31 protein-coding genes (1 of these 31 cut by a window edge) are annotated in these 57,671 nt (G+C 55.1%); 1 reads left to right on the top strand and 30 read right to left on the bottom strand.

Features of this window, described 5'->3' with window-relative positions; all coding sequences use genetic code 11:
- From SK3146_RS11770 to SK3146_RS11845, 16 genes are all read right to left on the bottom strand, one after another.
- On the bottom strand, nucleotides 1–1,092 hold the 5' portion of the coding sequence (locus SK3146_RS11770; protein WP_249865260.1) for a sulfatase-like hydrolase/transferase. 234 nt of this gene lie to the left of the window's left edge; 1,092 of the gene's 1,326 nt are visible here — the first part of the coding sequence; it begins with the start codon at nucleotides 1,090–1,092; its stop codon lies beyond the left edge, outside the window.
- A gap of 71 nt (nucleotides 1,093–1,163) precedes the next feature.
- Nucleotides 1,164–2,684 carry an extracellular solute-binding protein gene (locus SK3146_RS11775; protein ID WP_249865261.1) on the bottom strand — a complete coding sequence of 507 codons (1,521 nt, stop codon included), beginning with the start codon at nucleotides 2,682–2,684 and terminating at the stop codon, nucleotides 1,164–1,166.
- Between the two features lie 58 nt (nucleotides 2,685–2,742).
- A complete protein-coding gene (locus SK3146_RS11780; protein WP_249865262.1) occupies nucleotides 2,743–3,621 on the bottom strand; it encodes a carbohydrate ABC transporter permease in 879 nt (292 codons plus the stop codon).
- A gap of 1 nt (nucleotide 3,622) precedes the next feature.
- Nucleotides 3,623–4,588, bottom strand: a complete 966-nt coding sequence (locus SK3146_RS11785) for an ABC transporter permease (RefSeq protein ID WP_434006870.1) — start codon at nucleotides 4,586–4,588, stop codon at nucleotides 3,623–3,625.
- Between the two features lie 224 nt (nucleotides 4,589–4,812).
- Nucleotides 4,813–5,730, bottom strand: a complete 918-nt coding sequence (locus SK3146_RS11790; RefSeq protein WP_249866272.1) for an NAD(P)/FAD-dependent oxidoreductase — start codon at nucleotides 5,728–5,730, stop codon at nucleotides 4,813–4,815.
- A gap of 23 nt (nucleotides 5,731–5,753) precedes the next feature.
- Complete coding sequence (locus tag SK3146_RS11795) at nucleotides 5,754–6,641, bottom strand: class I SAM-dependent methyltransferase (RefSeq protein WP_375295508.1); 888 nt, start codon at nucleotides 6,639–6,641, stop codon at nucleotides 5,754–5,756.
- Nucleotides 6,642–6,748: 107 nt separating this feature from the next.
- The gene (locus SK3146_RS11800) at nucleotides 6,749–7,156 is read right to left on the bottom strand and encodes an Rrf2 family transcriptional regulator (RefSeq protein WP_249865264.1); all 408 of its coding nucleotides are present in this window, start codon (nucleotides 7,154–7,156) and stop codon (nucleotides 6,749–6,751) included.
- A 123-nt stretch (nucleotides 7,157–7,279) separates the two neighbouring features.
- On the bottom strand, nucleotides 7,280–8,110 hold the full coding sequence (locus tag SK3146_RS11805) for a response regulator (RefSeq protein ID WP_249865265.1): 831 nt from the start codon (nucleotides 8,108–8,110) through the stop codon (nucleotides 7,280–7,282).
- A 179-nt stretch (nucleotides 8,111–8,289) separates the two neighbouring features.
- Entirely contained in the window at nucleotides 8,290–10,101 is a 1,812-nt protein-coding gene (locus tag SK3146_RS11810; protein WP_249865266.1) for a cache domain-containing sensor histidine kinase, read from the bottom strand.
- Between the two features lie 181 nt (nucleotides 10,102–10,282).
- A complete protein-coding gene (locus tag SK3146_RS11815) occupies nucleotides 10,283–11,068 on the bottom strand; it encodes a carbohydrate ABC transporter permease (RefSeq protein ID WP_249866273.1) in 786 nt (261 codons plus the stop codon).
- 159 nt (nucleotides 11,069–11,227) lie between these two features.
- Nucleotides 11,228–12,097 (bottom strand): carbohydrate ABC transporter permease, encoded by an 870-nt coding sequence (locus SK3146_RS11820; RefSeq protein ID WP_249865267.1) that lies wholly within the window; start codon nucleotides 12,095–12,097, stop codon nucleotides 11,228–11,230.
- A 133-nt stretch (nucleotides 12,098–12,230) separates the two neighbouring features.
- Entirely contained in the window at nucleotides 12,231–13,565 is a 1,335-nt protein-coding gene (locus SK3146_RS11825; protein ID WP_249865268.1) for an ABC transporter substrate-binding protein, read from the bottom strand.
- Nucleotides 13,566–13,818: 253 nt separating this feature from the next.
- Nucleotides 13,819–15,117, bottom strand: coding sequence for an NCS2 family permease (locus SK3146_RS11830; protein ID WP_249865269.1), 1,299 nt, complete (start codon nucleotides 15,115–15,117; stop codon nucleotides 13,819–13,821).
- A gap of 60 nt (nucleotides 15,118–15,177) precedes the next feature.
- Nucleotides 15,178–16,686 carry a bifunctional metallophosphatase/5'-nucleotidase gene (locus tag SK3146_RS11835; RefSeq protein WP_249865270.1) on the bottom strand — a complete coding sequence of 503 codons (1,509 nt, stop codon included), beginning with the start codon at nucleotides 16,684–16,686 and terminating at the stop codon, nucleotides 15,178–15,180.
- A complete protein-coding gene (locus tag SK3146_RS11840) occupies nucleotides 16,683–18,155 on the bottom strand; it encodes a sulfatase family protein (protein ID WP_249865271.1) in 1,473 nt (490 codons plus the stop codon). Before SK3146_RS11840 ends, SK3146_RS11835 begins: the two co-directional genes overlap by 4 nt.
- A 1-nt stretch (nucleotide 18,156) precedes the next feature.
- Entirely contained in the window at nucleotides 18,157–18,978 is an 822-nt protein-coding gene (locus tag SK3146_RS11845) for a purine-nucleoside phosphorylase (RefSeq protein WP_249866274.1), read from the bottom strand.
- 318 nt (nucleotides 18,979–19,296) lie between these two features.
- On the opposite strand from SK3146_RS11845, the gene SK3146_RS11850 reads away from it, so the two are divergent.
- A complete protein-coding gene (locus tag SK3146_RS11850; protein ID WP_249865272.1) occupies nucleotides 19,297–20,514 on the top strand; it encodes an ROK family transcriptional regulator in 1,218 nt (405 codons plus the stop codon).
- A 32-nt stretch (nucleotides 20,515–20,546) separates the two neighbouring features.
- On the opposite strand, the gene SK3146_RS11855 is transcribed toward SK3146_RS11850, so the two are convergent.
- The 14 genes from SK3146_RS11855 to SK3146_RS11920 form a co-directional block, all read right to left on the bottom strand.
- Nucleotides 20,547–22,721 carry an arylsulfatase gene (locus SK3146_RS11855; protein WP_249865273.1) on the bottom strand — a complete coding sequence of 725 codons (2,175 nt, stop codon included), beginning with the start codon at nucleotides 22,719–22,721 and terminating at the stop codon, nucleotides 20,547–20,549.
- Nucleotides 22,722–22,769: 48 nt separating this feature from the next.
- Nucleotides 22,770–23,525 carry an MFS transporter gene (locus SK3146_RS11860; protein WP_249865274.1) on the bottom strand — a complete coding sequence of 252 codons (756 nt, stop codon included), beginning with the start codon at nucleotides 23,523–23,525 and terminating at the stop codon, nucleotides 22,770–22,772.
- 29 nt (nucleotides 23,526–23,554) lie between these two features.
- Nucleotides 23,555–24,172, bottom strand: a complete 618-nt coding sequence (locus SK3146_RS11865) for an MFS transporter (RefSeq protein ID WP_249865275.1) — start codon at nucleotides 24,170–24,172, stop codon at nucleotides 23,555–23,557.
- A gap of 467 nt (nucleotides 24,173–24,639) precedes the next feature.
- Nucleotides 24,640–24,969, bottom strand: a complete 330-nt coding sequence (csaA, locus tag SK3146_RS11870) for a chaperone CsaA (protein WP_249865276.1) — start codon at nucleotides 24,967–24,969, stop codon at nucleotides 24,640–24,642.
- A gap of 212 nt (nucleotides 24,970–25,181) precedes the next feature.
- Nucleotides 25,182–25,868: a S1 family peptidase gene (locus tag SK3146_RS11875; RefSeq protein WP_249865277.1), complete on the bottom strand. Its 687-nt coding sequence runs from the start codon at nucleotides 25,866–25,868 to the stop codon at nucleotides 25,182–25,184.
- 30 nt (nucleotides 25,869–25,898) lie between these two features.
- Entirely contained in the window at nucleotides 25,899–35,522 is a 9,624-nt protein-coding gene (locus SK3146_RS11880) for a chitobiase/beta-hexosaminidase C-terminal domain-containing protein (RefSeq protein WP_249865278.1), read from the bottom strand.
- 134 nt (nucleotides 35,523–35,656) lie between these two features.
- Nucleotides 35,657–43,285 carry an S-layer homology domain-containing protein gene (locus tag SK3146_RS11885; RefSeq protein WP_249865279.1) on the bottom strand — a complete coding sequence of 2,543 codons (7,629 nt, stop codon included), beginning with the start codon at nucleotides 43,283–43,285 and terminating at the stop codon, nucleotides 35,657–35,659.
- 109 nt (nucleotides 43,286–43,394) lie between these two features.
- Nucleotides 43,395–48,806, bottom strand: coding sequence for an autotransporter adhesin family protein (locus SK3146_RS11890; RefSeq protein ID WP_249865280.1), 5,412 nt, complete (start codon nucleotides 48,804–48,806; stop codon nucleotides 43,395–43,397).
- Nucleotides 48,807–49,080: 274 nt separating this feature from the next.
- Nucleotides 49,081–52,137 carry a hybrid sensor histidine kinase/response regulator gene (locus SK3146_RS11895; RefSeq protein ID WP_249865281.1) on the bottom strand — a complete coding sequence of 1,019 codons (3,057 nt, stop codon included), beginning with the start codon at nucleotides 52,135–52,137 and terminating at the stop codon, nucleotides 49,081–49,083.
- 19 nt (nucleotides 52,138–52,156) lie between these two features.
- Entirely contained in the window at nucleotides 52,157–53,266 is a 1,110-nt protein-coding gene (locus SK3146_RS11900; RefSeq protein ID WP_249865282.1) for a response regulator, read from the bottom strand.
- A gap of 592 nt (nucleotides 53,267–53,858) precedes the next feature.
- The gene (locus tag SK3146_RS11905; RefSeq protein ID WP_349655203.1) at nucleotides 53,859–54,413 is read right to left on the bottom strand and encodes a DUF1697 domain-containing protein; all 555 of its coding nucleotides are present in this window, start codon (nucleotides 54,411–54,413) and stop codon (nucleotides 53,859–53,861) included.
- A gap of 181 nt (nucleotides 54,414–54,594) precedes the next feature.
- Nucleotides 54,595–55,710: an ATP-binding protein gene (locus SK3146_RS11910; protein WP_249865283.1), complete on the bottom strand. Its 1,116-nt coding sequence runs from the start codon at nucleotides 55,708–55,710 to the stop codon at nucleotides 54,595–54,597.
- Between the two features lie 286 nt (nucleotides 55,711–55,996).
- Complete coding sequence (locus SK3146_RS11915) at nucleotides 55,997–56,248, bottom strand: hypothetical protein (RefSeq protein WP_249865284.1); 252 nt, start codon at nucleotides 56,246–56,248, stop codon at nucleotides 55,997–55,999.
- Nucleotides 56,249–56,850: 602 nt separating this feature from the next.
- Complete coding sequence (locus SK3146_RS11920; RefSeq protein ID WP_249865285.1) at nucleotides 56,851–57,444, bottom strand: hypothetical protein; 594 nt, start codon at nucleotides 57,442–57,444, stop codon at nucleotides 56,851–56,853.
- Nucleotides 57,445–57,671: the final 227 nt, after the last annotated feature.

Below are 57,671 nucleotides of genomic sequence, written 5' to 3' on the forward strand. Positions count from 1 at the left end.
CGGCTCAAGGCTGCGGCTATCCAGCCCGTCCGGAGCGGGAATGCCGCACAGATCGCAGATCGTCGCGAACAGATCGCATAGATTCACATTTTCCTCCAAGGTTCTGCCGCCTTGAAACCCGGCCGGATATCGGATGATCAGAGGCACTCTGGCGCTCGCTTCGAAAAACTTCTGTTTCTCCCAGACGCCGTGCTCGCCCAGCATCTCCCCGTGGTCGGACGTATAAATGATGATCCAATCGTCCAGATTTTGTCCGACATGCTCCAGCGCCGCCATCACTTGTCCGAAATAACCGTCGATCGTCTCGATCATTCCGTAGTAAGCCGCCGTCGCCCGGCGAATGTCCCGCTCGGATGCGTCGACTCCGGCATGTACGCGGAATTTGCTGAGGAACGGATGGTCGAACAACGGTTCATTGAAATTCGGCGACACCCTGTTCAAGTAATAAGTGAACTTCTCCTCGCTCGTAAAGTAAGGATAATGCGGCTGCAGGAAGCTGACCTTCAACAGAAGCGGCTGAATCTGCTCGCGGTCGTAATACGTGCTGTTGAAATAATCGTCGATGAATTGCAGCGCTCCCTCCAGCGCATATTCATCGTGGGAGATACACTGTCCGCGGCCGACCCCGGCCCGGCTCACTTCTTTGGGCTGCGGCCATTTCTGGGACGGGACGCGGTACTTCGCATATTCATCCTCCTGCTTGCCTTCGATATAGCCCGGTTCCGTCTGCATATCGCCGCAGATCCGCCGCGTCCAGCCCATCATCTGGTCGCTCCCCGTATGATGAAGCTTGCCGCTGACGACGGTCTGGTAGCCGTACTGCGACAATCGTCTGGCAAAGGTCATATGCCCGGGCGGCAAATCCTGCCCGAACGTTTCGCATCCTGTCGTTCGCGGGAACTGTCCCGCCATCATGCTCTGTCTGCTTGGAATGCAGATCGGAGAAGGCGTATATGCATTGCGGAACACCGCGCCGGTCGATGCGAGCCGGTCCAGATGAGGCGTGCGTATAACCGGATTGCCTTCATACCCCGTCACGTCCGCCCGATGCTGGTCGCTCATCAAAAACAATATGTTCGGCTTCTTCTTCATCTCGCCAACCACTCCTTTTTTTCCATTTTTATCCACACAAACCGCAAACGAGACAAAACCGGCGGAGCAGCCTACTTTCCTTTTCGCTTCGCATACTCCGCGTTAATCTCCTCGTCTATTTTCCGATACTGTGCATCGGCCTTCAGCTTCGCTACGAACTCGTCCCATGCCGCAATCGGCTCCCGCCCGAGAATAATTTTCACTTTCAAATCCTGAATCTTTTTATCGTAATCTTTGCCTATTTTCAAATAAGTTTCCGAATTCAGCCCTACGGCAGGGTCGGCTACGCTGTATTTGGCCCGCTCGTCGATAATTTGCTTGTTTCTGTTCAAGAAATCGGCCGGAATGCCGGTCTGATACGCCCTTTCATAGCGGTCCAGATTGGCGAACAAATGCAGGAATACCCCGACATTATCTTTGGCAGCCTGCTCCGTAGGCGCGATGACGCCGTCCTTCACGGTATAATGAACGTCCTTCAAGCCGAAGCTCGCCAGCATCCATCCCTCCTCCGTCGCTCCGTAATCCATGAACTGCAGCAGCTTTTTCATTTTCGCTTCGGGCACCGTCGTCGGAATCACATACATCCCGTACACTCCGGAGTCCTTGGGAACGAATTTGCCGTTCGGCCCTTCCAGGTAAGTGAGCGGCAGCAGATCCGCCTGCGGGTTCGTCTTCCGCATCTGCCCGGTCAGCAGCCATGACGGCTTGATCGCATCGGCAAATATGCCGGCCTTGCTCGTCGTGATCAGGTCGCGCACCTGCGTCGTCTTGAGCGTCGGGAAGTCGGGGGCGATGATACCGTCCTGATACGCCTTCGTCAGCCATACCAGCGCCTCGCGCGTACCCGGCTCATATACTGTATTCAACAATTTGCCGTCCTTTTCCTTCCACCGCCCGTTCGTTCCGTTGAACACGTTCTCTACCCAGCCGAAAGAGCCCATCCCGTCGGAGCTCACCAGTCCGGAGAAGCCGATCGTATCGTTCTTGCCGTTGCCGTCCGGATCTTTCTCCTTGAACGCCTTCATCGTCTCGTACATCTGATCCATATCGGCAGGCACCGGCAAGCCGAGCTTGTCGAGCCAATCTTTGCGGATGAGCGGGAAGGAGCCGGAGCCTTCGAGCGGCCTGACCCGCGGAATGCCGTAGCTGCGGCCGTTGATGCTCGAATTTTGCCAGGACAGAGCCGGAAGCTCGCTTAAATGCTTGTAATCCTTAATATAAGGCGTAAGATCCCAGAACGCCCCTTGGGCAGCCATCGTTTGGACTTGCGGATGGTAAGGGTCGAGCACGAGCATCAGCTCCGGAATGTCTCCCGACGCCAGCGTCACATTCATTTTATCGTCGTAATTGTTGCCCGACACCCAGGAGATGTTCAGCTTCGTATTCGTATTTTTCTCGATTTCCTTCTTCGTCACATCGTCTTCCCCCGGAGGCTCCGGCGTGAAGAACACGGTCATGACACTGATCTGCGTCGGACCGGCGTCCTTGCCGGCGTCCGCTCCATTCTGCTCCGCGCCTCCCGAACAACCAGAGAGCAGCGCCGCCGCTCCTACGACGGATGTCAGCGCCAACGTCCATGCTTGCTTTCTCATCTGTATTCAGCCCCTTTAGTTTAATATGAACCCGTGCCTTGGCAGCGCCGACCGGCAGTCATTCCTTAACCGACCCGACCATCGCTCCTTTGGCGAAATGCTTTTGCAAAAACGGATATACGAGCAAAATCGGAATCGTCGCGACGACGACGGCGGCCATCTTCAGCGTCTCCGGCGGAATCGGCTGGTCGCTGGTCAGCTCCAGCGCGGCCGAGCCTCCGGAAGCGGTCGACGCGTCGATCAGCATATTTTGCAGCAGCACCTGCAGCGGCCAGATGTTGTGATTGTTGATGTACAAGATGGCCTGAAAAAACGTATTCCAATAGCCGACGGCGAAAAACAGCCCGAAGGCGGCCATCGCCGGAAGCGATAGCGGCAGAACGATGCGGACCCATGCCTGAATATCGTTGCAGCCGTCCATCGTAGCGGCTTCCTCCAGACTGTCCGGTATGCTGTCGTAGAAGCCTTTCATAAGCAGCACGTACCAGCCGCTGCTCAGCACGGGAATGATAAGCGACCATACGCTGTTGATCAGCCCCAGTTCCCTGACGAGCAAATAATTCGGGATGATGCCCGGCTGAAACAAGGTCGTTATAAGGACCATCAGCATCAGCATTTTGCGTCCTTCCATCCGTTTGCGCGACAGCGTATAGGAGAGCGCCGAAGTAACCGCCAGCGAGAGCAAAGTGCCCGCCGTTGCGAGAAATCCGCTGATTCCGATCGCATTAATAAATGATTTGGTCGATAAAATATACCGGTAAGAGATAAGGCTCCACGATTCCGGGAACAACACGAAGCCTCTGCTGAAATATTCGTCCGGGTTCGTAAATGAAACGATAAACACGTAGTACAAAGGAAATACGCTGATCAGCCCTACCATTGACAGGATCAGCACATTGACTGCCGTAAACCACCGGTCCGCCGCTTGCCCCCGCATATCAGTACACTCCTTCCTCGCCCATTTTTTTGGCCGCTTTGTTCGCCGCCACGACCAGAATCAAGCCCACCAGCGATTTGAACAGCCCGATCGCCGTGCTGTAGCTGAATTGCCCCTGCTTGATGCCGACGCGGTATACGTAGGTTTCGAACACGTCGGCCACATCGGAGACGGCGCCGTTCATCATCAGGAACACTTGCTCGAACCCGACGTCCATCATATGGCCGATTCGCAGGATAAGCAAAATGACGACGACGTTGCGGATGCAGGGCAGCGTAATATGCCATATTTGCCTGAGCCTGCCCGCCCCGTCCATTTTCGCCGCTTCATACAGCTGCGGATCGATGCCGGCAATGGCCGCCAGGAAAATAATCGTCCCCCAGCCCGCATCCTTCCAGATCGTCTGGGCCGTCAGCAGCAGCCAGAAGTAACGGGGATTGGTCAAAAAGTCGATCTGGCTCCAGCCTGCGCTCTGCAGCATCTTGTTAATTACGCCTTCGCTATGCGACAGCATTAAGAAAGTAATTCCGACAATGATCACCCACGAAAAGAAGTGCGGCAGGTAGACGATCATCTGCACCGTCTTCTTGAATACTTGCTGCTTTAGCTCGTTCAGCAGAACGGATAACAAAATCGGCAGCGGAAAGAACAGCACAAGGTTCATCACATTAATGCCAAGCGTATTGCGGAACAGCTTCAGAAAATCCGGATTGGCGAAAAACCGCGCAAAATGCTCGAAGCCGACCCACGGGCTGTGCAGCAAGCCTTGGTAAGGGGAGTAATTTTGAAACGAAATCAGAACGCCCCACATCGGCACATATTTAAAAATAAGAAAAAACAAAATGCCCGGCAACGCAAGCAAGTACAAATACCGGTTGCGCCTCCACATTTTTATCCATCGCTTCTCCTTAGGCCTCTCCGCGAGCCGGTCGGCACTGCGGACCCCGCTGGCGCGTATTGGTGTCATCGCTATCCCTCGTTTCCTCCGTAATGTCCCCCCATCATAGCGATGTAAGCGATTACCGGCAATAACACTTTTTTTTGCCGTCCTCCGCGCGCGGTAACACATTTTTAACGCGTTGCACTTTTTTTCGCGAACGCAAAAAAACCGCTCCTCTACAGAAGAAAGCGAGTATTGCCCGCCGTATCTGCAACAAGGAACGGTTTCTTTATGTTGTAGCTTCGCGCTTCTTAGCCGTTGCTTCTCCAAGCTTCCAAGTTCATTTCATTGTTCATGGCTGCCGCGGCGAATGCGCCCATAGAAGCGGCAGCAATAACCTGATGGCGCTGCGAGGCCGCATCCCCCGCGCTGTAGACGCCGGGAATGTTCGTTTTGCCGAACTCGTCGGTAACGACGATTCCCGCTTCCGTCACTTCGCATCCGATAGCCTGCGGCAAATCCGATCCCGGAACCAGCAGCGGTTTGAAAAAGATCCCTCGGCACGGAATCGCCGTTCCGTCCTCAAGAACGACTTGGCGCACGATGCCTTCATTCGAATCAACCGAGCGGATCGGCGCATCGAATAACGGGATTTGCCGGCGGCGCAGCTCCTCGCGCTCCGCGTCGGACAGCCCGTCCGGCCCGTTCGTGCAAACGACAAATCGCTTGGTCCAGCCGGATATAAGGGGAGCGAAGTGCATGAGATCAGCCCCCTGGTGAATAATAACAAGCGGTTCGTCTCTTAATTCCCAGCCGTCGCAATACGGGCAGACGAAGGCGCTTTTCCCGTATACCTCCGCCAGCCCCGGTATCGCCAGCGGCCGGTCCTTCATGCCGAAGGCAAACAGCAGCTTGCGGCTCGCAAAGGTTTGTCCATTCGCCGTCGCTATGCGGAAGCTCCCGTCCGTCCCGGCAACCGATACGGCTATGTCTTTGACGAACGAAACGGACGGATACGCTCCGATCTGTTCCTTCGCGATCCGCCGAAATTCGTCCGGTTGAATCCCGTCGCGGGTCAGAAACCCGTGGGATTCCCGCGTGACCGCATTGCGCGGGCGGCCTTCGTCGATGACCGCCACCTTTTTCCTTGCCCGTCCCAGCATAAGCGCGGCATTAAGCCCCGCCGGGCCTCCGCCGATAATGACTGCATCGAGAAGCTGATCTTTCATCATTTCTGCACCTCCGTAGTATATTAACCTAGCATATGCTGATGCTTCAAGCGAACCAGCACCTTGCCGAAACGGCCTCCCTGCCGGATTTCCACCTTGCCGTGCGGGTAATTGCTTGCCAAGTAATCGGCGACGATGGTCCGGTTCCGCTCGTCCGTCGGCACCTTCCACATATTCAGCCAGTTGATGGCGTCCTCGAGCGCCGTTTCAACGGAAACCTCCGTCGTTTTCATTTCCCTTGTGACCAGCGTCTCGAAGGAATATCCTTTAAGCAGCAATAAATTCAGCAAATAGGACATCTCCAAATGCTCGGCCCTGCGGGGCTTGTCTGCGAGCAGCGGCCAGACGGCATCGACCAGGCTGTGCTCTCTGGAGCCTACCGAAAGACTGATATAGCAATAATCCCGAGCGCAGCTCAGCACCTTCTCCACGCTCTCCCAATCGACAATGACCGGACACATCGAGACAAACACGAAATCGAAAGCTTTTTCCCATCCTTTGGCTTGAATATCAATATCCTCAAACCGCTCGGCGGCAATTTCCACTTTCCCCGGGGCGATCCCCGCGGCCGCGGTGTTTTCCTTCAGCAAGTCCACCAACGGGGGAGAAGACTCCACGGCGGTGACGCTGGCGCCTCTTAAGGCGAACGGCACGGTAAATCCGCCCGACGCCGCTCCGATATCCAATATCGAGGCGTCTGCAAAGGTTACGCCCCGTCCTTCCAGCCAGTTCATAATCCGCTTCGCTCTTCGTCTGCCCTCTTCGTTAAACGCTTGCTCGTTGAACGCCTTGGCCTTGTTGTCAAACGAGCGCGCCGGATCGATGCCGGCCTGTTTCATCTTGTTCACTGCCGTATGCGCATCTTCCTTCCAAGCCGTTTCCCAGACGTTCTCATCCCATAGTTCCTTGATCACGCTGCATGCCTCCTCGTTTTTGGTGAAATACATTCATTGCAAGCAATTACGAAGATATTAAAGACTCTTTATATCTATAATAAAACCAAAAATAGAGCCGCCCTTCACGAAAGAGGAAGATGCGGTAAGTTTTTGGCGAGCTCCGCCATATTTTGCTTTCGCAAGTAGGCTTCCATCTCCTCTTCCGCGGCTACCATCACCTTCCGGATCAAACAATCCGGCCCGTGATTGAAATCGCAGTCGAATAAGGAAGCGGTCCCTTCAATGGCATGAATAATATCGAGGAACGAAATGTCTCCCCAGTTCCGTCTTAACCTGTATCCGCCGTTGGCGCCGGATGCGGATTCAACCATCCCCGCCTTGGCCAGCTTGGTAAGTATTTTCGATAAATACGTAGGCGAAACCTGCTGCCGCTCGGCCAGCTGCTGAACGCCGATATGTTTATCCGGGGCGGCTGCCGCAAGGAAGAGCATCGTGTGAAGAGCATAATTCGTCGCTTTGGAAAACTTCATTGCGCAGTGTCCACCTCGATTACAGACTTTATTTATCTACAATAACCTTTATTCAGACAGTTGTCAACAACCCGGCAGGATTAAAATAAAAAAGCCGCCGAAACCGTCGGCAGCCGTGCCTCGTCAGCCCCGGCCGGATAAAAATCGGGCACGGTAGGCGCTTGGCGTCAATCCGGTGAACCGTTTGAATATTTTAATGAAATAATTGTCGTTCTCATACCCGACCTGCGCGCCGATCTCCGATACTTGCAAGCTCGTTTGCTCCAGACGCCGCTTCGCTTCGCCGACACGGATTTGATGCAGGTAATGAATGACGTTCGTCCCCGTCTTCTTCTTAAACAGCGCGCTGATATATTTCTCGTCCATCGACACTTCTTGAGCCAGCGTCTTCAGCGAAATCATCCGGTCGTAATTATTCTTCATAAACCGGATCAGCTTGTCGACTTCCTTATGCCCCGTCTCGCCTTCCGGTCGGCTCGGCCCGGACAACGGCGGCGCATCGCGTTCCTGCTCCCGGCTTAGCTCCGCCTCCGATTGCCTTTCCCCGCCGGCGGCAGTCTGCCCGCCCGGCTTCCGCTTCTGCAGCTCCGCCTCCACCTTGACCAGCGCATCTACAAGCGACTGCACGTTCATCGACAGCTTCAGAATGTAATTGGAGGCTCCGAGCTCCATCGCCTGCCGCACGTATTCGAAATCGCCGAGGCAGGAGAGCATAATAAACCGGCTGTCGATCTCGGCCTCGCGCACCTGCTGCAGCAGCTCCACGCCGTTCATCTTCGGCATCAGAATATCGCAGATGACCAGGTCGGGCCGCCGCTGCATGATGAAGGCGAGCGCCTCCTCGCCGTTGCCCGCCTCGCCGATCACATCATAGCCGAGACGATGCCAATCGACGATACGCCTGACGGATTCGCGGACGAACACTTCATCTTCTACCAGCAATACGGTCCACATCGTTATGCCCCCTTCCGCTCCTCGTCTTGGCGTATCCCGATAACACCATACATTCATCTTTCATCGTACCACGGAGGAACCCGCTGCGCATATGAACAAATTCCTGCTCGGGATAGAACAAAATCCTGCATTTTTACGGCATAGCCGGATGCAATAGAACGATTTCCGGCTTCTCGCCGTCATTCGCCGCCAGCCAATGCCGGATCGTCCGGCTGGCTAGTCCGGACCGGAGCTTCATACGGCTTCGACAGCAGCAGCGGCAGCGAGAAGCGGATCAGCGTCCCCTGGGCAAGCGGCACGATGTCCAGCGCCGACCGCCCCTTGAACAGCAGCTCCAGCCTTTCCCTCAGGTTGCTGATGCCGATGCCCGGGCGCGTGCGTCCCGTCTTCTCCCGCGGCTTGATCCCCGCTCCGTTATCCTCCACCTCCAGAATCAGGCTGCCGCCCCGTGCATAGGCCCGGATCGTGATCAGCCCTTCGCCGTCCAGCTCCATCAAGCCGTGCTGAATGCTGTTCTCGACCAGCGGCTGCAGACTCAGCTTCGGAATCAGCGCGTATTCCAGTCCGGGCTCGGTTTCGTAGCGCATCTCGAACAACTGCTTGTAACGGAAGCTTTGAATATGGACGTAAGACTTCACAAGCTGCAGCTCGTCCTGCACATGAATGAGCTCCAGCTCCGAATTGAGTCCCGCTTCCAGCAGCTTGCCCAGACTGACGCAAATGTCGGCGATATCCGTCTGCTGCTCCACCAAAGCGAGCCATTTGACCGTATTGAGCGTATTCAGCAAAAAATGCGGATTCGTCTGCGACAGCAGCACCTGGAAGCGAACCGCCTCCTTCTTCCGCTCCTCCACCTTCAGACGCTGAACCAGCTCCTCCATATCCTCCATCATCCGGTTGAATGCCCGCGTCAGCTCCAGCACTTCCCCGCGGCGGTTCGCCTCGGGCAGCTTCACCCGAAACCGCCGGTCTACGGCATCGGCCATCCTGCGCTGCAGCTGATGCAGAGGCTTCGTAATCGCGGAGGAAATCAGCAGCGTAATCGTGATGAAGGCGAGCGTCAGCGATACCGAGACGGTGAAAAACGACTGCTTCAGCTTATCGACCTCGGCGTAAATGACGTTCAGCGGAACCTGCTTGACGATCACCTTGTCCAGCCGCGGCAGCTTCGAATAAATATGAAGATAGCTGCCTGAGACATAGTAGCCCTGCTCCTTCAAATCCGGCAAATCCCGGAGCACGTCCGTCTGAAGCCTTCTGCCCGTCTTGTTGTCGGCCAGCACCGTCCCGCCTTGATCCAGCAGCAAATACGTCTCCTGCGAAAATTCGGTCGCAATGCGGAACCATTCGTAGATATCGACGCTAACGCGCAGGGCGGCAAACGGCGTATTGCTGGCGCTCTTCAGCGCCGCGGCATAGGAGAGCAGCTGCGGGCTGCGCGATACGTCGCGGCTCGTGTAGTTGTCCTCCCAGCTCCATTCATATACGGCGGGCTGTCTCATCGCCTTGGCATACCAGGCTTCTTTGACCGTCCGCTCATAAGACAAGCTCTCGTACGGCTGATACGAAGCATAGACATGGCCCGCAAAATCGGCGATCGTATAATAGGCGGGAGAGAGACTGATGAACAAGCTGTTCATAATCGATTTGAACTTCGTGTCGATCAAATAGACCCGCTGCAGGCTGTCGTATTGCCCGGGATTTTGCAGCACGGCCGCGACTGCAGCGTCCTGCTCCAGCAATATGACCGTTTTGTACACCACATTCAAATAATCTTCGAGCGACTTGTTCATCGCAATCATCTGATCCAGATTTTGATCCGCCGTCTGCTTCCGCAGCGCGCCCTCCACCCGGTTGAAGTTGTACAGATTCAGCCCGGCGTGAGGAATGAGAATCAACAGCACAAAGGCCAAAAACAAGCGGTTTTTGAGCGTTTTGGGCGCCCAGTCGGGCAGCTTGAGCCATGCTTGTCTACGGGGTGGCAGCCGCATCGGGCGTCTTGCCTCCTTTGATTGGATTTGCCGATTCTTAGATCGATACCTTCAGCTTAATATATCGGGGCATCAAGCGTCCACCGGGAAATGTCCCGGCGGCAGACGAATGTCTCAAGCAGGGGGTCATTAAAACAAGCCTTCCTTAATGGAAGGCTGTAGACGAATTCGGCTTACGCCTCTATCCCTTGACCGCCGTGCCGGACAAGCCCTGAATAATGAAGCGCTGGCCGATCAAAAACAACGCGAGCATCGGCAGTATCCCGGCTGACGCCGCCGCCATCATCCCGTTGTAATCGACGTTGAATTCCATAATAAAATTTTGCAGCCCGAGCGGCACCGTATACAGCTCGCGGCTGATCAGAAAGACAAGCGCATTCTCGAAATCGTTCCAATGCCACGAGAAATCGATCACGGCGAGCGTCGCCAGCGCAGGCTTGGCCAGCGGCAGCATCATCTGCGTAAAAATCCGCATATGGCCCGCCCCGTCGATAAACGCCGATTCGGAAATTTCCTTCGGTATCGTAATGAAAAACTGCCGCATCATAAAGACGCCGAAAATCGTAATCATCCCGGGCAAAATAAGAGCCCAATGCGTATTGAAGATGCCCATCCATTTGAACATAATAAATTTCGGCACGAACAGCACCTGCGGCGGGATCATCATCATCGCGATATAGATCAGAAACAGCGTGTCCCGGCCTTTAAACTCGACCTTAGTGAAGCCGTACGCGGCCAATGCCGACAGAAACGTCGCTCCCGCCGTGCTGAGCAGCGAAACCTTGAGCGAATTCAGATAATACGGTACGAAGCTGGCCGTTCCGGTCCATATTTTCAGATGATGCTCCCACACGAAGTGCGCGGGAATCCATTGAATCGGATAAGCGAATACTTCTCCCGGCGTCTTAAACGAAGTGGAGATCATCCAGACGAACGGCAGCACCATCGCGACGGCGAACAACAGCATAATCGCCGTAACGGCGCCCTTTCGCAGCCTGCGGATCGTTTCTTTGCGAATCGCCGCGGCTTGCGGCGGGCGGCTCGAAGCGGCGTAATCGACGTTCGATTGCATGACGGCAATCGCCTCCTTGAACAGTTATGAATAATGCTTCGAATCGCACGGACGTCAATAATGGACCCATTTTTTTTGCCCGATCCACTGGATGGCCGTAATGACGAGGATGACCGCGAACAAGGCCCACGATATCGTGGCCGCATAGCCCATCTCGTAATAGCGGAAAGCGGTCTTGTATACATACAGCGACATAATGAGCGAGCTGCTGCCGGGTCCGCCCTGCGTCAGCGCTTCGATCATACCGAACGTTTTGATCGTCATGATCAGCCCGGTCACGACCAGCATGAACGTCGTAGGGCTGACCAGCGGAAGCATGATCCGCAGGACGGTCTGCGGCGCGGTGGCCCCGTCGATTTTGGCCGCCTCCAGCAGCTCCGGCGAAATTTCCTGCAGCGCGGCCAAATAGATGATCATATTGTAGCCGAGCATAAACCAGATCCAGATGATGTCGACGGCGGCCATCACGGTGTCGGGAGACGTCAGCCACCCCGGGGGATTGCTTAAGCCAAGGCTTGTCAGCAGGCCGTTAATCGGCCCCTGCTTCGGCTGAAACAGCAGCATCCAGACGAAGGCGACCGCGACCCCGCTCGTAATGTAGGGCATAAAGTAGAAGGCCCGCAGCAGCGTCTTCCAATACACCGACCGGTTCAAAACGACCGCGACGAGGAAGGCCAGCGCCACCGACACCGGGACGCTCGCCAAAAACAGCAAGGTGTTTTTCAAAGAGACGTAGAACAATTCGTCATGAAACAGACGCTGTATATTATCCAGGCCGATAAAATGAAACACCGGGCTCGTAAATTTCCAATCCGTGAACATCAGCACCGCCGAGAATAGCGCAGGGATGATGAAAAACAACAGCACCCCGAGCAGATTCGGCAAGATGAAAGCATACCCGATCCACAGCTGCCTTTTGCGCATCACAATCCGCTCCCTATAGGCCAGTCGGCGAAGAGAAGCGGCCGCTGCCCGCGGGCTTCGGGACCGCCGGGCCGGATCGACCCGGAAACCGAAGCTCTTCGGGCGTGCCGGCCGCTCTTCCCCGCCTCCCGTTTTATTTTTTATTTTGCTTCAAATAGTCGTTATGCCGGCGGGCGATAGCCTCCAGCGTCGCCTTGACATCCTTCTTGCCCGTGAAGAAATTCTCGTACTCCTCCTGGCGCAGGTCCATCACCTGCTTCGGCAGGGAACGGGTATACTTCGCCGAATCGTTGAACAGCACTTTCTTCAGCGATTCTTGATCATAGGTCGCGGCGTTGTCCCCAAGCAGCAGCTTCAGCGTTTCATCCGCGTTCACCGATTTGGAGGCCGGGAATCTTCCGCCGGGCACCATCGGCAGCATGCCGCCGTCCGCGTACCACGTCAGGAATTTCCAAGCGGCCTCCTTGTTCTTCGATTTGGCGTTGATCGAGATGGCGTCGCCGGTTCCTCCGCGCGTAACGAAGTCCTCGGCCTTGTCGGTCAGCCGCGGCACCGGGGCGAAGGCGATCTTGAACGATCGCGGGTTATCCTTCATATTGTTCGCGCTGCGGAAAATCCACGTTCCTGCGTTCAGCATCGCCGCTTCGCCTTTGAGAAACACGGTTTCCACCGGCATCTTGGAGGTAACCTGCTCGGCGTAAGGCACCGTCGTCCGGCCGTCCTGCATCATCGCTTTGAGCGTTTCCAGCCATTGGCCGTACAGCGGATGATCCATATTGGAGCTGCCGTCCGGCTTCGTGTAGCCGTATTTGGTCGAGACGGAATCGAGCGGGTCCGGGAACGGCTCCAGATGCTGAACCAATCCGTAGCGGCTGTCGCTCTTCAGCTTTTCGGCGTACATTTTCATATCCTGCCATGTCCAGGCATCGGGAACCTTCAATCCGGCCTGATCGAGCAAATCCTTGTTAAACCATACGAAAAACTGGCTTTTGCTCGTCGGCATCCCGTAATATTTGCCGTTCGTCTTCCATTCCGCCGCTCCGGCGATTTTCTCGTCGATGTTGTAGTCCTTGAAGGTGCCCAAATCGACGGCGAATCCGGCGTCCACCCGGCGCTGCAGCAGCGTCTGCGAGTAGCTGACGAACAGATCGACGCCCTGATCCGTGGTCAGCGCCGTGTCCAGCTTCATATTGCCCGCGTCGTCATTGACGAAGCGCTCATATTTGACCTGAATGTCCGGGTGCTGGGCGTTCCAGGCGTCGACGACCTCCTGCGGACCGGACTCGGCGGGAACGCCGCCCCACATCGTCAGCGTTATTTTCTCATTCGGTTTGCTCTGAGCCGCTTCGCCCCCGCTTGAAGGAGCGGCCGTCCCTTCCGTCGTAGCCGTTCCCGTCGAACAGCCGGATATCGCCGCGCATACGGCCGCCGCCGCCAATAACGTCATCGTTTTTTTGTTTATTGTCATCGCTAACCCCTCCGTTATCTCCATCGCTTCCTGCCTGCTACTCCAATATATCACCCCGCCGGAGAGCAGGTAAGGAACGATTTCCACCGATGCGTATAACGATCTCGTGAACTTGGCGGCGCTGACGATAGAACGATTTCGTCTTTTTATCCGTATACGCCAAAAAAGACAGGCCGGGCCGAAGCCTGCCTGCCGTTTCGGGAAGAAGAAGATCGAGACGCCGCTCCAAGTCCCCCGGCAGCCTCGATCCTGTCTATCCTATCGCATGAAAAATAAAATTGATTAAAAACAATCCTGCAATCAAATACAACGGCAACGAAATGTCCTTCGCTTTGCCCTGCGCCAGCTTCAAGACGACATAGGCCATAAAGCCGAACGCCATGCCGTCGACAATGCTGTATGTCAAGGGAATCAGGGCGATGATGAGAAAAGCGGGAAAGCCTTCGCCGAACTGCGCAAAGTTAATGCGCTGGATGCCGGCGCTCATCAGTCCTCCGACGATCATCAGGATCGGGGCAATCGCGCTGTCCGGAATCAGCTTGATGACTGGAATGCAAAATATCGAGATCAAGAACAACAGACCTGTCGTGATGGCCGTCAGACCTCTGCTTCCCCCGGCCGATATGCCCGCCGCGCTCTCCGCGGTCGAAACCGTAGGACTCGTGCCGAAGATGCCGGCAGTGATGACGGATACCGCGTTGGCCTGCAAGGAACGGGCGAATTTCTGCGGCTCCCCGGCCATGCGCAGGTGGCTGTGAATCATGCCGATATTTTCGAACACAATGACCAGCGCCAGCGTGAAAGCCGCAATCCAGAACGAAGCGGAGGCGATGCTTGCGAACGACAATGCGCCGATAACGTCCAGATAAATCTGCGGCGATACATGACCGCCCGCCGCCTCGCTCAAGCTGACTTGACCGAATCCGATGGCAAGCGCGGTGCCCGCCGCGATCGTGATCAGGAAGCCTCCCGGCACATTGCGGACATGCAGCACTAGCGCAACGAGCAGCGTCGCTAAAGTCAACGCCGTGTGCGGGTCGGCGAAATCGCCGAGCGCTACGAACGTCGTTGCGCTGGAGACGACGATGCCTCCTTTTTGCAGGCCGATAAATGTAAGGAATAATCCGATGCCGACGGTCGTCGCCTCCTTCAGCGAGTCGGGAATCGACTGCGATATCGACTGCGCCAGCGGAGTAAAAGCGACGAGCGCGAACAGCAGCCCCGAGACGCAAACCGCACCCAGCGCTTCCTGCCAGGAAAGCCCCATCGTTTGAACGACCGTATACGTAAACAAGGCGTTGATTCCCATACCGGGAACGAGAATAATCGGCGCGTCGGCCCATAATCCCATCAGCATGCAGCCCGCGAAGGAAGTTAGCGCGGTCGCAATAATCCCCGCTTCCAGCGGGATGCCGGCATCTTCCAGGATAGAGGAATTTACGGCGATAATGTACACAATCGTGAAAAAAGATACGACGCCGGCAAGCAGCTCTTTGCGCACCGGGCTCCGGGATAATCCCGTTTCCGCCGGCCGGCCGGCTTGTTTACTCATTCATGCTGAACCTTCCTTCTGTATAGCCCCTCGCCCACCCTATGCTTTTTATAACATCAATCAGGTTGTCGCTGCAAGCGGCGGGACGACAACGATCCGATCCTCAAGCTGCGGCCGAATCGTTCCCAGCTTGCGGATATGCTCGATCACGAGATCGCGCATGATCATGGAAGTGTCGCGCACCCGCGCTGCGGCCGCGAATGCGGTAAATCCGTCCCCGCCCTTGCACGTGAAATCGTCGGAGGCGACCTTGTAGATACGGTTCTCGTCCAGCGGCAGACCGCCGATCAGCGCCTCGGAGACAAGGCTGCCTGGCTCGGCCGAAGGATCGACGACCATCGTTACCCCCGACTGTTCGAGCACTCCGGCGTTCATCCCCGCGCTCTGCTCCAGCACTTCCCTTAGCTCGCGTCCCGTCATCTCCATGACGAGCACATTATTGTTGAACGGCACGACACTGATGATATGCCCGACCGTAATATCTCCCTGATCTACGTCGGCGCGCAATCCGCCGGGATTGGTGAACGCGACATCCGCCTCTGTGTAGAGCCTAATGGCATCCGTAATGATATTGCCGAGCACCGACTCGCCGAAATAATTGCGCGTCAGCGCTTCCTCGGCATAGCCGATTTTCTGATCGATCAGCTGCTTCAAGCGGTCGTCCCAATATTGCACGCGCGCCTCCACCGCCGGGTCCGGCTCGATCCGGTCGGAGTAAATCGGCTCCAGATGCCCTTCATAGGAGACGATCCTGCGCTGTGACTTATCGACCCGGAGCTTCAAATAGCCGACGAACGTCCCGAGTCCGCGCGTCGAGCAGAGCAGCGTTCCCGTTTCCTTCACCACGTAAGGCTTCGCGATCGATTTGTGGGCGTGGCCCGTAATCATCAGATCGATGCCTTTGACATGGCTGCACATCCGCACATCCTCTTCAAAGTCTTCCTCCACATGCACCTCGCGGTCCGTCGTCGACTGCTCCGCAGGCACCCCTTCGTGAGCGAGCACGATCACCAGATCGACATGCGGCCTCAGCAGATTGACATACTCCTGCAGCAGCGATTCCTGCTCGCGGAAGTCGAGATCCCGGACGAGATCGACTTGTATCGTTTCGTAACCGGCCTTTTTCCCGTGAATGCCGATGACGCCGATCTTCAAACCGCCCTTCTCCAGTATTTCATACGGTTTGGCGAATAAAATATTCGTTCCTTTATAGAAAATGCTGCCCGACAAAAAAGGAAACTGCGCCTGCGCCACCAGCTTGCGCGCATTGGGCACGCCGTGATCGAATTCGTGGTTTCCGATGCACGAGGCATCGATGCCGATCGCGTTGAACAAATCGACGGGGGCTTCTCCGCTGGTCAGGAAGCTGATCGCCGGGCCGGTAATAATGTCTCCGGCATCGAGCACAAGCACGTTCGGCTCGCCGGCCCGAACCTTGTTAATATAGGAAGCCATATAGGCCGCGCCGCCCATCATCGGCTCCCCTTCGATCCAGGTCGCCTTTACAGGCTTATCTTGCGCATGGAAATCATTTGTATACAAAATGGTCAATTCGATTGGCTCCGTCATTCGTCGCTCTCCTCCGTTGTCTGCCTGGCGGCCGAGATAAGCCGCTCCTGATTTTGCCGTTCCTTAAACAGCCGCCCGTTCTGGTTAAACGCGGGCTTGCCCGTTACCCCCGGCCCGGCCAAATTGCTCTGTCCCGTCCCGGTTACGGGCAGCCTGGCGCCGTCGAGAGCCGGGTCCGCGTATTGGAGAAACCAGCGGTCCAGCCGGCTCCGCAGCTCTTGCACCCGCTCCTGATAGTCCGGGTCGTCGTACAGGTTCGTCCGCTCGCGCGGGTCGCGCTCCAGATCGTACAGTTCGAACGGGCCGTACGGATAACGGTGAATATATTTGTACCGCTCCGTGCGGATCATCCGAACGGGGCCGTATTCGTCGTATACGACGACCTCGCGCCGCTCGTCGCCGCCCTGTCCTTCCAGGATCGACAGGAAGCTGCCGCCCGGCAATGCGTCGGCCTGCGGATGGCCGATACCGACATAATCCAGCAGCGTCGGCATCACGTCGTATTGGCTGAGCAGCGCCCCGTGCACCCGTCCTTGCGGAATGCGGCCGGGATGGCTGAAGATCGCGGGAATTTTGACCGAATTGTCGTACATGTTCTGCGGATACGTCCCGTTGCCTTTGCCCCAGATGCCGCCCTGGCCGCAGCTGAAGCCGTTGTCGCTCATGAAGACGATCAGCGTCTGCTCGCGGATGGCGAGCCGCTCCAGCTGATCCAGAATCAAGCCGACGTTATGATCCATCGCCGTCACCGCCGCAAAGTAGCCCTTCAAGTTGTCGCGCGGATTCGTGCGGACATCCGCCGGACTCGTCAGCTCAAGCGACCAGGGATGCTCCGGCTCCTGCGGGCATGAATCGAACGGGCAGTCGTCGTACAGACCGACATACTCCTGCGGATGCTCTCCGATCCACAGATGATGCGGAGCCGTATAGTGCACGCTTAGATAAAACGGCCGCTCCTCCCGCGCCTGTCTGTCGATAAACGCCATCGCGTCTTCGGTAATAAGGTCGGTCAAATAGCCCTGCTCCTTGACGGGCCGGCCGTCGCGAACCATCGTCGGATCGAAATAATGGCCGCCGTCGTAAATGTAGGTGTACCAATGGCTGAAGCCTTTTTGCGCTTCGGTATCGTTGCACAGCCCCCATTTGCCGCTGAGGCCGCAGACGTAGCCCGCTTCGGCCAGCAGCTCGGTGTAAGCCGTATGTCCGTCCAAATATTGCAGGCGCGGATTGTCGTTCTCCCGGATAAAATCGTGAACTCCGTGCTGCGACGGCATTTTCCCCGTCAAAATGGTTGCACGCGCGGGAGCGCATACCGGCGAGCTGCAGAAAAAGTTCTCGAATCGGACGCCCTGCCCGGCGAGCCGGTCCAGGTTCGGGGTTCTGATCTCCGGATTGCCCGCGCAGCCCAGCGCCCAAGGTCCCTGATCGTCCGTTAAAATAAACACGATATTCGGCTGCTTCGCGCTCATGCTACATCTCCCCGATCATGCCGAGCACAAGCCGCAAAAACTTCGGCTTAACCTGCTCCGCAGCCTCCATCACTTCCTCATGCGACAACGGCTGATCCAATATGCCCGCCGCCTTGTTCGTAATGCAGGAGATGCCCAGTACCTCCAGTCCGGCGTGTCCGGCCGCGATCACCTCGGGCACCGTCGACATGCCGACCGCATCGGCTCCCAAGATACGGGCCATGCGGATTTCCGCAGGCGTCTCGAAAGACGGGCCGAGATTGCCCATGTATACGCCTTCACGAAACGCGAAGCCTTGACTTTCGGCAACCCGGTGAGCGAGTCGGATCAGCCGTTTGCTGTAAGCTTCGGACATATCCGGGAACCTCACGCCGAGCTCTTCGTCGTTCGGGCCGATCAGCGGGTTTACGCCCATGTTGTTTATATGATCGGTGATCAGCATCAAGTCTCCGACCTCAAAGCCGGTATTGACCCCGCCCGCGGCATTGGTGACGATCAGCCGCTTCACGCCGAGCGCTTTCATCACGCGAACCGGGAAAGTGACGGCGGACGCGTCATATCCTTCATATAAATGAAAGCGGCCTTTCATCATGACGACAGGCTTGCCGTCAATCATCCCCCCAACAAGCTCTCCGGCATGGCCCTCCACCGTCGAAACCGGAAAATGGGGAATGGCGCGATAAGGAATCACCCGCGCTTCTTGTATTAATTCGGCAATAATACCGAGCCCGGAACCGAGAATCAAACCGATTTCCGGTTGAAGCCCGAGCCTGTTTTCGATAAAAGACGCTGCCTCGCGAATTTGCTGTTTTGCATCCGACATCATGTGCGGCACCTTCCTTATAGTCAATTTAGCTTAGTCGTTCCATGTGTCCATCATAAAGCACAACGGCGATTTTGTAAATATAATAAAATTCAAATTGATAAAAAGTATTTAAAATTACATGTCTTTTCCGCGAATTTATTATGACATTTCCCTGAAACCTAAAGGAGTATAGCGATTTCCTTGCTAGTTTTTATCATTTTTGATTTTAATTATAGATTGCAAGCGGTTTACTATTGGCTCCCGAATCGTGTACAATTGAGAAAAACCTGTATAGATCGTTTACGATACTTTCGCTGCTTACACTGGAGGATGACCATGTTACAAGAATTTGTCGGCCTAATGTCCCCGAAGATGAAAAGCTTGAAGCATCTTTACTATTTGATCAATAAGCTCGGTCCGGTCCGGATCAACACCCTGGTCGAGCAAACCGGATATAAGCACTCTACCTGCTCCCGTCTGGTCGAAGAGCTCGTACAAGCGGGGCTAATCTACGACAGCGGTCTCGGGGAATCGAAGGGCGGGCGCAAGCCTGCGCTGTACGTCATTAAACCGGACTCCTTTTATTTGATCGGGGCGGAAATATCGAGCCTGTTCACGACCGTGCTTCTGCTCGATCTGCAGCTGAACATTATTGCCGAGCACAAGCTGAAAATGAATGAAACATCTACCCCCGAATACACCTTGAACTTTATAAGCGAGCGCATCGACCGGATGCTGGCCGAGCACAGCGTGCCGCGGGAGAGGCTGCTCGGCATCGGTGTCGGAGCGATCGGCCCGATCGACCGGAATGCGGGAACGCTGCTCTCCCATGAGCATATGTTAGCCGGCTGGGAGCGGGTTCATATTGTCGACTTCCTGCAGCGGCGATTTCAGACGACCGTTCTGCTCGATAACGGGATTAATCTGGCCGCGCTCGGCGAATACCGCAGCAAATACTGGAAGCAGGCGGACAGCCTTGTCTACACATCGTCCGGCGTGGCCATTCGCTGCGGCATCATTTTGCAGGGGCAGGTGCTCGGCAGCAAGCTGGATATGGACGATTCGCTCGGGCATATTACGGTGGACGTGCACGGCCGCCGCTGCTCCTGCGGCGCTTACGGCTGTCTGGAAGCGTACAGCAGCTTCCCGTCCGTACGCGAAGAAATCGTGCGCAGAATCAAGCGCGGCAAAGCGTCCGTTCTGCAGCAGATGGTCGGGCAGGCGGACGAGGTGCAGTTCCATCACATCCTGGACGCGCTCGAACAGAACGATCCGCTCTGCTACGACGTCGTAAGAGACGCCGCTTATTACTACGGCATCGGCCTGTCCAACCTGATCCATCTGCTGCGCCCGGAGATGGTTATCGTCGGCGGCGGGCTGGGAGCGAACCTCACCTTTTACGAGATCACGGCGGAAACCGTCCGCAGCCGGCTCCAGCATTACCGCAGCTCCAAAGTGCAAATCGTCAGAGCTTCTACCGGCTATAACGTCGTGGCCGTAGGGGCCGGCTGCATGGTGCTCGATTATTTCATTGAAGAGAAACAAACCGCGTGATCGGCTCACGCGGTTGTTTTTTTGCTTTTTCCTTATGCCGGGTCCTTATCGTCGCCCAGTTCATAAACGACTTTCCGGATCGTACCGCCGTACGGATATTCACCTTCCTCCATGTACGTTTCCGTGACGGTAGGTAGCGCATCGCGGCCGACGCTGAGCCCTTTGCGGGAAATTTTGAATTTGTACGTACGCGGGAATTTCCTTTCCCCGACGAGTTTCCCGTTAATATATAAGGAGCCTGTGCCTGCGGTCGACAACGGCTGCTTGGCGAAGACGAAGCGAATCTCCAGCGTCCCCGTAGGAACCTCGCACTCCGAGATCAAAGGAAATAAAGAGCGCATATGATTATACTCAAAATACAGCCGGTTATTGCGGATATAAAGCGTATAACCGCCGTCGTAATTGCCCATCGCCACAAGCACGCCTTCGCATGAGGCGTCCGGACGTTCAATAGCAGCCGTGATGGAATACGACCTGTTCACGGTCGGAGGCGCAGCCGCCGAGCCGATGATCGACACCCCGCCGTAGTAAGTGAACGTATTGCGGTCCGTCACCGACTCCTGATTCGGCTTGGCCAGATCCTTCCAGCCGGCATTGCGCAGCGGCAGCACGTCATAGCGTTCCGCTTCCTGCCACCAAAGCTCGATAAGCTGCTGCAGCCGCTCCGGATGTGCGCCCGCCAAATTATTCACTTCATTATAATCGCTGCGCAGATCGTACAGTTCCCACACATCGTCCTCGAATGCCGTCCCCATCTTATGATTGGTCACAGCCTTCCAGCCTTCATGAATCATGGCGCGGTTGCCCATCATCTCAAAATGCTGCGAATTCCGCCGTGTCGGCTCATCCGGCTGCGCGAACGTATAGCCCATGCTCATGCCGTGAATCGGCATTTGCGGCACGCCGCGAATCGTATCCGGGGGCTGGATATTTAACACCTCGTACACCGTCGGGGTAATATCCGTAATATAGTGAAACTGCGAGCGCACCTTGTCGCTGTCCGCGATACCGCCCTGCGGCCACCGAATAATCAGCGGCACGCGGATACCGCCGAAGTACGTCTGCTGCTTATAATAGCGAAGCGGCGTATTGCATACTTGGGCCCAGCCGCTCGGATATTCGCAGCTGACGCGGTCGCCGTACATTTGGTCGTAATAGGGCAAAATATCGTCCAGCGTTTCCGTAACGCCTTCGACGATTTTCGAATAATCGACGCTGCCGTTGGCGCGCCCGGTGCTGCTCGCTCCGTTATCGGAGATCAGCACGATCAGCGTATTGTCGTATTGACCGATTTCCTTCAGGCAGCTGATAAGACGGCCGATTTGTGCGTCGGTATGCGTCAAAAATCCGGCGTAAATTTCCATAAACCGGGCGGCTACCTTTTGCTCGTCGGAGGTCAGCGCATCCCATGGACGAACATCCGGATTAAACGGCGGAAGCTCGGCGTCCTGCGGAATGATTCCCAGCTCCTTTTGCCGCCCGAACCGCTGCTCGCGGACCCGGTCCCAGCCGATATCATATCGGCCCTCGTATTGACGAATGTACTCCAGCGGCGCCTGATGAGGCACATGCTGGGCTCCGAACGCCAAATAGAGGAAGAACGGTTTTTCCGGCATAATCGAGGTTTGGTCCGTAATAAATTGCCGGGCATGGTCGACCAAATCCTCCGAGACGTGATACTTCCCGTCCCCCTTGTCCGGGCGCGGCACGAAATGATTGTCGTAGACAAGATCCGGATAAAACTGGTCGGTCTCCCCTTCCATAAAGCCGTAAAAGCGCTGAAACCCTTTGCCGAGCGGCCAATAATCGTACGGTCCCGCCGGCGACGAATGATGTACCGGAGCAAGATGCCATTTACCGACCGCAAATGTGCCGTACCCGTTTTCCTTCAACACTTCCGCAACCGTCCCGGCATGATGCGATATGCGTCCTCTCGTATTCGGGCTGTCCGGGCCGAGATCGAAGTTCGTGATCGTCGCCATGCCGACGGAATGATGATTTCGTCCTGTCAGCAAAGATGCGCGAGTCGGCGAGCACAGCGGCGTTGCGTGAAAATTATTGTAGCGCAGCCCTTCCGCCGCCAAGGCGTCGATGTTCGGAGTCGCGATTTCCGAGCCGTAGCAGCCCAAATCGCCGAATCCCATATCGTCGAATACAATGTAGATGACGTTGGTTTTTTCCTCATTTTTGCGTAAAGCCGTGTTCATCTTTACGGCAAAAACCGGATCACACGCGTGACCCGGTCGGTGACGAATTTAAACTTGAGCCTGTGTTCCGAATTCTTCCGTCCGGTTAAACTTCTTACTAAACACGCTGATAAAAATCATTGTGGCTGCCGCGATCATCAGCATCAGGATTAAGGATAAATTGCTGTATTGAGCGGATTTGGCGTTCGACGAAAAATCGATGAGTTTATGCATCATATACGGCTGGCCGTACAGCATCGCCATGAACGCGCCTCCCAAGGAGCTTCCGATGTTGAGCACCAGCTTCTCGATCCCGATACCGGCGCCTCTTTGATGCTCCGGCAGCAATTGCGTATAGTTGGCCAAATATCCGGAGAAAAATAAAGCGTACCCGATATTGAACAGACCCATTCCTACGAAGGCGACGACAACCGAATATCCTACCAGCAACGCTACGAGAGCCAGTCCGGCGAAAATAAAGGCGCCTCCCATCAAAGCGATATTGCGATAACCGATCCCCTTGATGATTTTCCCGGACAGCATCCCTACAATAAAGGCTGCGATATTCGTAACCATATAGAATACGCCTATCGTGCTGGTCGAAATGCCGTAAGTTTGGTTGACAATGAACGGGAAGATGAAGGCGAAGCCGACCTGCGTGCCATAGAACAAAGCGCAGACGATCAGGGAAGCGATAATCCCTTTTACCTTGAACAGCTCCGGTTTAACGAACGGATTTCTGCTTTGCTTCGTATAAACGACAAAAATAACAATAAAGATGAGCGCCAAAATAAGCAGCACGGTGTATTGCATTTTAAACGTCATATAGGTGATTAATAAAGTGGAAATAACGGTCAGCAATATATATAATCGAAGGAGCCGCGTTTGCTCTCGTCCTTCGGCATGTTCTTATAAATGATCGGCACGCCTATCAGCGTGACAAGCGGAATAAGGAACGTAACGTTCCAATGCAAATACTCCGTGATATAGCCGCCGAACAAATGTCCTGCCGCCGACGCTAGCTGGAAAATCGCCGTATTGTATCCGAAATATTTGGCTGCGGTCAGCTTGTCGAAATATTTGATCGCAACCATCACCTGCAAGGCTAAGGGCGCGGCAATCGTAATGGCGAACAGCGCGCGGAATACGATCAGCAAAGTAAAGCTGTGCTGCGAGAAGAACCCGAGAAGCGTGACGACCGGAAAGACGAAGCAAGTAAACAACAGCAGTTTCCTGATGCTTACTACGTCGGATAAAGCCGTAAATACAATCGCCGCAATCCCGAAAAATAATTTGCCTAATGTGACAATCAAGCTCACCGTAGACGGAGTAACGTTAAACTCTTGCGTAAGATCGGGTGTAATTAAGTTGAATACGTTTTCATTAAAAACTTGAAAAAATTCATAGAGCAAAATCCAGGGCATGCACTTGATGACTTTTCTCTGAATTTCTTCCTTCTGCAGACCGGTCATGGTCTTCCTCCTCTTCATAATGAAAGATGCTTTTTGCGTAAGCTGCGGGAGATAGTTTGCTTCTATAGAAATTCCAATGATTTTGCTACTTGCTTCGCCAGCTTCAGCCCCCTAAATTCAGCTTTAAAATCGATATTCTAATCATATACGATTTAATCTCAATTTGTAAATGTATTTTATTCATTTTGATAAAAAGTTTATTGGTTCAATACCCACATCATACAATCCGGTTGTTATTTTTGGAATAATATGGATTGAAACACTCAATTTTCTAGTTTCATTCGCTCTTTCGCCATGATTTCATTTTTTATTTTTCTCATATTGAATATAAAATCATACAGCTTCCAAAATAATAAAAAAGCACCTATTCGCAGCCTTTTCCACGAGTACGACCAACTTTATGAAACGCAAAAAAAGACCGCCGCGGCGGTCTGTGAAATTCCTTTTATGCAACGCTGCAGGATCCGTTAGGCGATAGGAGTCCCGTCGGCAACCCGCACATCCGGCTGTAACAGCACCACATCGCCTTCCTCGGGCACTCCCCCGAGGACAAGCACTTCCGAGTTAAAGCCTGCGATACGTCTCGGCGGAAAATTAACGATCGCCGCCACCTGGCGCCCGATCAGCTTGTCCGGCTCATACCGCTTCGTAATTTGGGCGGATGAGCGTTTCACTCCCAGCTCGCCGAAATCGATTTCCAGCTTAATGGCGGGCTTACGCGCCTCCGGAAACGGCTCTGCGCGCCGAATCGTCCCGATTCGGATATCCAATTTCAAAAAATCGTCGATAGCAGCCATAACTAACTATACCTCCATATGCTCTGGTCAGCGGGCTTCCGGCCGAATCTCGCTGTTATGCAAACTCTATCGCACTATTGTACCCGATAAGCTGCTTGGAACAAAGGGAAAAGAAGCTTAAAACGGAAAAAGCCGGCATCGCCCGAAAGCGTGCCAGCTCTTGTTGCCGATTCAAAATGCGCAGCTGTTTCGCCGCGACGATCGCCCCCGCCTTACTGCTTAGGCAAAAGAGACTGTAAATCGCTGACCGGAATAACCAGATGGATATTGTTCATCGTCTTCAGCGATCCGGATATAATGCCGGCCAGCCGGCCGTACCGGTCGATGAGCGGCCCTCCGGACATGCCGCTGACGATTTGGGCGGAGGTTAATATTCTGCCTCTCCCGTTAATTTCCGCATGCGGCGAGTTGATAATGCCTTCGGTGATGATCGGAGTATCCTTCATCGGGTACCCGAGGGCGAATACGTTCTCGCCGTGCTTGACCGCCGTATCCCGGATCGGTAAAGCCGGGTACGCCGCATTCCCCTCCACTCCCGCATCGGGAGCGGGGAGCTTCAGGAGCGCCGCGTCCGTCTCTTGATCGCAGCCGAGCACCTCGATCGAGGATACCGCGCGTCCGTCGCTCAGCACCGCTTCCAGCCGTGCGGCCTCGGTTAGAACGTGGCAGGCGGTAGCGGCCAATCCGTCGGCGGAGATTATCACTCCGGTTCCCGTAGCTTTGAGAGCATCGTCCGCGTTCAAAGCCCTGATGTAGAATACGGCGCTTTGCGCCCGCTCATACATCTCCTCCGCGTTGTAAACCGCCGCTTCATCGGCGTTAGCTTTGGTGAACAGGCTCATGCCGGACAACAGCAATACGAGCAATCCTAAGCCAAGCGCCGCCGCTTTTCGTTTCATGGTTCATTACCGCCTCTCCGGTTCTAATGCTTATTTCTTCGCTGCCATAATATCTTGATAAGCCCAATGATCGGAAGGCAGGTCGCTGAATGCCGCAGGCAAATCCTGCTTCTCCTTGCCGATCACACGATTGATCAGAACGACGGCCTGCGCCCTCGTCATCTCGCTGTCGGGCTGGAACGTGCCGTCCGGGAAGCCGTCGACATAGCCCGCTTTTGTAAAGGCGTTGATATACTTCTCCGCCCAATGACCGGATACGTCGGATAAGGAAGCTTCTCCGGTTTCTTGAATATCCAGCTTCAGCACTCTGGACATAATGACGACGAATTCGGCTCTCGTCAGTCCCTTGTCCCCGCCGAACGTACGATCGGGATAACCGTCGATAATGCCCGCCGATGTAAAGAACGCGACGTCGTCTTGCTTGCGGCTGCTAACATCGCTCAACATGTTGGCAACGTTGACGTCCTCCATATTCAACAGCGGCTTGAGCATATCCGTAATTTCATAACGGTTCAGCGTAGCATCCGGCCGGAACTCGTCGTTATCGTAACCGGAAATGTACTTCACTTGACCGGCGTCGCTCTTCAATTCGTACTTGGCGTTTTCGACCAGGCATTCGATCGTCACGACTTGATCGTTTTGATCGGTAATCATTTTGACGGTCATATTCCGCGTAATGATCAGTTCCCCTGTATAACGGAGGCTATCCTTGGTCGGAGTCGTGCCGTCGGTTGTGTAGTAGATCGTTTGCCCTTCCGGCGCCGATAAAGTCAATTTGCTGTTTACGGCAAAAGTGACCGGCGTGCCGTTATCGGTCGCAACCGATTTTTGACCTACTTTAGCGGTGATAACCGGTTCCGGCTGGGCAGGCAGTGCAAAACCGCCGCCCCCGCCTCCGCCTCGCGAATGCTCGCGCATCGTCCAGGTCCAGGAATAGATCTCGCTAGGCTCCTTATCCTCCGCAATCGTAACCGCCTTGATCGTTGTCGTGCCGTACAGCGTGATCGGCGAGCTGTACACCTTAGACCACCGGTCCGGCTCGCTGCCGTCCAGCGTGTAATAGATCGTTCCGTTCGCTTCATCGCTTGCCAGAGCAACGGAAGTCTTATCCGTGAACGGATTGCTGCCGGAAACCGCCTTAGGCTTCTGCGCAGTCTCTGCAAACGCAAAGGCCGGTTTGTTCACGGTGAACGATCTGGACTCTCCGCCCACCGCGGCTTTTAATACCGCGCTGCCGGACGAGATCATCGCGCCCTTCAGCGAGCCCGAAGCGCTGCCGATGGAAATCTCCTTCGGATCGGCGCTCCATACCACATCCTTATCCTGAGTCAGTCCGAACTCGGATCGGATCTGATGAATCGTATCCTTCTCTCCCGGAATGACGGCCGCTGCGCTCAGCTTGGACGCCAAGCTGTCGCCGAAAGCGACCAGCTGCGGATAAAATCCTTGAACCGCCTGCCATCTTTCCTTGCTCAGGGTTAACGGCAGCGAGCCGCTAACCAAATCTTTAGCCGTTAATCCGGACGCTTCGCCCGCCGCCCCCGCCGTTCTTACTCCGGCGGCGCTGTAGTATGCGGTGTCCGATTTGAGCATCTGCTTGTTAAAGGCCGTATTGCTGATCGCAGCCGCCTCTTCCTTCAGCCCGGCAATCCCGCCGAAATACGTTTTGCCCGGAATGATGAGCCCGTTCACCGCCGCGCCGATCTCGCCGTCATTCAGCGAATCGCGGATCGTGCCCGCTGCGGCGTATCCGGCAATGCCTCCGGCCCGCACAACGGCAGTTCCTTCGGCGGCCAGTCGTCCCGAATAGTATGTGTCGACGATCGTTCCGCGGTTGATGCCCGCGATGCCGCCCGCTGTGGCCTGATCCGCCGCAATCGTGAGATCGGCATAAGAGAACGATTCGCCGATGACGCCGGACGGCCTGTTCTCTCCGGCGATTCCGCCGGCAACCGCCGGCTGCGCCCCCTTCGTCATGTCGATGCTGCCTCTGGAATAAGCTTGGCTTATATTCCCTTCATTGACTCCGGCAATGCCGCCTGTCGTGCCGCCCGCGGCGTTAATGCTTCCGTTCACGGAAACATGCTCCGCGCTTCCGCTATTGATGCCGACGGCTCCGCCGATATTGTCCTTGCCGGTCAAGGTCAGAGCTTGAATGCCGACGTTCGACAGCGTGCCCTTATTGCTGCCCGCTGCGCCGCCGATATAGCTCGCCCCGGTCACGATTACGGCTTGAGCGTTCACTTCGGCCACCTTATTGCCGTTGGCTCCGGTAACGCCGCCGGTATAATCGGAACCGGTGACGTTCGCCGATTGAATGTCGGCATGCGTTAGCTCGCCTTCATTCGTTCCTGCCACACCGCCGGTATATCCGGCGCCGGTGACGTTCACCGATTGAATATTCGCTTTCGTCAGCTCGCCTTCATTGGCTCCGGTTACCCCGCCGGTATACCCGGCTCCGGCTACGTTCAGCGATTGAATGCCGATGTCGGACAACATGCCTTTGTTTAAGCCTGCCGCGCCGCCGATATACTCCCCGCCGGTTACGCTCAGGGACGGGATGCTGATATTGGTCAGCGTGCCTTCATTCGTGCCGGCTGCGCCTCCGGTATAATCCGCGCCCTTCACCGAACCGCTAATGGCAATGCCGCTGATCGTCGCTCCCGCATGGTTGATCCCGGCGACAATCCCCGTATTCGTCCCTGCCGTGATGTTCGTTTCGGCGAAGATAACGTTCTTGATCGTTCCGTAGTTCTCGGCCGCGAAGCCGTAAGCCGCGGAATCCTCCGCCGTGCCTTGAAGCCCGCGGATCGTTTTTCCTTGGCCGTCGAACTCGCCCCGGAACGCTGCGAAAGGTTCCCAAGCGGCCCCTTCCAGCGAAATATCCGCTCCGAGAGCGAGATGATTCAGCGCCGGTCCGGCATCCGCCGTCCGGTTGAACAGACGGTAATACGTCGTGTCCGCATCATTGTACAGCTTCACGATGCCTACGAATTGCCTGCCGCTTTGAACGGCGATGTCCGCGGAGCCGTATTGGCTCAGGAACGATGCGTCGACGTCAAAGTTCCAGCGCCCGAAGCCGTAAGAGCTTGTCAGATCGCTGTCCGCTTTCGCCGCTTCCGCGGCCGCCAGACTGCGCCCGATCGGCTCCAGCTTGCCGAGATAGAAGGACCCGGTTACGCTTGCGTTCCTGAAGTTGTAACCGATCAGCGCTCCGCTGAACGCATTGGCCCCGCTCACATTCATCGTAACGTCTGCGGTGCCCGCATACGCGCGCTCGATCACGCCGTCGTTATAGCCGGCGAAGCCGCCGGTATAAGACCGGCTCGCATAATTGACGCCGCTCGCCGCCACCTTCCCTTGCACCGCGTACGCATTCTTCACGCTTGCCGCTCTCTCGACGATCCCCGCGAAGCCGCCGGTTCTCGTATCGGAGCCCGCATTCGCCACACTGCCCGCAGCATAGGCGCCCTCGATCCCGTAACGGTCCGCGGAGCCGGCGAAGCCGCCCGCGTACGCGCCCGTGATGCCTTGAACGTCGACGGTCCCTTTGGCATACGCCCGCTTGATCGTGCCCGAGCCCGCCGGATCGAGATCGCCGAGCAGGCCCGCAAAGCCGCCTGCGTAAATCGTATTGTCCTGATTATCGCACACGACCTGTACAGGAATATCGGCAAAGGAATCGGCGAATAACGTATTATCGGCCGTTCCGACAAAGCCCCCGACATGAGCAGCCGGTACCATCCCTGGCTTGGTCACGGCGCTGGCAACCGCAATCTTCTCGCCCGCCGCCGATACGGCGTTCGAATAATGGATCTCGCCGCCTGCCGCTTGACCGACTATGCCGCCGACATGATAGACGCGGCTTGTATCGGCTGCGATGCCGTTATGCGCCGCCGTGCTGACGATGATGCCGCTGCTGAAGCCTGCCGTTCCGCCGGCGGAGACCGTCTTCCCTCCGCTGACGGCTATCGGCGCGGCAGATACGGAATGATAGATGGAAGCCGTATCATTCCGGCCCGCGATGCCGCCGACGTACAGATCCCCGGCGTTATCCGTACCGGCGGCTTGAATCGCACCGGACGATACCGAAGCGTTGTACACCCCTTGGTAGAAAGGAGCAAGCTTGCCGAAATCGAAGCTCTTGTTGACGTCGCTCGAAGACAACATCCCGGCAACGCCGCCGACGATACCATCGCCCGCTCCGGATACGGAGTGAATATCCGATTTCACGTCAAGCATATACAGAATCGAATCTTCCGCTTGCCCTGCGATGCCGCCTGCTGCAACGCTCTTTCCCGCAGCCCGCAGAACGCCGCTCACCGCAGCGTCGCGCACGGCCGCATGAGCAAGCTTGCCCGCAATGCCGCCGAGCACCGCATTCTCGCTGGAGTCGTAGGTAGCCAGATTGAGCTGACCCGCCTTCACCTGATCCAGGTCAAACGCACTAATGCCTTGGCCTTCCTTGCTTCCCACGATGCCGCCGACCGTTCCGTTGCCCGTCATAACCCAAGTGTCGGCTGCAGCTGCAACCTCCGCTTGATGAATCGGGTTATCGGCGCCGGATTGCCCGATGAGTCCGCCGAGGATCGAGCCTGCTCCCGGCGCTTCCAGCTTGCTATCCGCTGTGAAGGACAGACGGAGCGCGTCCGCTTTGCCGGATACGTACTGGCCGATCAAACCGCCCGCCGTGCTGCCTGCTCCCGAAGCGGACAGCTGCGCCGCCGTATCGATGCTCAGACCGCTGACATCGCCGGCTTGCTTGCCGACCAGTCCGCCGATCGTCGCATTGGCCGCAGAGCTGGCGACATTGCCGCCGATCGTCGTGAATTTGACGATACCCGGATGAAGGGCAACCGTATTCTCGCCGATAAACCCTCCGGCAATCGGATTCGTTCCGGTCGCTTCAACCCGTGCTCCGCTTTCCGAGCTCAGAGTGAGCTCAGAGAGCGTTCCTGAGTTTTTGCCGATCATGCCGCCCGCGGTGCTTCCGCTGATGGCGGCGCTGCCCGTCAGCTTGACGCTGATATGGGACACCGCGCCTTTATTCAATCCCGCAAGCGAACCTGCATATTGCTGCCCGGTCACGGATAAAGGCTCCAATTTGACGCGGTCCACTTTGGCCTTCTGTCCGATGACTCCGAACAACCCCGAATACAGGGAGTTCGCCGGAGCCGTCAAGGTCAGACCGTCGATCAATTGATCCCCGCCGTCAAAACTGCCTTGAAACGCGCTTTCTTCATTAAACCCGATAGGTATCCACTGCTTCGACTGGATGTGAATCGGCTTCACGACCTTAATCGTTCTTCCTTCGAAAGAGAACTGGGAGACGCCGGGAATCGTCCCGTTCACAATCGCCGCGAGTCCGGCAAGCTCAGCCTCGCTCTTCACTTCGAAGGTGATTGCTCCCTTATCTCTTACGTACCAGTTGATATTGGCATTGACATCTTCGCCGCCTCCCGTCTCTCCTCCGTCATTGGCAGTGCGGATGAGTTCGGGATATTTATACTCGGCATCGAGCGATCCGTATCTCCATATCGTATTGAAATCCCAGCCGGACAAGCCCGGGAAGTAGCTCCGGTCCTTCAGCGTTGCAGCGAGGATCGTGGTGAGGCGCGCCTGCGCGTTCAGCCAGAGGAAGCTGCCGTCCGCAAAATCCGGTAAATCCCCGTTGATGTCGTTATCTACGTCTTTTACGTAATACGCTTTATACAGCAGTTCTTTGCTGTTGTTATCGTAGCGTCCGGCAAAGCCGCCCGCATACGAGCCTTCGGCCGCAGTTACCTTGCCCGCCGAGTAGGCCGTCGTTACCGTACCGTTCGTAATTCGGCCGAGAAGTCCTCCGGCATACGAATGGTCGGCTCCGGCAATAACCTCTTTGGCCGCGTAAGAGTTCGTAATCGCGCCTGCGGCATGCTCGCCGACCAAGCCGCCGACGATCGAATAACTGCCGCGCGCGGTCACGGTGGAAACCGAGTACGACTTGTCGACATTGCCGCTGTTGCGTCCGATGAGTCCGCCCAAATAGACGGAATCTCCCGCGACCCCGTGCGCATTGCCCGTAATCGCAATGTCCACATAGGATGCGGTCACTTGCCCCCGGTTTTCGCCGGCTAAGCCTCCGCCCATCGTATGCTCGCCCGCAATGCTCAGATTGGCATTCGAATAAGTGTAGTACAAGATGCCGTTTTCCGTATTCAAACCGGCCAGACCGCCGACGATACCGGAGTTTCCTTCGGAAGTCACCGATATCTTATCGGAAATGCTGTTATTGGCGATCAGACTCCGGTTCTCGCCGACCAGACCGCCCGTCACCGCGGACTCCGCGCTGACCAGAATCGTACCGACGATTCGGCTGTTCTGAATCGTGCTGACGGCTTTGCCCGGTTCGGCACTCGGATCTCCCGCGCGCCGATCATTGATCCCGGTGATCCCTCCGACGATCGGCGAAGCCGCCGTAGGAGTAACCTTCAAGCTGAGCGCATCCGTGTTGTTATTGATAATAACGGCGGTATCTGTGCCCAGATTGTAGCCTGTCATGCCGCCGACGACCGCATTAGGGCCGCTGATGACCAAATTGACCGAGCCGGAGAACACTTTCTCCACCCGGGTTTTATCGTTATAGCCCGCGATACCGCCGGCATAAGACGATGCTGCGGCAGCCGATCCGACGATAAACACATTGTCCGCATTCGTCTTGCTTGCATCGCCGGTAATGCTGCCGTTCTCGATTTTGCCGGCGATGCCTCCCGCTATCGTGTTAACTCCGTCGTAAGATAGCGTAGCGTAATCGGGAAGCGCGGCGTCAACGACAGAATCCTTGATCTCCGTACGTTCGGCGTATCCGGCAATGCCGCCGATCACATCGCTTACTCCGGTCGCCTTGATCAATGTTCCTTCTCCGGCATGAACCCACGCATTGCTGATGACAGCCGGCGACGCGCTCCCGTCAGGAGCTTCGGAACGTCCGGCAATGCCCCCGGCCTCGCTCGCTTCCCCGTTAATCTCAAGCTGATGCGCTTTGGCCGTCGCGCCTGCGATCGTTCCGGTATTGTTACCGGCAATCCCGCCGACTTGGTTCGCCGTTCCCGATGCGGTTACGCGCACGTTCTCGGCCAAGCCCTTCGGAGCCACGCTGCGGTTTTGCCCGAACAATCCGCCGATCTGAAGATGATCTCCCGCCGCCGTAACGGCGATATCTTCTGCCTTGATGACGAAGCCGTCGGCGGCTTCGCTGCCTTGGGCCGTATCTTGAACGCCTGCAGCGCCGCCGAACTTGATGCCGTTAGCCGGGATTTCGACCGTCACGCCTTCGATAGATAGAAACGCCTGATGCGCGCGGTTTACGCCGACCGCTCCGCCGACTTGGCTGTTATCGGCGTTCACCTCGATAGCCATTTGCTTGACCTGCAGCGGCGATCCCGCAGCCCCAAGCTGCGCTTCCGGCGTCAATACGCCCGCTACCGCGCCCAAGCTATAATCGGTTCTTCCCGCTTCGTTCAACAGAGCGATGCGGGTAACTAGGGCGTCCGTCACCGCCAGCGGCCCTTCATTGCGCCCGACGATGCCGCCGGCCGTCAGCCGGTCGATGCCTGCCGCAGCGGCAAGCTGCACACTGTCGCTGCCAGCCGCGGCCGCATCCCCGACCGTTGCGCCGCTAATGGAGCCCTGCGCCGTACCGGCAATGCCGCCCGCAAAGCCGTCCGCGGTTTGCACCGTCACGCCGGCATATTGAACGGCCGCATGGCTGACGCTGCCGTTCAAATACCCCGCAACGCCGCCGACGAAGCCGTCGGAGACAAGCTGCGTGTAGCTTCCGGCCGTATTTCCTACGTTGGCTCCCGCAATGGAGCCGCCGTCGACATAGCCTGCAATCCCGCCGGCATAGGTTCCGGCTCCGCCTCCGGTGGATGTAATCGTACCGCCCTTATAGGTCGGCACCCCGTCGACAACCCCGGCCGGCGTCCGTTTGAACGAAGCTCCGCTCACGGTTCCGCCTCCGGCGAAATAACCGACGACGCCTCCCGTGCTGATCGTGCTGCCGGGCGCGGACGCCGCGGCCGTGACCGTAATGTCGCTTGCGAACGAAACGTTCGTGATTTGTTTATCCGGGCTGTCAGCGCCGACCATGCCGATGAATCCCCCGGTATACAGCTTCGTTTTCCCGCTGACCGTCAAATTGCCGACGCTGGAGACGTTGCTCGTTTCTACCGTCGACGTTTGAGTAGCATCCGTCCTTGCATAAGCCCGGTTGGAAACGATCCCCCCCGTATAGACGCCCGTGCCCCCGCTTACGGTGATGCTTCCGCTGTTTTCGTAAGCCGACGGGCTGCCGTCCTGAAGCAAGACCCGCTGCTCGGCGTAACCGATCAAGCCGCCGGTATACGCCTCATCCGGTTGACCGGACAGCGCGCCGGATACGCGGATCGCCCCCGTATTTTTGCCGGCTCCGTTCAAGGCGAGGTCGCCTGTTGCATATCCGAACAGACCGCCGGTATAGACGTGGTCTTTCCCCATCGCAGTAACCGCCACATTGTTCACATAGCCTTTTTTCCAGGAAAAGGCGCCTTCGATATAGCCGGCGAGCCCGCCCGTGTGGACGCCCGTTCCGCCGTTATTCGTAACGGCTCCGGTGTTGCCGAAGGGCAAATCCGCATTCCCGGTGCCCAGCGAGCCTGCCAGCCCGCCCACATACGTTCCGGCTGCCGCCGGAGCGTTGATCGTAACCGCAGCGCTGTTGGTGGTTGCCGCTGAGAAGTTCAATACCCCGTTCGCCTTGCCTACAATACCTCCGGCATACAGCTTCGAGCCTCCGGCAACCGTTACGGCGCCCGAGTTGGATATGATCGTATTGTCTTGATTCATCGCTATGGATAGAGGAGAATAACCGACAATGCCCCCGGCATACACGGACTGGTCAGCTTTGCCCGTTGCATTAAGCGCTCCGGTATTCCATATTTTCACCATTTTCCCATATACGCTGCCTGTAACGCCTCCGGCATACACGTTGCCCCCGGACGCGGTCACCGCGCCGTTATTTCTCAGGTTGGATAACGTGCCTGCGCCTTGACCTACGATTCCCCCGACATACGTATCCCGGTTCGACGAATCGACGGTAACGGGCACATTGCTTGTAATATCGTACAAAATGCTGTTGTTAACCATCTTGCCGACCGCTGTGCCCGCGTAGACGTCGGAAGTCACCGAAGACAGCGAAATGGCGCCGGTTTCCGTAAAATGGAACCCGCCCACCGTCGCACCGTCCATGTACCCGATAAAACCGCTGTACATCGTATTGTCGCTGATCTTCATACCGCTAATTTCAATGGTCGCTCCATGAGCCGTGATCAATGTGCCTTTGAACGGATTGGCTTCCGTTCCGATCGGCACCCACAGATAAGCGGACAAATCCAGATCTTGATTGACCTCCAGCGTTTTACCGCTAAACCCGTTAATCTGTACGTTGTTCGCATTTTTCCCTGCATTAACGAGCTTGGCGACACCGGCCAGCTTCGCCGGCGTATCGATGGTATACGTCTGGAATTCGGTGTAGTTATCGAACCAGCTCGTATCCGCATGATTGCCGTCGGTCCAACGGCTCGTGCTCGCATTCGCGTGAAAGGTCATCAAGCCTGCCAGTATCAGAAGAAACATAACAGCAAACCCAATCGCATAGATTGATTTTTGCTTTACCGCCATCATTACACCGCCTTCATTTGGTAAAAAAACCGCTATAGTAGAGCTACCGGCAAACGTCATAAAGACTTGTGCCGGTAGCCTTCCTTATATTAATTGCTTGCAATCCACGAGCTAAGTCTTATCGCAATAGCCGCCGCCTGCGCTCTCGTCAGCTCATCGAGCGGGTTCACATGATTGCCGTCTCCTTCGATGATGCCGTTCTTGATGCAGAGCGCCGCCGGAATTTTCGCCCAGTCTGGGACTTCGTCCGCATCGGTAAAGCCTGCCAGCGCCTGATCCGCCTCTTCCTCGGAAATGTCGCCCACGCGGCCGAGCGCTTGAAGCAGCCGTCCCGCCATCGTCATCGCTTCGATTCTCGACATTGTAGCCTGAGGAGCGTAAGTGCCGTCCGCCAGCCCGTTCACAATGCCCATTTGCGCCGCTACCGACACGCTGCGGTTAAACCAGTCTTCCGCGCCGACATCCGTAAAGGAGGATTGGCCGTTCTTGTTCATCAAACCGGCGACTCTCAGCAGGATGGTCGGATATTCGGCCCGGGTAATATAGCTCTCCGGATCGAACGTATCTTCACCCTTGCCGAGCACGAACAGCTTGGCTGCCGCCTGGCTGATGCTATCCTTGCCCCAGTAGCCGTCATCGACATCGCTGAACGATTTCGCGTTTCGTACGAATACCAGATTGCCGTTTCCGGTCAGTTGAACCAGAACATAGGCTCCGTCTTCGGAGTATTCCGGTTTCCACGGCAGCGGCGTCCATGCGTCTTCGGGGCTTTTCAGCACCACGGCCGTAAGGCTCGCCGGGTCAGCCGTTTGCGGCAGCGGCACGCGTACAGCCGCATAGGAATCCCAAGCGGACGCCGGAATGTTCGTCTTGATGGAAACGCCCTGACCGTCCGCAAGCAATGCGGAATCCAAACTATCCGCTATGTCCTTGAGCGCCGGAAGCTCGTAGCTCTCATTCGGGAACAAGCTCACTTCCAGGTTGTCCTTCAATCCCGCCAGCTGCTTAGGCGTCAAAGTCAGCTTCGCCAAAGGCGTGTCAATCACGATGTTTTTCTGCTTGGCAACCGCAGCTTCGGCAATGCTCCGGTCCAAACGGAATGTGTACCCTCGGACCGTGGAGTCCTCCGTCCGGATTACAATATCTCCGCTGCCGTCCAAATCCACATCGCCCGCCGCAATAACGGCTTCAAGCACATTGTCGTTCTTCTCGGCGCTGATCGTACGCTGACCGACGGTAATTTGCGCCGTATCGGCCGGGATGACGCCGCCACCGCCGCCTCCTCCACCGCCTCCGCCGCTGCTAGAAGAAGAGCTCCATACGTTGGCAGTCAGCCTGCCCGATGCGGCAACGGCCAGCTTATCCTTCGAGGTTCTTTTCGCCACGACGACGATGTCGCCGGATTTAGCGCTGACCACGCCGCCCTCCGGCAGGAAGCTCCAGCCGCTAATATCTTGGCCGAGCACCGGAACAACCACAGGGGTCAGAGTCGGGGTGAACACTTTATACACCAGCTGATATCCGAGCATTTCGCCCGGGTTGGCCACGGTCACCTTTGTCAGGCTGCTGTTGCTTTTTATAGCCGAAGTGCTGGCTTGCAGATTGCCGAGCTCCGTCTCTGCCGGAACTTGAACGGCGGCCGCCGCCATCGCTTCCAGCGAAACGCCGTCGGATACCTGGTAGCTGGCCTGAACCAAACTGGCTCCGGTAGCTTGCGCCGTTATCGTGCCGTCGCTGCCGAGCTCAACCGCATCGCCCGACAAGATCGAGTAGCTGATCTTATTCTGAGGCACTTCCACTTCCTTGAATTTCGGCTTGCCCTTGGCGTCTTTGCCGTCGGAGATGCGCAGACGCGCCTCCAGCTTCAGGCTGTCGCCCGGCTTCATCGTCGGAACCTGTTTAATAACAAGTCCTGCAGGCACATCGTACTTGTCATTCGTAATATCGACGACGGCCTTATTTTCATTCCCCGCTCCGTCGCGGGCTTGTACGGTTAGCTCTGCGTTCGGATCGTTCGAGTCCACCGCGACTTCCCCGGAGAACCGCCCGTCTTCACCCACTTTGAGCGCCGTCTCTTTACCGTTCACGATGACCTTGAGTCCCGCGTCGTTAGAGCTTCTTCCCGAGACGCGGATTTTACCGCCGCTCGTTCTTGCGCCCGTCACCGGCTCGTCCAAATATAATATCGGAGCGATCGTATCGACGGTCAGATACAGCATCTTGACCTTGCTGTCCTTCGTTTTCGTATTGGTCGCCACAAGCTCGATCGCATATGTGCCGTCCGTCGTCTGCGGAGCGAGCTGCAGCACGCCGTGGCTGCCGCTGCCTTCATTCTGCAGCGCCGTCTTGCCGAGCGATTGACCGTTATAGAAGGCTTCCACCGATACATCCTGCTGATCGGAATACAGCTCGACGCTTTGCTGTGCGACATTATTGGTCAGCACGTCGATTTTCGGCTGACGCTTCGACAGCAGCTCCCGGCTCGTCTCCAAATCCGGCTTGGCAGGTACCGGAAGCAGCTTGCTTACGCTGTCGGTTCTATCCGCATAATGGAAGTTTTCGTTCTTATCCAGTTCCTTGGACGGCTTGACAACAGCGGAAACGCCAATCTTGTATTCTTGTCCGACCTGCAGCCCGACATATTTCACCTGGCTCGGGTCTACGCTTCCGCCGTTCAGACTCTTTTGATCCACTGCATCGGAGGTTGTCGTAGCCGTCCAGCCCCCGAGCAAAATGCCCTCGTATTTGCCGGTTTCGGCATTCCAGTGGCTTGCAAGCTCCTGCTCGGTGAACATCAGCTCTCCGAAGTTGTCGTAAGGCAGCAGCTTGCCGTTTTGCTCCTGCATCGCATTGATCACATAGCTGTGTTCAGCGTCTTTCAATGCATCCTTCTTCGCCGCAGGCTTGAACGATAACGCGAAGTATCCGTTGCCTGCCGGCTCTATCGATATGTCGCTGACCGGCTGAGGCGCCAATGGATCGATGATTTCGAACTGCTCCGCCGATGTTTTGGTGCCGAAGGTCGATTCGGACTTCAGCTCGGCGCGCAAATAATAATTGCCCTGCTGCATTAATCCGCGAATATCTTCGGTTCCGTCCAGCATATCTACCTGGGTCACATCGATCGCCTTATGACCGCTGGTCGTTGTGCCGGAGAGTCCGCCTCCCTCGCTTACCTTCACATCCCGCGCAATCAGAATGCCGGGATCGCCCGGATCGAGCGTCTCCTGCCCGTTCTCGCCTTGGGTCGTAGCCGTGCTGACAGGCTCTTTGGTCAAGTACAGATTGACCGTATCTTCCGGCTTCGCATTTTCCACCGACCAGTTGGCCGTAAACCGGTTGGCGTTGCCGCTGTCTTTCGTCAAGCTGACGTCTTTGAGCTGCGGCAAAGTCGGAACGTTCAGCAGCTTCGTCTGCACCGCCGATTCGGAAGTCAGCGTCCATGTTCCGCCCTTTTGCACCCGATCCTGCGGAAGCACGATATACGCCTTGCGGTGATCGACCTTGTCGCTCGCTTTGGCAGCCGGGATAATTTGCGTGAACGCCGTAGCGTCCGGATTCGTATTCTTATCGTCATAAATGATCGGATAAGGCTGTCCCGCCGCATCTTTCAGTGTCAAGCTCGGTGTATTCTGATCGGTATATTCCACTTCAATGATCGCATTGCCGGTAACGCCGTCCATCGGAATTTCATGCACGCGTCCGCCGTTTTTCACGGTAATGCCGCCGATGCCGATGTCCATCGATCCGTTGTCCAGCAGCTGCACACCTTCGGCTACGTCGCGGTATACGATCTCATGCGTTTCTTTCTCCGCCTCGACCCACGATGTCGCCACCGTCTTCACGCCTTGCCCGATGACGAGCATACGAGGGCCGCGATTCGGATCGTTGATCAGCAAATGGGTGAAGCCGTCCGGCAGCTGCTCGCTGGAGGTGCCGAATTCGACGCCGCCGCCCCAATAATAAGTGATTCCGAGTGAAATAAACAGAATGCCTACGCTTCCCCACACTTTGTCGTTGTTCAGTCCGAAGAACATGCTGGACAGCGGCATTCCCCCGACGACAGGCACTTCGCTCGGAATTTGCACCTTGGCGCCGATGTATCCTTCGAAGTCGGTCCGGTGCTTCTCCAGGTTTTGCCCGACGAACACCCCGGCTTTACCTACAATGACATTCCAGCCGGCAATATCTACCTCCGCCTGCATGCGCACGAACCAAGGCGTTACCCACTGGGCTTCGATCAAAGCCTGGGTCAGCATTTTGATTAAATCGTCTTCCTTGGGCGCCGCCTTGGGCGAATAATTCATTTTCCCTTCCAGCTTAATGCCCGTCCGCTTCAAGGTCAGGTCGATATCCCCGAAAAAGTACGCGGGAGCCACGCCGAACCTCAAGCTGACACCGGCCTCGATGACCAGCGGGAACGGATCGTCTTTGGTGCCGCCGGCAATCGTATCGGCCAGCTCGCGCACCGCTCCCCGGACCCCGGTCAGGTAGGTCGCTCCGGTGATCAGCACGCCCGGACTGTCCAGCGAGGCGCTGAATGCAATGACATCCGGCAAAATCCGTCCGTCATCGACCTGCTTGAACGAAATTTCCGCGCCGATTTCGGTCATACTTTTTAATTGGGCGTTGAATTTCAAGCCGTATGTGTTGGATACGCCATCGACCTTCTGCGTGTAATGAACGATGTTGATTTCACCGCTCGGCTTCTTCGGTCCTTCGGGTTCCTTCTTGGCGTCCTTCGATTCTTTTTTATCCGGCTCGATCAAGCCCAAGCTTTCATTCAGGTCGAACTTGAGCCCGGCATCGATGCCGACGAAGCCTTTATCGTTAAAAACAACGTTGCGGACTTCGGCGTTCAGCACCTTGAGCGAAATGGTTCCGCCGAAGGAGACGCCGCCCGGTCTTAGTATAAAGTCGTTAAACGAGATGCCGAAGCCGGAGAACGTAAAGTTCGGTACGGCAAACAAGCTGTGCTTGTTGAAATAAACGAGCTGGATCATCAGCTGGCGCAGCGGGTTGAGCCTGTCTCCCAGCGCTCCCGTCGCCCAGCGCAGCGTACCGTTTAGACTGTCGTCCTCTTCGTTTCCTTCTTCCTTCGGAAATTCCGCTTGCGGGATCGTATAGCCTTCTCCCAGCGTTTTATCGAAACCGTTGTAGAAATCGAGCGTCCATTCCCCTTTGTGGAACACAAAGCCGCTGCTTGCGACGCTGAGCGTTCCGTCCCCCTTGACGAAGAGCGTATCGAAGAAAGGTACGCTGTCAAAGCCGTTCACCTTCTGCTTGGCGCCGAAGATGTCCAGCTTGCCCCGTGAGAACACCATATCCTTGCCTTTGTAAGCAACGGCGCCGTTAATGATGGCCGGCTCGGTCTTCGTATCCACGATCACCTGCTGGTCCGCTCCGGTTCCCGCCGTCTTGATCATCCCGCGGATGTCGACGAGCTTCTCCTTCTCCTCGTCTTCGAAAAATTCGTCCATCTCATCTTGCGATGCGAACAGAGCGTAGTTGTATGCGGGCACTTCCTTCAGCGACTGGTCATCCAAATATCCGGAAAGATCGAACTCGGGATCGATCGCTTTGCTCGCCGCGCCGAAATAATATTTGGCATTTTTGAACACCGTTACGGCGCTGTATAAATCGGTTCCTTTCTTGAAAGGCTCACCTGGAAACGCGCTGTTGATATCGTCCAGCAGCTTCCCGCTCAGCGAAGGGGTCACATGGCTTAAATCGACCATTTGCTTATAGACGGCCATAATTTTCGCTTCCCTGACCCGGTTGGCATCGTTATCCGTCACGGCAAACGTTTGACTCGTCGTCAAATCGTACATCGCCGCAATGTCCGCATCGCCGCCGGTATCGCCCTTGTAGTCGATTTCAACCTGGTACTCCCCGAGCGGCAGCTCCGGCCCCAGACCGGCCTCAATCACCTTGCCGCTGCCGTCGACCAAATCGCCGCCCCGGTACGTAATACGCATGTCGCCGGAGAAACCGTCGTCAGTCGGCTGCAATATAACCGAGCTTTTGACCGGCACCTTATAGCGTTTTCCTGTCGCCTTATCTTTTAGATACAGATCGAAGTTAGGGTCGGTCGTCTCGTTGCCCGTATTGTACGCGTCGATATTCGTCATATTGACCGTAATGTATTTGACGTCCGTGCTGTACGCTTCCTTCGGCGTCAACCCGTAAGCATACGTCGGCACGGCGTTGCCGATGGCGGGCAGCAGCACAAAGTTCGATTTGCTCGACTCGTATTGGGCTTTTATCCCTTCGTCCGTCTCCCCTTCCAGCTTCACCTGGGTTTCCGGACTGCGAACCGTCATCATATACTGCTTGGTCGTAGGCCACGGCTTGCCCTTCGCCTGCACCTTGAACGAGGCGGTAACCGTATCGCCCGGCTTATACTTCGGTATAATGCCCTTCTCCGCCTCTTCCGGCGTCGCCGATTTCCGGAACATGAGCTTCTTGCTGCGGTAGGCCTCGGTCAGCGCTTTGCCGTTCGCGTCGCGCACAATATTGCCCTGCTCGTCCAGCTTGACGAAGTTCAGCCCGCTGTCCAGCGTCAGCTCAACCTCGATATTGGACTGCTCCATATTAAATACAGCCAGATTCTCCACTTCAGCGTTCAGATCGAATATGCCTTCGCCGACATAGTCGCTGTTATCGCTTAAGGTAGCGAGCTGCTGAGGCGGATCGAGATAGCGGGTGGAAAACACTTTGTCCGGCTCGATAATTTCGCCCAAACCGTACACCGTCTCGAACGTCTGCACCGCTTGGTTGGCCAGCGGTTTCGGCTGCCAGTAGAAAGCTACCGCGGAGTCGGCCGTGCCATAGTCATTCGTATCTCTCGTAAAGTCAAGGTTCGGATTCGGCGTATAATCCCATTTCGTATTCGCCAGACCGTTCCAATGCCCTACGATCATTTCATCGACGATGTTGATGTTCTTCTCCGCGAAGTTATTGAAGCCGTAAGCCATTACATTGGTCGCTTGCGGATTCGTCAGATCGAGCTTGTCCCGCATAATCCAATACGGAGGCAATTTATAGAGCGGTCTGTCCTCCTCGGAAATACCCGGGTCATTCTCCGGGTCGTGAACAAGCTTTCTCTCCACGGTAAGAGGAACCTGATACGCCGTGCCGATCTGGAACTGCGGACCGTCGTTTCCTCCGACCATCGTGTCGAGCAGCATACGAGAGCCGAGCTGCACCTGGGCTCCGCTGTTGTTCAGCACTTCATAGCGGATGTTGACATTGCCCACGTTTTTCTTGTCCGATTTATCGGAATACAGCATAATAATTTGCTTGATCGCAACGCCTTTGATCGTCCATACCGTTTCTATTTGCTTCGTGCCGTTCGAATTCTCAACAATTCTCGGCGGCGTAATCTCCGAGAAGAAAGCGGCCCCGAACTTGTACGGGTTGCCGAAAATATAATCGGTCCCGTCGATCCGAAATGTCGTAAAAGAGGTTTCCGGGTCGTCGCCTTGAAACAGCATATTGACGTTATCGTCTTTTTTGCGGATCGTCTGCCCTTCCACCGTTCTTATGCCGTATCGTCCGGTGGCGTTATCGACCGTAATTTTAATGAAATCGTTCTGCAGCACCGTTACCTTGGGAGCGCTGAGCTCCGCCGCAAGAACGGATGCAACCTGGACGTTGGAGCCCAAAACGAATATAAGCGCGAACAATAGTATCAGCGTCTTTTTGAGAAGCTTCAATGCAACTGCCTCCTATTCTAAAACCGTAAATACCCTCTTTTCTTTGAACAAAGGTAAAGGCGTCCTTAAAAGGAAGCCTTTATCCCCCGATAGCTTGTCATCCGTCCGACTATTGCTTCTTGCCTATAAAGAAGGTCGCATATTCGCGTTCCCGCTCCTGATTGCGGACGATAATCGTATACCAGCCCGCTTCCGGGAAGGTGACTTTATACTGCCCTTTCACCAAATCGCCGTACGAAACTTGACTTGCAATGTATTTCATTTGCCCTTCGCGATACAATCCCGGCTGATAGAACAAATCGTAAGTGCCCCATTCGTTGACTTGTTTTTGCCCGTCCACATTCATCACGTTAAATTTCTCAATGCTGAAGGTGAGCGTATTAGTATCGAACAATGCGCTTTCCACGCTGGAACCGGACAGAAGCACTCCGTCGGCAAAGATGAGCATGCCGTCGCCGGACACTACGGTTACGTCCTGATACGCTACCGCCGTATTGCCGACCTGATCCGTTGCGGTGTACGTGACGCGCTGCCGACCGAGCTTGCCCAGATCGAGCCCGCTGATTGCGACGCGAATTTGATCCGCCGAAGATACATTGTCGCTGACGGCGTATCCTCCCAAGTCGGTTAGGAAGTTGAAATCCGGCTTGTTCTGCGTCACACCGACCGAAGACATCTTCAATTCGATACTCGGCGCCGTGTTATCCAGACCTTGAATGGTCACGGGCACCTTTTTCGTATTGCCGAGCAGGTCGGTCAGAGCGACGAGCGTGGAACCGTCCGCCGAGAACGTTCTTGAATAGGTGAACGAGCCGTCGTCGCCGCTGATCCGGTTCGTATATTTGCCGTCGGCGTCTTTGGCGGGAGCCGTGCCCGCAAATACCATATTCGGCGCCGTAACGTTACCGGACAGCGTCACCTTCATCTTGCCTTTCGCATACGGCACGCCGTTAACCGTTACAATCCGATCCTCCGGCAGAGCGTTGCCCGCATCGTCTACAAACGTATACTTGATCGAGTCCGCTTCCGGCGGTGCGGAGATAATGTTGTCGACCGTTTCCTTCACGACCGTCGTATTGCCGTACACATCCGATACCGTGAAGGAAGCCGTACCGTTCTGCAGCAGCATCGCCGTATTTTTTCCGCCAGGTACAATAAAGTCTTTATCTTTCGGATTTTGTTTCACTACCGTTAATGTGACTCCGTTGGAAAACAGCACATTGCCGCTATCGTCGGTTATCGTTCCGAACGTCTTGCTGCCGTTGTCGCCGTAAGCGTAAGAACGCTCAATTTTCACCTTCGGCGCCTCTTTGTCGATATAATCGACGGCAGCCTTCGCCTTGCCCGTATTGCCCGCTTCGTCCACAAACTCGAATTCGAAGCTTCCGTTCTCCGTAAACGTGTAGGTCGAGCGTCCGGGAGGATTCGTTATTCTGACCTGCTCGGACAAATCCGTCAGCTGCACGGTCACATTCCCGTTCGTCTTGCCGGTATTCAAATATTCAACCGAACCGGTCGGCGGCGTAGTATCGATATTTTTGACCACGGCATACAGCGTCGATTTCCTGCTTGCATCGGCGTTGTCCGTCAGCTCGAAGGTGTACAGCCCGTTGGCATTGACATGGAACGTGTTGCCGCTGCGAACCGGAGTCGAAGGATTGGCTGCGGCAGGCACGACTTTAATGCCGAGCGGAGCTGCGATATCGATATCTACTCCCGTTTCCAGGCTAGCCGGTCTGTCGCTGCTTAAGCTGGCTAACGCGTACACCGGCATCGTCTTGGGCATATTCGACGCATCCAGATTTTTCGGCTGGCCAACGACGCCTGCAGACGTTCTGTATTTCACTTGAATATGCAAATCGTTCGTGTTGTTCGTCGGCACTTTCAGCGCGACGAAGTTCGTATAAGGACGCCACTTGACCCAGCTTGCTCCGTTATCCGGAGATACCGAGAAATCGTATCCGCCTTTATCCACCGTGCCGGTATCGAGACCGAGCTGCACGATCGCGGTATAACCGTCCTCCTCGTCGCCGTACAAATAAATCAGATCCGATTGCACATCGGCCGGAGGCGTATTGGCGTTCTCGGATTTGGAGACGGCAAACACTCCCGTCGTTTGGGCGATAACGCCGTTCTTCGCCCCGTCCTTAGCCCATACGTACAGCCGGAAATTTTTTTGCTCGCCTGGCTTCAAAGCCTCATTGGTAATAACGGCTTTGCCGTCCTCCGGCAGATCGATCCAGCCCGGGGCATCCTCCGCCGGCGCCGGAAGCTGCTCGTCGATCCATTGGTACTTTATCAGCTCGATAGGCGCTTCAATGTCTGGATTCACGGGTACCGTGACCGTCACGTTTTGCGAATCTTGCGGATAAGCGACTCCACTTTTGCTGAAGGTGACGACCGGAGCCACGTTATCGAATTTATATTCTTTGGCAAAGAAATATTTTTTCTCGAAGCCGCTCTCATTGATTTTCACAAGAATATGCACATATTGACTGCCGTTTTTACCCGGATCGGCGGGCACAGTGTAAATCCGGTCTCCGTTATCGCCGTTGGCGTAAGAAGAGAATGCCGTGAAAGAGGATTCCTCCGGCCTTACCGGACTGGAGCTGTACGCATATCCGGCAAAAGTCGCATAGAGCGGATCGCCCAGAGAGAGCAAGCTCGCGCCGTATGCCGATTGCGTTACCGTCCCGTATGTCGTTTGGGCGACCGTGTTCCCATATGCCGAAGCCGTCACGGTCGACAGCGTCAGCGGCGAGATGCTTCCCAGTCCCGTCAGCTTAAACTGAACGTCATGGCTTTGCACAAAGCTTGGGCTTGCTTCCGTCAGATAGCTTCCGCTGATCCGCCCGGAAGAATTGACCGTTACGGTCTTATCGTTATGAACCGTCCGTTCGTTGCCCGCATTATCGACCGTTCGGACGTAGAGCCAATACGCCCCGTCTTCCACGACTTCGTTCTGCGTCGTCAGCGTTGCGCTGTCTCCGGCCAATTCCACCGGCATCCAGGCCGCATCCTGAGGCTGGCTTCCGTCCTTCACCCACTGATACGAGCTGCTCGCGACTCCGCTGTGCTCGTCCGTAATTCTGACTTTCACCTGAACGGCAGGCGTATTGTCTCCGGCGATTTCAACGTAAGCGACCGCAGGCGCCTTGTTATCCAGCTTGATCGTTCCGACGCTGTGAACCCAGTTGGAATCTTCCTTCTCGAAGTCAGTCAGCGGCCATACGGCCAAATCACCGTAGCTGCCTACCTTCTCCAGCGCCTTATTGTCGGCGTAAAAGATTTTATCCGCTTCGGAGCCCGGAGCCTCGGCGATCCAGCCGTTGTATTCTTCGGGATGCTGTTGTATGTAGGTTTGCTTCTTGGTGTACTGCATCAATTCTCTTGCCGAATCCCAAGTCATGTCCGACGTCCATGTATGCAAATACCATTCGCCGCTCTTCTCTTCGGTTAACGCTTCCGCAGGCAGCGCGATCAGATTCGTTTTGTTATTGGCGACGCTGAGCTGAATGTTGCTGCCCGGATACAGATCTTCGCCGGGCTGCTTGGCCGACAGAGAAAACCGCTTGAGCGCCGCAAAATGATCTCCCGCTTTGTCTGCAAACGGATCGGTCGCGCTTCGGCTCCACATATAATAGACCAATCCTACGGCCGGGGAGCTGGAGCCCGTCATGTTCGACGGACGATAGATGCCTCTGCTCGGCCTCACTTCTCCCGGTCCCTTCGGATCAAGCGACGGCACGATCAGCGGAGGATCGTTGGCGTCGATCGTCACTTTGCCGTTCTTCTGATAAACCTGATCGGTCGCCCCTCCCGATTCATAGCGGTAGCTGATCTCCGGCTGCGTGTTGTCAATCGACAGCTGCGCCCAGTCAATCTTCGAATTGACGTTGGCCGCATCCTCGCCGTCTTCCGGATCGGTGAAAATCCCTTCATAGTTGGCCGGCTGGACCAACATATTGCCCGCGTAATCCTGCAGCACGCTCGTATCCTTATTCTCGCCCGTCAGCGGGTCGATGACATTCGCCGTATTCGTCAAGGCAATCGCCTTCAGAAGCGGCGCTTCCACCGTAACCCCGTCGGGAATCGCGAGATGGAACGTCCATTTGTCGGAATTGTCGCCCTTTACGTACGTCGCTTTCATCCCGTTATTGAGCAGTAAATAAGTGTCGTTCACATCCCAACCTTTTTTAACCTGGGCTTCCTCCGTCAGCTGCACGGTGAAATCGAAGGCGTCGTTCTTGTTTAAAGTGACCCCGGTCAAAATTTCCGGTTGAATGCCGTTGCCGACCTTCGTATATTTAGGAGGCACCGCATCGACAATGACCCGAAGCCCTTGGTGATTATAGTCGAAAGGGTTGACGTTTTTGCCTTGCAAGTAGCCGCCTGCTGCGCTGCTATCGTCGCCCGATTGGTTGAATTTGGAATAATCGAGCACAATATTGCCTGCCGCGTCGGCGAGAACGGCTCCTCTGAACTTTTGCTCCAAAGAGGAATCGATGTCAAATACGGAGCCGCTCTCTCCGCTGGCTTTTTCAAGCTTCGGTTCGAGTGGCAGGTTGCCGCTATGATGATACTTGCTGGCCGTATATTTGTATTCCAAGCTTTTATTTAACGGTACACTGAGCGCACCTTTGGCAAAATCCGCCGCCGAGTAGTTTACGCTCTTCAAATATTGCTGCTCTCCGGCCGCCGGCAGTCCGGTTCCGGCCGGGTTGACAAACAGCGGATGTCTCAGAAACGGATCGTTATAGGCCGAGCTTAACGTAATCGGCCTTACCGGCTCGCTGAAATTGTACGCCAGACTGAAATATTCATTTTTTTTGGCGTACAGCTCAGTTTGAGCCGGTTCTATCTTTTTATTTTCCCTGAAAGCGCCGTTGCCCTTGAATGTATATCCCGTCAAAACCGGACGTTTAACGTCTTTAAATCGAATATATAAGCCTCTCGGACCGGACGGAGCGTCCGTCTCATCCCGCACTCCTTTTACTACGACGTTAATAACAGAGTTCTCCGTTATATGTATATCGCCGGATTTGCTCGAACCAGCACCGCCATGATAAGCTAGATCATAGACTACCTGTTGGCCGTCGACATAACCCCACACTTCCGTCCCTTGCCAGCATTTCGGAATACCAAGAAAACCGCAATGCTCCTCAACCCACTCTAGATAGCTCCAGCCGATAGCAACCGTTGCGTCCCCGCCTTGGGCAAGAGCTTTCAGCTGCGGATTTTGCGCGACATTGATCGTAAAATTCATGGTATCGCCTTCATGGACAAAAAGATCTCCGTTTACAAAATCATGATTCCCCCCGATACCGCTATAGCTATATCCATCGGTTTTGCCTATGAAGTTGGCTAACGCATTTTCCGGCGAATGGGAGCAGTTCCCGATTAACACTTGAGTCGATCCGAAGCGAACCTCCTGATCTCCGGACCCGCATTCGCCGCCCGCCGCCTCCGCCTTCGGCATATCCCAAGGCAGAAGAAGCGAAAACAGCATGCATAAGCTCAAAACGATAGAGCAACATCTTCTTGCCGTCTTGCTCTTCAACATTACAATGAAACCCCCTCTATAAAATCCTTACAACCCATTTCCTATTCACGGCAAACTGGGACTAACTTATTATTTTTTTCCATCTTACGACAGCGAACCTTAAAGAAACCTTAAAAACTAGGTCTTTCGACATAATCTGTATGAAATTTCACCAAAAAGGACTGTCGTCCCAAACAAAAAACGACAACCTTCTCCCGATATTCACATCGGGGAAAGATTGTCGTTTTTGTCGTCACACGTTGGAGTGAAGGACTGCTGCTAACGGAATCAGCACCGTCACTTTGGTTCCGTTTCCCGGCGAGCTGTCCACTCGCAATTCCGAATGATATTCATATTTGAGCCGCTTCATAATATTTTTCAATCCGACTCCCTGGGAAGCCTCCGAGCTCGGGTCCAGCAAGCAACTAAGCCTGTCCTCTCCTATACCGACACCGTCATCCTCGATTTGGATGCAATAATGAGCGTCCGTCCGGTTCGCCTTAATTTTCACCGTGCCTCCCTCGGTTCGGCCTCCGATCCCATGCCGGATCGCATTCTCAACGAGCGGCTGGATCAGCAGCGGGGGAATGCTGACACCGTACATCTCTACTGCTATGTCATACTCAATCCGCAGGCGGTCTTTAAATCTCGTCCGTTCGATTTCGACGTAAGAACGGATCAGGTTCAGCTCCTGTCCGAAGGAGGTTCGTTTCTGGACATTGCTGAACCGGAAGCTTCCGCGCAAATAGTCGGCCAAATCCGTCGTCAATTTACGCGACTGTTCTTCGTCGGTATAGCTTAGGGCGATGATCGTATTCAGCACGTTGTACAAGAAATGGGGCTTGATCTGGGACTGGAGAAACGCCACCTCCAGCTCGATCGCCTTCTCCAGCGACTCCTTCATCAGCAGCAAGCCCTTGATTCTCGCCTTCAGCTCCATCGCATCGAACGGCTTCGGCAAGAAATCGTTCGCCCCCGCCTCGAAGGCGGCGAGCTTATCCTGCGGCTGCGCCGCCGTCGTCACCATTAATACGGGCATTTCCAGCAGCGTATACTTTTGACGGATGTACTGGCATACCTCATAACCCGACATTCCCGGCATCATCAGATCGAGAACGACCAGATCGACCGCATTCGGCTTATCGATCTGCGCAACCGCCTCCAGACCGTTCTTGACGGCAACGACATTGCAGCCTGTCGGCGCCAGCGCATCGAGCAATATTTTCAAATTGGAAAAGTCATCGTCGACGATAAGAATCGTATGCTTACCCAAGTTCTCCTTATAATAGGGAGTAGGGAACGAATAATCCTGCTCGTCCCGGGCTCTGACGTAAGCGAGTTTGTTCGTGCTCGCGCTCGCACCGCTGCCGGCGGACGGCAAGCTGATGGTGAACACCGTTCCTTCGCCTTGGACGGACGACACCTCGATAGTGCCGCGCTGCAGCTCGATCAGCTGCTTCACGATAGGCAGTCCAAGCCCGAAGCTCTGAAGGCCTTGCGACTCGAAGGACTGGAACGGTTCGAAGATGAGATCGAGCGCCTGAGGGTCGATTCCCGCTCCCGTATCCGCCACCGAAATTTCGATCATTCCGTCCCGCTCCGCCGCTGACACTTCGATACTCCCGCTTACCGTATGCTTCACGGCGTTATCGAGCAAGTTGTTCAATATTTGCCGAAAACGGTTTTCATCCGCAAGCACATTCGGCAAATTTTCCGGAACTTTGTTGATCAAAGCGATCGGTTTACCTGCCGTTAAGAAGGAAAAGATTCGCAGCACAATGTCCACCGTCGTACGAACATCGACCGCTACCGGACGAACAGTCAAATCTCCCTGCTTCAGCTTCGACAAGTCCAATATATCAAGCACGAGCTGCGACAGCTTGCGGCTGATGCTAAGGACCAGCTCCAGCTTCTCCTGCTGCTCCGGCGGCAGCGGATCGCGCGCATCCTGGACCATCGATTCGGAAATCGTAATAATGCTGTGCAGCGGCGTTTTGAATTCATGCGATGTTTTGGAAAGGAAATCATCCTTTAATTTATCCGCTTTGAGCAGCTGCAGCGAAAGCTGTTCGTTCTTCTTGAACTCGTTCGAGAACCGGAGCGACATGAGCAGAGCAAGCATCAGCAGCACGAGAATGACCTCGTACGGAAAAGTAAAATACAGCGGTGCGTTCGTGTAGACGTTGAAGCTTTGCGCCAAGGAATGATAGTTTAACGAAATAGCTGCCACTACCAGATACAAGCTGCCTTCCACCCGATGAAGCGCGGCCAGCACGTAGACATACGTCGCATACAAAAACGGCGCCGTCGCATAAAAGGTCGTCATCAGCAATAACAACCTGCTATTGTGCACATCCACAAGAGCCGTGATCATGAGCACGACCCCCAACAGGAGCCCCGTATGGATGACCCACTTGTGGCAAAAAGGACGAAACGCCGTATAAACGAACAAAAACAGCGACATGCAGGCGGCATATACCGAAATCGACTGCAGGCGAATATAAATGCCGTACGGTACGAAGTCGAATAAGACGAACAGCAATCTTTCGCCGCGCGTCGACAAAAACATGGTTACGAATATGCATAGAAGTCCAAAGGTAACGAGCGAATAATCGTTTTTACGCTGGGAATACAATCCGATGAAATACATCCCCATAATGAAAAAGCTGCAGATGGAGATTAAATCGCGGGCCAGCGCGATATCGCGCAAACTGGAAATTTGATTCGAATAACCGAAATAGATGGAATTGGGAATACCGCTGCTCGGCAAATAATCGTAGTTAGCCACCTGCACGATAATTTCGTTCCAACCCGGCTGCAAAGAAAAATAAGCGACGTACGGCTTATTGCTTCCCACGTACGAACCTTGATCCGGCAAAGTTCCCGCCGAACCGATTTCCGTTCCGTTGACGAGAATACGATTAGCCATTTGAATCGATAACGTCTTCAAGCCGTACATCCGGTTTCCATCGTCTACGCGGATGTGCAGCCGGTAAGTGGCTAAACCGAACGGCTTCATCCGCTTGCCCCAGGAACTCGGCAAATACATCGTCTCCGGAGATGGGGATGAGGATGTTTCCACATAAGCCTGCAACTCCTCATGCCCAAGCAGCCTGCCGGGGTAAAACTCCCATTCTCCGTCCAGCGCCACAACGCCTTTCTCGGCCAAGGGCCAGCCGCTTAAGTCCATGCGCCCGCCGGCTGCAAGCGGCGTGCCATTATCGCGAATCATATACAATTGGTACAGAAATCCGTAGGAAACGATCAGCATGATCAATGTTACGGCCGCTGCGGCCAGCTTTTTTCTCATTCGTTACTCCCCAAACAAATTAAGCGAAGCTTTGATACAAGCGCACGGTCTCTTCTTCCAGCTCGACGCCCAAATTTTCCCGCACCGCATGATCGAGCTGCCGGAATATTTTTAACGCCTCGTTGCGTTTGTCCGTATTGATGTACAGTTGGATTAAATCCCTGCCGTCCTTCTCCGAATCGGGAGAAACGTCCAGAACGCGCCGTAAGCTGTCTGCCGCAAGCACAACGTTCCCGTTTCTCATAAAATGGCTGTACGCGATTCTTAACGTCCGGATATATCTGGATTTGAGGTCCTCCCGCTTCCACATCGCCCAGTCGAAATCGCAGTCCTGCAAATATTCCCCTTTGTGCAAGGCGTTCATTCTCTCGTACTGTTTCTCGTTCAGGGCTTCCTCGGCCGCCGCCGTTTCCGCTATAGCAATAAACTCCTCGACATCGCTTGTCATTCCGGTTGCATCGATAGCATAACCTCTGCCGATTTTATTGACCTTCAGATCGAGGCTGCTGGCCTGAAAGCTTTTGCGCAAGTATGAGATGCACGTATACAAATAAGTTCTCGCTTTAGTCAGCTCGGACTCCGGCCAAAGCGAGTTAAGAATCGTTCCAGCATCAATCTGATTCCCTTCGTGATGCATCAAATAAGCGCACAGCTCCCGTTCCTTATTCGTTTTCCAAGGAAGCAGCCCGCCAGCCGTATGGATTTGAAATCCTCCGAAGCACTGCACGTAGATTCCGGCTCCGCTTGCAGCCTCAACGCGGCTTTGGACAGAAACCGCCTTCGCAAGGCGCGCTACAGTGTTGCGCAGCCTATCCTTGGTGAACGGCTTCAATAAGTAATCGATGGATTGGATTTCAAAAGCTTCCACGGCGTATTCGGAATAAGCGGTTGTAAACACAATCTGAATATGCGGTACGATCGCTTTGATTCGTCTAGCCGCTTCCACTCCTAATATACCCGGCATTTGAATATCCAGGAATACGGCATCCGCCTGCAAACCTTCCATAGCTTCAATCCCCTGCAGCGGATTCGTAAAACGTCCGGCAACCGTGACGCCATCGATCTCACGCAATAAGATCTCCAAAATATTCAGAGCATTCTCTTCATCATCGATAAGTACAACGCGCATGAACTGAAATCACTCCTTGTTAAAAACCGTTTTTACCGCATGCCGTAGCAAAATTAGCGGTCTGCAGAAACGTTGAAGGGGCGGAGTTGTTAAAAAGACTGGAACCGATTCCAAACATTTGCGCGGTATTTTGCTGTGTAGATTGTGACAAGCCCCAAAACGAAACGATACTTCGAAGGTGATTCCGTCCGCATCCAGCTTCGGCTAGATCTAACTTTTCGCCGCACTTCGACATCCTTCGCTAAGAGGATTATACACCGCTGAATCTGAATAAATCCACTGCTTCGACACTTAAATTAAAATTTTTCCTACCGGGGAAGTGTGCGATTGTCCGTTTGAAGCGGCTTAATCCGCCGGCAGAGTTCGAGCGCCTCCGGACTTACCCGAGAGGCTCTCCAAAAAATGGCCCGCATCATTTCAAGCTTTGCGCAAACCCGCTCCGCCATGTCGGATACGGCGGCGACCGGCCGTATTTCCTCTGCCGCCGCGAGGACAGCCTCGCGGTCGAACGCGTCGATAACGACAGTTTAGCCCCCTCAAGATGATCTTAAGCGCCATTATCATTGATGCGCACGTTCGATCCGCTCGCTCGTTATGCCATCGCCGTTCCTAAAGCCAGCAGTTTATTGACCGTCTTCCAATTGCGCACGGTAACCGGAACGTCCAGCTTGTGCAGGTTTATCGCCAGCTTGGAATCGCGTACGCTGTAGCGGAACAGAAGGTAAACGTCGCGGCCGTCGATGCGGTACTTATCGTTGTCGGTCCTGTATTCGCTCAGCCGTTCTGCCTTTTCAGGCAAAGGCGCTTCAGGCAAAAATGCAACATACAGACTCTCCGCATCGGACGCCGCCTCCGCTTCGGCAATTTCCTCATCCGAGAACGGGCACCCGGCGGCAACCTTTTTCCACTCATCCAGCGTTCTTACCACGACGGCGACGGCGAACCCGAGCCTCGCCTCCAGCTCGCGCTCCAGCCGCTGGCGCAGCGGCCCCTCTTCCTCATCGGCTTCAAACAAAACATTGCCGCTTTGAATATAAGTTTGAACCCGACCTAGACCCATCTCTTCCAAAATCGTTCGCAAGTCGGCCATTTTAACCTTATTTTTGCCGCCGACGTTAATTCCTCGCAACAACGCTATGTAAATCATTATCCGGCCTCCTTATTTATTTAACGCATCCCCGCCGTAATTCACAGCCTCAGCCGTTCTCCTCCGTGCGAGCGGCCCCGGCCAGACAGGCGGCCGTCCGAGTGCGAAACAACTCAACTATCCTCGCGTTCCAGGACGCTCTCGGTACGGCTGCCCCATATGACCTTGTAACGGAAAGAAGTTATTGAATGCGAATCCGCAGCCCGGGATAAGCCTCTCTCAGCTCTGCGGCACGCGCTTCGATCTTCGCTTTATCGAACCGTCCGGCGAACAGCTCCTGCTCGGGCTTAAACGTCACGCTCGTACCGGTATCATTCGTCTCGCCGACCGTCATAAGCCCCGATCTCGGAATGCCGTGCCGGTATTCTTGCCGGTAGATCCCCCCATCCCGGCGGATTTCCACGCTCAACGAATGCGACAGCGCATTGACAACCGCGATGCCGATCCCTTTCTCCGCGCCGGGCGCTACGAACGAAGATGCGGAATGACTGAACATATCCATCTTCGTCAAAATAGACTGCACCGTAGGCTGACCGGTTTGCGGCAGCAACCGAGTCGGAATGCCCCGGCCGTTATCCGCAACGGTCGCGCTGCCGTCGTCATGTAAATAGATGCCGACCTCGCTGCAGTAGCCTGCCTCATGCTCTTCAAGCGAATTGTTGACGACCGCCCACAGAAGCTGATGGAGATCGTACCCTTCCTTGCTGGATGCACCCAAATAGCTGTGCGCTTCGTCGCGCGCTTCGGTCATAGCGATATAATCGCTGGTATCGATTAAATCCGACATAGCGGACAACAGCAGCAAAATAGAAAAGCGGCGGTGAGACGGGATCGTATAGCGGCCTCCCCGTTCTTCCTGCACAAGCAGATCCGCACCGGTCAAAGCCTTCAAATGATGGTATAATTGCCCGGTCGTTCCCATATTCAGCCGTTCTACCAGCTCCGCGCCGGTCAAAGCCTCATCCCATAGCTCCAGCAGCAGATCGAGCCTCTGCTTATGGCCGAGCGCAGCCAGCACCTTGGCCGCCTTGCCCCTATTAAGCCCCAGCAATTCTCGCGAGGCTTTCTCCTGCGGTTCGCAGCGCACCGTCTGCTCCCCGCTGCGGTAGTAGCCGGAGAAATACATGGCGCCAGCTTCCCCGCCTCCCCCTTGCACCAGCAGCTCCTTCTGCCGGTTATCGGCTGTTCCGGCCTCGGCAGACTTCACTTCCGCACCGGCCATGCTTCGCACAAGCCTTTCAAGCTCCGCCATTTGCGCTTTCAGCGCATCCAACTCCGCACCATAATCCCGGTTCATCTGGAGAACCACACTCCCTTCATAGATTCAATAAACGCTTAGGAACTACGAAACGAACATAATCACAAAAATACGTATTTACGTAATTATGTTATTACGTATATTTTAAACTATCCTCTCAAGGAAGTAAATACCTACTTATCTGCGAACCGCGGATTTTTTTGAACGGTCTGACGGCAAAAGAAACCATGCCGCAACACGCTGTGCGCAGCTATGGTTTCCTTTTTAGCAAAGAACCGGGATACCGGCGGTCTGATTCGCCTCGATACCAAACGGCCCCGAGCGGTTAATCGGCTCGCTCCCCCGCATCATTATGATTTCCGGCATCTTCGTTATCTGCTGCGCCTTCACCGGCTTGATTGCCTACCGCAGCGCCGATAATACCGCCCGCCACCGCACCGGCAGGCCCTAATACGGAACCTACGACCGCCCCTACCACGCCTCCGCCTATAGCTCCGGCGGTTACTCCGGGGTCAACGTCGGCGAGATCGGGCCGATTGCGGGCCGAACGCTCATCTTGTTCTTTACGCTCGCTCATTCTTCTCACATCCTCTGCTCGTATAGGAAAATGCCGCTTCTTGCCAATTTCCCTATTCTTAGCTTGTCCCATTCATACGTGAAGGATTCTTGTGCTAGCTGCGGTTCTATGGAGAAATCCGTTTTTAAAAATAGTATTGCGTCTACTATCGGAGCACAGGAAATATTGATAGTTTTGCATATTCTATATTAAAGAAAGCAGGGGAGGTGAGAATATGTACGCCATACTATCCGTTTTATCCCAAATCGGCTTAGGCACCTTGATTCAAGTTGATTCCTTCGGCGTTTCTCATATCGGCAACTATGGGGGATGCCAAAACGGCGCGGTCGTTTTAAACAATGTAGCGTCCGGAACGGGGAATACTGTTCATATTGCCATCACATCGATTATAGCGATTCACACTCTCTGAAAATGGAGCTGCAGCAGGGCGGGGAAAGAGCAGAGCCACCTCTTCGCCCTCTATTTTTTTGCTTCGCCGCATGTCATCGGCTGCGACCCGCAGCCGCACAAAAAACCAAGAGCTCCGCCGAGTCCCTTGATTTTTTAACAGCCTGGGTAGTATGCCGCGCGTATGGATAATCACGCTCCTTTTACAATCCATTTTATACAAGCATCAGATGCTTGAACTGCTCCATCGCGATGTAATAGCGGAATTTGTTCAAATCTTCGGGAGAAATGCCGTGAATCTCCGCGCCGTAACGAATCGTACGTTCCATAATATGCGCGTAGCGAACAATAAGCTTCGGATGAATGCACTCATCGTCGCAAATCAACATGCTGTCGTAAACATAATGCATCCGGATGGAAAAATCATCGACCTCAAATCCGAGGCCGTACCGGCTCACATCGGTAATACGTACGGCCGTCGTCTTGAAGTCCTCGCTAATGGTTGCAAATGTGTTCAGCCTAAAAGGGCTGACCGCCGGCTTATCTTCATTTAACCAGGCTTCGACTTTACACTCCGGCCTTGCTTTTATTTGGAACAATTCCGAATCGACAGGAGCCAGGAGCACCTTGGATTGGGAATGATTCAGTATTCTCATCGATTGACGGCTGCTTTTATCGAAGCACAGCACCATCTCTCCGTTGATGAGAGCATGATCCTCCCGGAGCGTAACCTCCATGAGCCCATGCTGATCGTAACCGACTTGGCCCTGGTACACCTTACCTTTGTGAAGCAATTGGATGTCTTTCATACAAACCACCTCCTAAACTTTCGGCAATGAAGGTCGGCATCTTTAACGGCTGCTGCGTTTTGCCTTTGACGAATCGTTGCTGATCATAGTTCTACTATAGGAGATAAAGTTTTAAAAAGTATAAGACAATTATTAGGAGATTATTAGAATTTATGTCGCAATTTAGCGAATATTGTCGATTTCTCCGTTTGATTTATTAACAATATGTCCCTTTTCCTGATAAAACC

This window comes from Paenibacillus konkukensis (genome assembly GCF_023523925.1).
GTDB lineage: Bacteria > Bacillota > Bacilli > Paenibacillales > NBRC-103111 > Paenibacillus_S > Paenibacillus_S doosanensis.

Excerpts from the sequence above, each read along its gene's own strand:
- SK3146_RS11915 (WP_249865284.1), bottom strand. The coding sequence starts at position 56,248 with ATGAGCGAGCGTAAAGAACAAGATGAGCGTTCGGCCCGCAATCGGCCC.
- SK3146_RS11880 (WP_249865278.1), bottom strand. The coding sequence starts at position 35,522 with ATGTTTCTTCTGATACTGGCAGGCTTGATGACCTTTCACGCGAATGCG.
- SK3146_RS11830 (WP_249865269.1), bottom strand. The coding sequence starts at position 15,117 with ATGAGTAAACAAGCCGGCCGGCCGGCGGAAACGGGATTATCCCGGAGC.
- SK3146_RS11815 (WP_249866273.1), bottom strand. The coding sequence starts at position 11,068 with ATGCTGTTGTTCGCCGTCGCGATGGTGCTGCCGTTCGTCTGGATGATC.
- SK3146_RS11820 (WP_249865267.1), bottom strand. The coding sequence starts at position 12,097 with ATGCGCAAAAGGCAGCTGTGGATCGGGTATGCTTTCATCTTGCCGAAT.
- SK3146_RS11805 (WP_249865265.1), bottom strand. The coding sequence starts at position 8,110 with ATGTGGACCGTATTGCTGGTAGAAGATGAAGTGTTCGTCCGCGAATCC.
- csaA (WP_249865276.1), bottom strand. The coding sequence starts at position 24,969 with ATGGCTGCTATCGACGATTTTTTGAAATTGGATATCCGAATCGGGACG.
- SK3146_RS11845 (WP_249866274.1), bottom strand. The coding sequence starts at position 18,978 with ATGTCGGATGCAAAACAGCAAATTCGCGAGGCAGCGTCTTTTATCGAA.
- SK3146_RS11920 (WP_249865285.1), bottom strand. The coding sequence starts at position 57,444 with ATGAAAGACATCCAATTGCTTCACAAAGGTAAGGTGTACCAGGGCCAA.
- SK3146_RS11860 (WP_249865274.1), bottom strand. The coding sequence starts at position 23,525 with ATGACGTTTAAAATGCAATACACCGTGCTGCTTATTTTGGCGCTCATC.
- SK3146_RS11780 (WP_249865262.1), bottom strand. The coding sequence starts at position 3,621 with ATGCGGGGGCAAGCGGCGGACCGGTGGTTTACGGCAGTCAATGTGCTG.
- SK3146_RS11825 (WP_249865268.1), bottom strand. The coding sequence starts at position 13,565 with ATGACAATAAACAAAAAAACGATGACGTTATTGGCGGCGGCGGCCGTA.
- SK3146_RS11905 (WP_349655203.1), bottom strand. The coding sequence starts at position 54,413 with ATGATTTACATAGCGTTGTTGCGAGGAATTAACGTCGGCGGCAAAAAT.
- SK3146_RS11865 (WP_249865275.1), bottom strand. The coding sequence starts at position 24,172 with ATGACCGGTCTGCAGAAGGAAGAAATTCAGAGAAAAGTCATCAAGTGC.
- SK3146_RS11785 (WP_434006870.1), bottom strand. The coding sequence starts at position 4,588 with ATGACACCAATACGCGCCAGCGGGGTCCGCAGTGCCGACCGGCTCGCG.
- SK3146_RS11800 (WP_249865264.1), bottom strand. The coding sequence starts at position 7,156 with ATGAAGTTTTCCAAAGCGACGAATTATGCTCTTCACACGATGCTCTTC.
- SK3146_RS11790 (WP_249866272.1), bottom strand. The coding sequence starts at position 5,730 with ATGAAAGATCAGCTTCTCGATGCAGTCATTATCGGCGGAGGCCCGGCG.
- SK3146_RS11875 (WP_249865277.1), bottom strand. The coding sequence starts at position 25,868 with ATGAAACGAAAAGCGGCGGCGCTTGGCTTAGGATTGCTCGTATTGCTG.
- SK3146_RS11910 (WP_249865283.1), bottom strand. The coding sequence starts at position 55,710 with ATGAACCGGGATTATGGTGCGGAGTTGGATGCGCTGAAAGCGCAAATG.
- SK3146_RS11840 (WP_249865271.1), bottom strand. The coding sequence starts at position 18,155 with ATGAGCGCGAAGCAGCCGAATATCGTGTTTATTTTAACGGACGATCAG.
- SK3146_RS11855 (WP_249865273.1), bottom strand. The coding sequence starts at position 22,721 with ATGAACACGGCTTTACGCAAAAATGAGGAAAAAACCAACGTCATCTAC.
- SK3146_RS11850 (WP_249865272.1), top strand. The coding sequence starts at position 19,297 with ATGTTACAAGAATTTGTCGGCCTAATGTCCCCGAAGATGAAAAGCTTG.
- SK3146_RS11900 (WP_249865282.1), bottom strand. The coding sequence starts at position 53,266 with ATGCGCGTTGTACTTATCGATGATGAAGAGAATGCTCTGAATATTTTG.
- SK3146_RS11775 (WP_249865261.1), bottom strand. The coding sequence starts at position 2,684 with ATGAGAAAGCAAGCATGGACGTTGGCGCTGACATCCGTCGTAGGAGCG.
- SK3146_RS11835 (WP_249865270.1), bottom strand. The coding sequence starts at position 16,686 with ATGACGGAGCCAATCGAATTGACCATTTTGTATACAAATGATTTCCAT.
- SK3146_RS11810 (WP_249865266.1), bottom strand. The coding sequence starts at position 10,101 with ATGCGGCTGCCACCCCGTAGACAAGCATGGCTCAAGCTGCCCGACTGG.
- SK3146_RS11895 (WP_249865281.1), bottom strand. The coding sequence starts at position 52,137 with ATGAGAAAAAAGCTGGCCGCAGCGGCCGTAACATTGATCATGCTGATC.